Source organism: Nisaea nitritireducens (assembly GCF_014904795.1).
In the GTDB taxonomy this organism is placed as follows: Bacteria; Pseudomonadota; Alphaproteobacteria; order Thalassobaculales; family Thalassobaculaceae; genus Nisaea; species Nisaea nitritireducens.
The window spans coordinates 1-41,680 of the sequence record NZ_JACZFS010000075.1 but is presented as its reverse complement, the minus strand read 5'-3'; the positions used below and the strand labels follow the sequence as shown (position 1 = coordinate 41,680).

The window sequence follows — 41,680 nt, the reverse complement described above, 5'->3', positions numbered from 1 at the left end:
GGCCAGGCTGTCAGTCGCTCCACTGAGCCACGCTTCGCGTGTCTCCCGCCCATTCGGGTAAGATCCCTATCGCGCAGCGCCTCAGTCCGGCTTGGGTGGAGAGCGGACGTTAAACGAACATTATAGGTGACTGCTTGAGCCCATAGACCGCCGTTGCATCTCGCCACATCAGTCGCCCCGGATCAAATGGATGATACCGGAGATAACACGACGATCATCAATCCGAGGAAAACCACGCGGCTTGTTTGGCAACAACGGTTCAAGACGGATGAATTGGCTTTCAGATAACCAAAAATGGTGCTCGGACATGAAATTGAAAACCGTCGAGGAGTTGTGCAAACCTGAAGACATTCACCCGCTTCATTTGGCGGCGGAATAAACTGGCAACGACAACCGCTGGAGATAGGCGTCAGGGTGCCTGACCCACCACATCCTGGGACACTATCCTGCAAGGATTTGATAGAGATCAATGAACGTATTCGACAACTGACCTAAGTTCCGTGAAAGCGGTGATCTTTTTTGCACAGCATCCATGAAAGGACGACGCCATGAGACTGACAGTGAAGTTACCCGAATTGGCATTGGCAGGGGTTTTTATCGTATCGGTGGCCGCGTCGGCTATCGCGCACGGTCCCGACTCTCAGCGCAGCGGCCAAGGACAGATGCCGATGATGGGACATGGCATGATGGGTCAAGGCAATCAAGGCCAGATGCCGATGATGGGACATGGCATGATGGGTCAAGGCAATCAAGGCCAGATGCCGATGATGGGCCAAGGAATGATGGGTCAGATGCCCATGATGGGTGGATATGGGCGCGGGCAGATGCAACCTTTGCGGCGCGACCTGACCGCCGAGGAGGTCAAGCACATGATGGAACATCGTGTTGACTGGGCCGGGAACCCGAACCTGAAAGTCGGAAAGATTACTGAAAAAGACGCCGATACCATCGTTGCCGAAATCGTGACCAAGGACGGCTCGTTGGTTCGGAAGATCGACGTCGACCGTCACACGGGGCGCATGCAGGCGGTTCAATAGTCGAAACGGATTGCTTGCATTGCCTCCGTGAACTCAAGAGGGTTTAGTCATGCTAAAATACACATTCGCAATGGTTGGCGTGGTGGCGGGGCTGGCAACGTCACCACTGGCCCTTGCCCAACAAGCGCAAATTCCCAATTACGGTCCGCACATGTGGTCGGGCGGTTGGCACGGATGGTTTTTAGGGCCTATCATGATGATCGTATTCATCGCCGTCGCCGTGGCCGTGGTCGTTTTCTTGGTGCGCTGGCTCGTTGGAACCGGCCATGGCGCCGCGCATCACGCGCACGCAACTGGTAGAACGCCCCTTGATATCCTTAAAGAGCGTTTCGCCAAGGGTGAAATCGACACGGAAGAGTTTGAGGAACGTCGACGAGTTCTTGGCGAATAGATCGCATCAAGAATCATTCCTAGATGTCAGACATTAGCTAAACTCGGCTGTTCAACGGATAAGCCTATCTTGCCCTGAAACCAGACCTTGATTGGTGCATCCCACGATGGATCTCCGGATCTAAGGTCTTTTTCTCTTGGAGGTGTTTACCTTAAATCTCGCTGCCGCTCAGTGCGGAGAAAGGACGTCGCTCCCTCTCTGCAAAGGCGAAACGCGCGTCCGCTCGCCTCGTTCCGGGACTCCCTGTTTTTGGGCTGCGTCCGTCACCCTCGAGCTGCTTGTGGCCTCGGGTGCGAAGTCCAATCCGATGGGATAGGTCCGAAACACGCCGACGGCCCCGTTAAGGAACAGCAACCGCTGTGCCTTGTACATGCGCAATCGGGTCACGTCGGGTCCATTGTACGGCCGAAACTTGCTGGCACAGCCTGACAGGAAGGTGGCCAATCCACCCAACAGCAAGAGACGCCCCATTTTACAGGGTCTGGTAGTGGTCAGACGCTACTCTCCCGACAACGCCGGATCAACGACCATGCGCCAGCGCCCCTTTCGTCACCTTCTCGCCCGCCGGTTCACCGCCGGATGGGCCGTCGTTGACCCGATGGCCGTTCAAAAGGCGCAGCGCATTGGCCACGACGAGCAGCGATACACCCACATCAGCCGCGATCGCGCCCCACATCGAGGCCATGCCGAACGCTGTCAGCCCAACGAAAAGCGCTTTCGTCGCGAGCGAGAGGCCGATATTCTGGCGGATGATGCTGATCGTGCGGCGCGAATGGCCTATGAGCCAGGGAATCCTGCCGATGTCGTCGGTCATCAGGGCGATGTCCGCCGTCTCGATGGCTGCATCGGAACCGACCGCGCCCATGGCGATGCCGTAATGAGCTCGCGCCATGGCTGGGGCGTCGTTCACTCCGTCGCCGACCATCGCCACCATCTCGTGCGACGCAACCAACTTCTCGATCGCCTCGACCTTGTCTTCAGGCAGAAGCTCGGCGCGCACCTCGTCGATACCGACCTCGGCGGCGACCGCGCGTGCGGTGCGTTCGTTGTCACCGGTCAGCATGACTATGGTCTTGACGCCCTGGGCGTGCAGTCGCGCCACGATGCCCTTGGCGTCGGGGCGAATGCGGTCGCGCAGTTCGAGCAAGCCGAGCACTCCGCCGTCGTCGCCCACGACGACCATGGTCGCGCCCGCAGCTTCGATCCGCTCACGCAGGTCGGCGGGGATCGCTTCGGCAACCCCCTTCTCGGCGGCGAAGCGGTCGGAGCCGAGCCAGACCGCGCGGCTCCGGAAATGGCCTTCGAGGCCGCGGCCCGGCACCGTGCGGGTATCCTCGGCGGCAGTCACTTGCGAACCGGCGCGGTCCAGAATAGCGCGCGCTAGCGGGTGCGAGGAGCGCGCCTCTAGCGATGCGGCGACGGCGAGCAGATCGGCCTCCGACGTACCTCCGAGCGGATACACGGCGGCCACCTCGGGCTTGCCTTCTGTTATCGTACCGGTCTTGTCGAGCGCTAGAGCCGTGGTGCGCGCCGGCGCCTCGACATAGGCGCCACCCTTGATCAGCACGCCGCCCCGCGCCGAGGCGGTGAGCGCCGCAACGATGGAGACCGGCGTAGATATCACCAGCGCGCAGGGGCAGGCGATGACCAAAAGCACCAGCGCGTTGTAGAACCAGAAGCCCCAAGCCCCGCCCGCAATGAGTGGCGGCAGCAACGCGATTGCGACCGCCAGCGCCATCACGGCGGGAGTGTAGACACGGGCAAACCGCGTCACCCACTGCTCCACCTCGGCGCGGCGGGAATGTGCGTCCCCCACCATGCGGACAATCTTCGCGAGCACCGTGTCGGACGCAACCTTCGTGGCCCGCACTGTCAGCGTGCCCTCACCGTTGATCGTGCCGGCGTAAACGTCATCGCCCGGTCCCTTGGGGACAAGCGCGCTCTCGCCCGTGATCGGCGCCTGATCGACCGCACCCGCACCGTCTGTCACCTCGCCGTCGAGTGGGACGCGATCACCACCACGCACGACGAATCGGTCGCCCACGGCAACCCGTTCAGCCGGCACGACCGCTTCGACCCCGTCGTCGCGGATAACCCGCGCCGAGGGCGGGGCGAGATCGAGCAACGCCGCGACGGCATTGCGCGCACGCCCCACACTCCAGCTTTCTAGATAGAGCGAAAGCGCGAAGAAGAAGGCCACGGTCGCCGCCTCGAAGAACTCGCCGAGCCCGATCGCGCCGGCGACGGCGACTACCATCAAGAGGTTCATGTCGGGCGAGACCCTGCGGGCCGATGACCACGCCTTGGGCGCGACGAGCCAGACACCGAACAGGATCGCCAGGCCAAATAACGTCACCTCGGTCAGCGGCATCGGCGCCTCGCCATGGCCGGCGAACAGCCCGAGCGCGCCACCCAGGCCCGTCTCGACGATGTGATAAAGGAACCCCGCCGCCCAGAAGCCGCCGCTCAGCGCCGTGAACCGTCCCTGCTGCAGCAGATGCGCGGCCCGGTCGGCCTCGGCATTGTCCGCATCCCACGGACGGGCGCTCATGCCCGTGCCGGCAACCGCCTCGACAATGCGGTTGTCGGAGGCATCGCCGGCCGTGTCGAGCACCGTCATGCGCCCGTTGATGACGTCGAAGGCCAGATGTTCGGGCCCGCCGACTTCAGGCCCAACAACCTTTTTCAGAATTGACACCTCCTCGGCGCAATCCAGGCCGGTTACCAAGAAACTGCGACCGGATACTTCTCCCAGTGAAGTCACCATACCGTGGTTGGTACTGCAGCACCTGTCCACGCCATCATCATTGCGGCCAGGCTTGTGACTGCATTGACCGCTCGCATTGTCAGAGCCGTAAGTTTGTCTCGAGTGTTCTTGCATGACCCAGCCTCGTTTTCCCGATAGTGCGGATTATGTAGTTGCTACAGCGACTAGAGCTTCAAGAGGAAAATCGCACTTGTTTAACACGCTTCATCCGGTCGTACTCGATCAGGCCAGTCCATCTTTTTAGGATAGGTCGTTCGCAGCGCGATAGCTTGCCTAGACATTCAGAAGTGAAGAGAAATATCCCGCCTGTTTGAAATACAAACGGCAATTTCCTCGGCGATGTTATCAGGCAGACGGGTTTGTCCGCGCAGGCCGATCGTATCGGCGATGGCTCGATCATATTCCTCGATCTGCGGGCGCAGTTGATCGATTGCCCCCTCACGCCAAGTAACTTCCTTTTCAAATAAGACGACAGCTTTTGCCATACCCTCACGCGCCCAATTTGCATCAGGCGACTCATTCTTGAATTCCCGCTTTACCTTATACAATTGACTTCGGATTTGGCTCGTACCTGATATCTCGGCCAATGAGGCTATGGCTTTATTGATGTTATCAACTGTTGACGTCGCCATTCCGGATTGGACGAGGAGACTCAACCCCCGGAACTGGGGAGCGGCATTTTTTAATCGTCCTGTATCCGCCAACAAAATCATGGCCGTTTTTACAGGTTCATATGCGTCATCGACACTACGTCGAAAAATTTTCCGTGCGTTGTTTTCTCGTTCCAAAACCGATGAAAACTCTTCATGCATCGCACTCCATTCGGTCGGGATTTGGGCCATCAGTTCTTCACGGCGGATTTTCAGTCGAGCTCTATCGTCTCGCAGGTCGTTGAGTTCTTCCTCTGTTTCAGCGCGTTGGCTCTGTGTGATCGCGATATTTAGTTTCGAAACGGCATCATCGATCCGGCGAATGTCGCTTTCGACACCGCGCACGCGAGACAGAACGGGGCGGTAGGACACCGCCGCTTCTGCGACCTCAACGTAACCCTGCTTGATATTCTGCATGATCGCGAACGCACGCTCTGCGGCGGTCAGCCCTCTTCGAAAATCGACGCGTAGTTCTTCAGGGAGAGTGGAAAGGTCCGCTCTTCGCATCCGCTCGATGGCGGAGCGGATTTCGGCACCGTCGCTTTCGAACTTTCGTGCGACGAAATTTTCCATACAGACCTGCAGCCGTGGATTTGTCGTAGGTGGAGCGTATTCCGACAGCAACAGACTTCTGTTGGGAAGGTAATTAACCAGCACCGGAAATATGAAAACGAGGCCGACTGCCACGAGTTGGAGGGCGATGAATGGAATGACCCCCTTATAGATCTCCGTTGTCTTGATGCTTGGAGGAGTGACACCACGCAGATAGAATAGCGCGAAGCCGAACGGCGGCGTCAGAAAAGACGTCTGGATCACCAACGCCAACATCACACCGAGCCAGAGCGCGCTGACATTGGCGGCTGGGTCCGCAAGGATAATTGGTGCAATGATTGGCACGACAACGACTGTTATCTCGATGAAATCGAGAAAAAATCCCAGTATGAATATGACCAGCATAACAACGGCGAACTTGTTCCAGAAGCCACCGGGTATGGAGGCTAGGAAATCCTTCACCAAGGCTTCGCCGCCAAATGCGCGGAAAGCCGCGGTGAGCATTACCGCGCCTAGCAAAATTGCGAACACCATCGCCGTGGTCTTCGTAGTTTCCTCAACCACGTATTTCAGTGTCCGGTCCTTCTTCAGCGTACGCCATCCGCTCCAACCAACTGCGTAAACCAGAACGGCCGAGGCGATGCCCGCGAGCGTTACCCCCAAAACGTTCTGAGCAGACTCAATTTTCCGCAGGTTCACATCAAACAGGCTGATAACGATCCAGATAGCGCACGTCGCCAAGGCGGCTAACAAGACTGGCCAATAGGCCCGCCGTTCTCCCTCGCAGAGACGATACCCGGCCATTACCGTTGCACCAGCAGCGCCGATTGCCCCCGCCTGGTTGACTGTTGCCACTCCCGACATGATCGAACCCAGAACCAGTAAGATCAGGGTCAGTGGCGGGAACAAGGCGAGCAATGTCCTGCCCACCAATCTGCGAGCGTCAGCCCTTGGAAGATTCGATGCAGGAGCCATGTCTGGGCGAATCGCGGCGACAACGACCTGATAGAGAATGTACAGGCCGACCAACAACAGCCCCGGGACGAGCGCCCCCATGAACATGTCACTGACACTGGCAGATGCCACGTCGAACTCACTCGGCATCATCAGCTCGCCGCTGGCGACCTTGTAGAGCGACTGGCGCTCCTGGTTCGCTTTGTATACGGCAGAGGTCAACTGGTGATTGAGGATAATCAGCACGATCGACGGCGGGACGATCTGCCCGAGTGTGCCGGTCGCAGCAACGATACCGGTTGCCATCTGCTTCGAGTAGTTTGTCCGGAGCATGGTTGGCAGTGAGATCATCCCCATGGCCACGACTGTGGCGCCGATAACACTGGTCGTTGCGGCGAGAAGCGCGCCGACAAGCACCACCGATATACCCAATCCACCGCGAAACGATCTGAAAAGCTGGGACATCGCCAGCAGCAGGTCCTCTGCGATCTTCGAGCGTTGCAGCATAAGCCCCATGAAGATGAACAACGGGATCGCGATCAAAACGTCACTCTCGTCTGACCTGTAGATTCGGCGCAGGTTGGTGACACCTGCCGACAGCCATTCCCCGGGCGTCCCCCCGTGTACGAAGTATGCGTTGGGATCGTCGGCCAGCAACTGACCCGCGAGGGCCGCCACGGCAATCGACATGATTGCTGCACCGGGTATGGCAAGCGCGACCGGGTATCCCGCACCAAGAGCGAGACAAAGGAGGGCAAGCAACAATACAAGAAGAAAGGGCTCCATGGGATCTACGGCCCCTCCCTGGTCGCGGGATGGACGGTCCCTGCTACCGCATCACAATTACGTCCGCCGGGTTCCCCACGACAGTCGGCTACCGCATCAAAAAACGTGCCGACAAGCTCGACCAGCATCGTGATAGCGAACACCGCGATAAACACAGTCATCAAATAGAAGACGTACAGGCCGTTGCCGATGCCCTCGATCTCAAAGGTCAGCAGAGCGCTGTTGATGATAGCTGCTTTCCCCGAGGTCCCGACAATCAGGATCAGCCAACAGAACGGCATTCCCAAAAGCACAGCGCCGCATGCATTGACGACGCTTCTGGATCTAAAACCTAAGGCCGTATAAAGAACGTCGATCCGTACGTGCCCCTCCTCACGCAGGGCGTATGCGCAGCCTATCAGAAACAGCGGCGCGTACCAGAAACGGACCAAGTCCGCCATGTAGTCTTGCTCATAGGAAAAGACAAAGCGGGAGATAACCAGCAGCAACTCGGCAACTACGATCAGTAGGGAAAGCCAGGTCACGCCGATCGAACGCGTAATTGAAGCAATGATGATTGCGACCCCGACGAGGGACATATGTACGTAACCCCCACGGAATTCTGCTCTCATGAGCTGCTTGAACAGCTCGTCCCCGGCCATCGCGGCAAGCAGATTCTCGCCCCGCAGGAACGCAAGACTGAAGTCGACCAGGCCGATCAGCAGGACCGACCAGAAGGCAGTGCGAATCAGGAAGGAATTGATGCGGACGATCCGCTCGCGCTCCTCGCGCAGAAGGCGAAACCGGTCCAAGACCAAGTACGACGCGACAAAAAGAACAGCGATGCCGTAGAATCCGGCCTGAATCATCGAGGAGATATCTGCGGTTTCACCCGTTACCCCGGCAGGCCCCGGCCATCCGCGCCAATAGGTCAGATAATTATTGAATAGAAAGGCAACAAGAACGGCGAGGCTGCCCCAGCCGAACAGCCGAGTGAAAATAGCAAGACATATCCTGGAACGCCTCGCATTGTGATCTGGCTCAAAATGAGCTCTGTTCCAAACAGTTTTTGTTTGCGCGTCGTAATTCTCAAGATTCATTCTGATGGAAACCTGGCTGGCATGACCCCGACGATCGTCCAGATCACCTCTATGGAAACTACATCATTGCCCCCCCGAATACCCGCACCGAAGACAACTCCACTCTCTGAGATCGCCCACAGCATGTAATCACCGACAATCATGTGCATTTGGTTCATGTAGGCGAGCAAAGTCGGTGACGGATTGGGCGATTTTACCGCTTCGCCATCGCCCATACCGCTACTGCCATCACACGAAGCACGGTTCTCATGATAGAGGCGGCGGCCTGACCGTATGATCGTTCCGTAGAAGGCGGCGGGATTTTGCCCGTCTTGATGCTCCAGCGGAACGCCTTGATGCATGAACGTCCAAAAGCGCTTCATTCTCTGTTGCATGTGAGGGCTCATGCTCTTAGGCACCCACATGCCGCGAGGCATCCTGCATGGGTTAAATGTATCCCGAGAGTCAGGCAACCTATCTTGCCGTGATGCTTGGGCAGAAACTTTAGTTCCGGCGACTGATTGGCCGATCATGAGAAAGGAAGCCGCTAGGAGACGCTCTGCCGTTATTGATCGAATATTCCTTCTATGCAGCACGGTGTTCCTCCGACGCCCCTTGAGACCCGATTTGGTTTAAAGTTGGTTCGGCGCACTATTTTTCCTAAAACTGAGTAATTTCAAACGTGCCCCTCTCCCGCAGTGACGATGTTGACAAGGTCCAATTTTCCACTTCCATAGAAGCGCTCTGCAAGCCTACACTCTCTAGTCACTATAGCTTCAAGGGGGTTTCACTATGGCCGTTGAGCTTTCAATCGGTCAGCTTTCCGAAACAACGCGGTGCAAGGTTCCAACCATTCGGTACTACGAACAGATTGGGATGATGCCTGCGGTTAGTCGCACTAGTGGCAATCAACGGCGATATGGGCCGGAGCACGTTAAGAGACTCCAGTTTATTCAACATTGCCGAGATTTGGGCTTTCGTCAGAACGCCATAATCGAGCTTTTGGCCCTTACAGCTCAACCAAGTCAAGGATGCGAGGTTGTAACAGAAATAGCCAAATCCCACCTCGAAGAGATCAACCGTCGCATCGCTCGATTCTCAGGACTTAAACTAGAGCTCGAACGAATGATCGACTCCTGTAGCAGCGTAAATATTTCTGAGTGCCGTATTATCGAGAGTCTTGCGGATACTTCAAACGCTGATGCTTCCTAGCCCATTTGGCAGCATTTCCATTATTCGGTCATCCGAGTCTGCGCTCGATAGAGCCAATCGGTGTTTACGGTTCTGGCGTCAAATCCCCAAAACGGCTTTCGGTAGTATGGTTACCAGTGCGGGAAACATCAGCACCGCGGCTATCATTAAAAGCTGGATCGCAACGAGTGGGATAACGCCACGGTAAATCTGCGCCATTCGAATGCTGTCAGGAGCCGCGCCTTTGAGAAAGAAAAGCGCAAAACCAAAGGGTGGGGTCAGAAAGGAAGTCTGAAGAACCAAGGCAACGAGAGCGCCAATCCAGAGCCGGGCCAGTTGTTCGGATCCAACATATGCAGAAAAATCAAGCTGGCTTATTGCCGGGTAAAGAATTGGCAATGAGACTAGAGTGATCTCGATCCAATCGATGAAAAAGCCTAGCACAAATAAAATAATCAACACGACGGCCAGCACACCAAAATCGCCGATCGATAGATCTTCGAACAAGCCAATCGCTATGTCGTCTCCTCCATAAAACCGGAACACCAACGAGAAGATTCCAGCTCCTAGGACCACGAAAAACACCATTCCGGTGATCACCATCGTGCGAACCAAGGCTTGACGTAGTAGGGCCAGATCAAACCCGCGGTATAAAAAGATCATCGCACCGCCGCCGATGGCCCCGACAGCCGCCGACTCTGTCGGCGACACCCACCCCGCGACGATAGAGCCAAGCACCAATGCTATGAGTCCGACCGGCAGAACCAGGCTTCGAATAAGATAAATAAGTATTGAGCGTCCATTTTCGGACGGCATGGCTGCCGCACCGGAACGTGGGCGCAGCACATCAACTACAATAAAATAACAAATGAAGGCCCCCGCCAAGCACAGTATAGGCAAGATTGGCGCTAGAAACATACTGCCAATCGTCAACTCCATTGCATCCGACAGGAAGAACAACATAATCGCTGGCGGTGCTATCACCCCAAGCGTCCCGGCGGCCGCGATAACGCCGCTGGCGACTTCAGGACGATAACGCTGGGCCATCATGGTTGGTAAGGCAGCGGCGGCGATAGTAGCGACTGAAGCCCCAATCACGCCGGCAAGTGGCGCCAGCAGCAGGCCAATCAAGATCACCGATACGCACATGCTCCCGGGCGCGCGGCCTAAAATACGCTGTAAACACAGGAGCAGTTCTCGCGCAGCGCCACTGACTTCAAGCGCAACGCCCATGAATAACAGCATCGGTACAGCCGGATAGGTTAGATTCTCACCGATAGACATGTAAATCTTACTCGGAATGAGGAAGAGTGACTGAACCGGATACTCACCAATAACAACACCGAGCAACCCAAAGCCAACTCCAACCCCAGCAAGAATAGCCCCGACGGGAAAGCCCGACATTAGTAGGAGGGCAAGAACTATCAGCATGAGATGGGGGAGGTAATCCACCAAGATCATAGCTCGCTTCCTCGATCAATCGTCGGAAAGGCAAAACGGTAGATACCCGCCAAGAACAGGAGCAGAGCGCAGACTGGCAGCGCAGACTTGACTATCCACCGGGCGGATAGCCCCATAGCTGCGCGAGACCCTTCTCCCTGAACAAAAGAAAGCCAAGTCATTTCAGCGCCAAACCAGAATAATATAAGACAAAACGGAAGAAGGAGCACCGTCAACAAGATTCGCTCGAGCCTTCTTTTTATACGGGCAGGGAGGCGTTCACGCAGAATATCAACTCGGACATGGCGCTCTTGAATATAGGTGTATCCAATGGCGAACATCACGCAACCGAAGAAGAAATGCCAGGCAAGCTCCTGCAATAAGGTCGAGCTGAAATGAAAAAGCCGCCGTCCGACGATGTCGTAGCCCGACACAAGAATGAGTGCTGGCAAGAAAATCAATGCTGCAGCGGCCCCACCTAGCTCGACGAGCCGTCTACAAGCAGATAACCAACCCTGCATCGCTTTCTGCCCCCTCACCTAAATCTGCCGCAATGAGAAATCTAGTACCTATAGCTACTATAGGTTCAAGCGATCATTTTGGGCCGGGCTGGTTACCTATCGACCGTACAGTGCGATGATCGTATCTGGTTCGAAGACGAACAGTTCAGTTCCGCCGATCCGAATGCCCGCATCAAGGCGGCCTGATCGTCGGGAGCTGAAGAAATGACCGACCGCTTTGGGTCGGCTGCCGGCGGAATAAGCCATCAGGCTCCGCAGGATGAAAACAGTCATTCGACAATCTGCTCAGCCCCTGACGATGAATGCGCAGCATTCTGTCATTGGTGACTACGGTGTCCTTTTTCCGCCCTGAGGCGGTGCGGTTCTTTTTCTCGCTTTCGCTCTTGGCGTGAAGAGAGCGCTGCCCCCTCCCCACAAAGCCCAAGCGCGCTCCGCTCACGTCTTGCCGGGTATCCCCAGGTTTCGGGCCAGAGCCCTGCCAACCCGCTGCTGCGCGGCGCCCTACGGGTGGGTGATTCCCCTCCCGGTATGCCGGCCTTTCACCCCTCTCTCGCTCCTCGCCGGAGATGCAGGGTTGCAGTTGTGAACAGCAACCCAGCACCAAATAAAGAGGGACCTAGACATGACCGGCACCATCGAGCGCACTATGAAAATCAATGTTCTGCCGTCAGTCCGCGAAAGCCGTGAGCAACATTATGAAAACTTGAACCGAGCCGGGCGCGAAAGGACCGGATCGATCCTCAATGCCGATTGGACCGGTCAGCATGGCGACATGTGGGAAATCAATGAATCAATCTATCACGAGTTTCTCGGCGTGCTTCCGCCGCTTGCTTGGCGTGATGGCTCTTTCTGTGTTTTCGACTTGCTGCAATATCGCATATTTGCTATATTGCAGTACCGAATGAGGGGGCGGTATGGAGTGGTCAATCAAGTTTCTGAACGAGAAGGTCAAGGCGGAATTTCTCTCATTACCCGATGATATCAGAGCACGTTTCTATAACTTCGAGGATCTGCTGAAACAGGTAGGGATCGAGAAGCTAGGTCCGAAACGAGTGAAGCACTTGAGGGGCAAGCTATGGGAAATCCGGCTGACCGGTAGGGACGGGATTGGTAGGGTCGTTTATGTAACAGCGTCCGGGCGGCGGATGGTCGTTTTGCACGCTTTCATGAAGAAGACCCAGAAAACACCGGCTTCGGCAATTGCATTGGCCGAACAGCGAGCAAGGGAGATGGATCAATGATCGATATCGATGAAGTGCGGGAAGAGGATTTCAAAAATAACCCGGCCGTAAAAGCTGAGTATGAAAAGATGCGCCCGGTCTACAAGCTGATCGGCAGGCTTATAGAAGCGAGGACGCGAGCAGGTTTGACGCAAAGCCAGATAGCGGAGCGGATGAAAACGACCCAATCCGTTGTTTCCCGCATGGAAAGCGGCGGCAGTATGCCGAGCATTAAAATGGTAACCCGGTACGCGGAAGCGACGGGGTATGAGGTGGGGCTTGTTCGGGCGGAATAGACCGACTTCAACCCTTGGTCTGGATTTGTGTCCGGGCGCCGGGGCGGTCCTCGCTGCGCTCGTTGCGGCCGTCCCATTGGTCCGGCCGCGAAATCCATGATCGCATACGATCATGGACCAACCGCCCTTGATCGAGGACGATATTGACCCGAACCCGCCATCGATCGACCTATGCAGCAATGGCGAACAAGGCGTTTCGCCATGGCGTCGATCATGATCTGGCGGGTCAGCAATTCAGTGATGCTTTGGCGTGGCCGAAAACCCTGCAACTCACGCACTGGATGGAGCACCACGGCAACCAGGTGCGCGGCCGTTGGTTCCAGTTCGGCGGAAGGTTCTATTTTCCCGACGAAGAGACAGCCGCAGCCTTCTGCCTGAAATTCGGCGGCAGGCGCTGGTCCCTAGCGGATCTCACAACACAGCAGATGCTTACCAAAGTGGCGCGGGAGGCCGCTCGTCAACGCTCCGCAGATAATGAAAAATCTCCAGGGTAGGGGGCTTAAGCATGAGTTTTCTGTGCGAGATCATCTTATCTGAACATCGCTCACCTCGCGGCAGCCACCAATCGAGTGGACCTGGCTACAAACGATTGTGATTATGTGAAATAAGGTCGATCTCCGTTGGGGCCGGGCTCTACTCCGCGTCCTGCCGGGTATCCACAGGTTTCGGGCCAAGGCCCTGCCAACCCGCCACTGCACGCCGCCCTGCGGGTGGGTGATTCCCTTCCCGGCACGTCAGCCTTTCTCCCCTCTCTCGCTCCTCGCCGGAGATGCAGGGGCGCAGTTGTGAACAGCTGCCCTGCACCAAATTAAGAGGGGTTTAGACATGCGCAAGACGATGATAAAAACCGACCGCATGCAGGCGGTAACAGACAAAATCATTTCTGCACTGGAAACAGGCGTCCGCCCTTGGAAAAAGTCGTGGGACGCCGGAGCCTTTCCCGAAAAACCGCTTCGATCAAACGGCGAAGCCTACAAAGGCGTGAAAATCATTATTGTTTTTGGCGTGCGCCTAAATCTTAGCATCCTCTTCTTGATAGATTGGCAGTGCGCCAAACGCCAAAAGTATTATTCCAAGAGTTTGTTAACCTGGGTCAATTCTGGTTTAGTCCCACCCAGAGCGACAATACCTGCGTCTTGAAGACCGGCGCGTTGCCGCTGAAAATTATTTGGGGTGCTGCTGGCCCGGCCCGGTTGATTAAGTATCGACCTCTAAAGACCTTGTCCCACGACGCGTGACCAAGCCCACACCGAGAATTGTGAGCGCGATGCCAACTAGTTGCGGCCAGCCCAAAGTCTCGTCGTAAAACAGGAACCCCATCGTCAAGCCGAAGATTGGGATCAGGAAACTGAAGGCATTTGCTCGGTTGAGTTGGGTCTTCTCCAGCACAGAAAACCAGAGCCAATAGACCAAAGCCGTTCCGAGTAGGCTGAGGCCCAGGAGTGCGCCCACGAACGTGAGCGACCATCGGATCGACGTCGGATCTTCCATGGTCCATGCACTCAGAGCGAGTGGAATACTGCCTATCAGCATTTGGAGGCCCATGGCCATAAGGGCATCCACCTTGCCCGCAATTCGCTTAATCAACACATTGCTGACGGTGATGCCCAGCGCGGCTAGGGTAATGTAGGCCACGCCGATGATGTAGTTTTCCTGCCCGCCGGAGAAGAGCCTAGTTGACGTGATGGCGAGAATCCCGACAAAACCCAAGAGCAGCCCAACCTTACCGTGGGCGTTGAGCCGTTCGTTGAGGACGGCGCCCGCCAGTACGGCTGCTAGCAACGGCTGGGTGTTGGCGATCACTGTCGCAATGCCGGGGGAGACGAATTCCGCTGCATGAAACATGCCTACAAACCCCAGGGTCGTGGCGCCAAGGCCGACGATGGCCACCATCGCCCAGATTTGAGGTTCCTTGGGTAGCGGCCGCCGCAGCGCGACCGCCAGAAGGGTCAGCGTCACGCCCGCCAGAAACGCGCGTAGTGCGGCGAAGGTCATGTGGGGGGCGAACTCGATACCGGCGGTTATCAGAGGGAAACAAGCGGCCCAAAGCATCATCACCAGAATGATTTTCGCAATTGTCGCGATTGACATCCGTCCAGCTCCTCGTCCTCTGACCAATGCAAGAAATGCCGTTTACGGAGGATCACCGCTCGACGCACCAGCGCACTTTCTTTGGAAAATGGAGACGATGCAATAGCATCAACCAACGAGAGCCAGAGCCATCGTCACAGAATGAGGATCGGTGTCTCCATTCACCTGACGACGGAGAGAAAATCTTCGGGTATCCCGAAAATAGGCGTTGACCCTCCACCTAGTGGAGACATTAAATATATGCTGATGTTGAGAAACGTACTCATAGTTTTTTTCCTGTTGCTGGCGACGACACATCCGTCGTTCGGCTCTGTGGATGCATTGCATTCACATACCCAAGATTGCACGGAACAGCAGGCCCATAGCGAACATGCACACAGCATGCGTGGCGACGAGCGTGGACAGGACTGCGGAACAGTCGCGATTGGGCATTGCGTTTCCGGTTTTTTTGCCCCCACAGGGGTAGGTTCCGATTTAATTTTCTCTGAGTCGACCCTTTCATTCCACACGATACATCAGACCGTTATCGGCCTTAATCTAGAAGCGGACATACCCCCTCCGCGATTCTGACCGGACTTCATCTAAAAATAGCGCACCCGTGCGGGAGCGCTCTGAAGCTCAGTTACATCGTGAAGGAACAAACATGCTCCGTTCTAAACTTTTGAGTGCCGTTTTCGGCGCCAGCCTTTCTTTTGCCTTGATCTCCTCTGGCGCGGCTCTCGCCGCAGGCTCGCACGATGGCGGCCACAAACCGAATACCGGTCAACCCGGAGACGCGGCCAAGGTATCTCGCACCATCGAGATCACCATGTACGACAATTACTACGAGCCGCAATCCCTCGATATCAAAGAAGGTGAGACCGTCCGTTTCGTTATCCGAAATGCGGGCGAGTTCGTTCACGAGTTCAACATCGCCACCGCAGCGATGCACGAAGCGCACCGCCCCGAAATGATGATGATGGTGGAGCATGGTGTCCTTGAGCCCGACCGCATCAACTACGATGCCGCGAAAGCGATGCAGGCCTCTATGGGGCATGGCATGCACAAAGAAGGTAATAGTGTTCTGCTTGAGCCCGGCAAGTCGGGCGAGGTGATTTGGACTTTTCCTGATACGGGAGAGCTCGAGTTTGCCTGCAATGTGCCGGGACACTATGAAACCGGGATGCACGGTCCGGTTAAACTTGGCAACTGACCCAAGCGCACGCCTCACGCCACAAATCTAAGGAGTAGAGCAATGCCCAAACGGCTGTTGCGCCGAGCCTTTGTGCTCGGCGCCGGCCTGGCGGGCGCGCTTACGAGCGCCGCCAATGCCGGCGAATACAACCTCACCGTCGATCCAGTCATTGTCGACACAGGCACTTTCAAACGCACCGGGATCGGCTATAACGGCGCTACGCCGGGACCGGTCTTACGCTTCACCGAAGGCGAGGACGTCACCATCAACGTGGTGAACAATCTCGACGAGACGACCTCGATCCATTGGCACGGTCTGATCCTGCCATTCGATCAGGACGGGGTACCCGGGATCAGCTATCCGGGGATTCCCCCAGGTGAGACCTTCACTTACCGTTTTCCGATCGTGCAGAATGGCACTTACTGGTTTCATAGCCACAGCGGTTTCCAGGAACCGGATGGCGCTTACGGTTCGATCGTAATCGAACCAAAGAAGCGCGAGCCGTTCCAGTACGACAAGGAATATGTTGTGCAATTGACCGACGCTCATCCTCATCGGGGCAATCGGATCATGCGCAACCTGAAAATGATGCCGGACTACTACAACCGTCAGCAGCGCACTCTGTTTGACTTCCTAAAAGACGCCCGAGAGAAGGGGGTTGACACGGCACTCGCCGACCGTGCGGCCTGGGGCGACATGCGGATGATGCCGACCGATATCGAGGATCTCCAGGGCTTTACGCCACTGATCAATGGAAAGAGCACGGAACAGAACTGGACCGGCCTCTTCAAGCCGGGCGAACGGGTTCGTCTGCGCTTTATCAATTCCTCGGCAATGGCCTATTTCGACGTCCGGATCCCGGGCCTCAAGATGACCGTTGTGCAGGCGGACGGGAACAATGTTTTGCCAGTTCCAGTCGACGAGTTCCGGATCGCAGTCGCCGAGACCTATGACGTTCTCGTTCAGCCAAAAGAGGACCAAGCATACGCGATCTTTGCCGAATCCATGGGCCGAACAGCCTCCGTCCGGGCGACACTCGCAACCTCAGAGGGCATGGTTGCTGATGCCCCAGAGTTGCGTAAACCCAGCTTGCTGACCATGGCCGATATGGGAATGGCGCATGAAGGTATGGACCACGGCAGCATGTCCATGGGTGGAATGAGTCATACGATGCCTGACGGCCGCGCCATGCAGGGAATGAACCATGGAGCCATGAACCAGGGGCAGACGAATCATGGCACCGGGCAGATGTCCGACACACACAAGATGCCTGACGGCTCCTCAATGAAAGGCATGAGCCATGCCGGCACAGATCATTCAGGTGGCGGCGGGATGCCGACAATGAAACATGACGGAACGGCAATGGCGCAGGAAGGCCATACGATGCCTGACGGGTCGATAATGAAAGGCACGAGCCATGGCGGTATGAACCATGGGGCGCAGGGTATGATGGCCGAGGCCGACTCCTTTTATGCTCCGGGGAGCGGCCTGACGCCGTCGGCGGCCAATGGCGGCAAGTTCCTCTCCTACGATGATCTTCGTGCCCAGAAACCACTCTATGAGTACCGCGAGGCTACACGGGAGGTCGAACTTCGGTTGACTGGCAACATGGAGCGCTACATCTGGTCGATCAATGGCATCAAGTTTGCCGACGCCGATCCGATCCGGCTGAAATACGGCGAGCGGGTGCGCTTCAAGTTCGTCAACGAAACGATGATGACCCATCCAATGCATCTGCACGGGATGTGGTCGATTCTCGATACCGGAAAGGGCAAGTGGAACCCGATCAAGCATGTTGTAAGCGTAGCCCCTGGGACAACGGTCTTCATGGAGACGGAAGTTGACGCGCCGGGCCAGTGGGCCTTCCACTGCCACCTTTCCTACCACGCCGACAGCGGCATGTTCCGCAAGGTCGTGGTAGAAGGCGGCCCGAAGGACAAGTCGGCAGCCACCACGACCAACATGAAAACGGGGGGCTGAGTGATGAAGATCAGAATTGCTTCTCTCGCCGTGTTCGCAGCAATCCTATCTGACAGCCCAGCCTCAGCGGAGCAATGGTTCTGGGGCGTCCAGGCGGAACAGTTGGAATGGCGTAGCGGCGAAGGCTCACCGGCTTATGCCTGGGACCTCGATGCCTTCGCCGGAACCGATGAGTACAAATTCGTTGTCCGCAGCGAAGCAGAATACGGGACCAACGCAAACGCATTCGAAACGCTGGAAAACCAGCTTCGCCTGCAAGTGCCTGTGAGCACCTTCTTCGATGCTGTTGCCGGAGTGCGCTACGACAGCCCGGACGGAGGACCACGCCGAACGTATGGTGTGCTCGGGCTCAAGGGCCTCGCCAAGCAATGGTTTGAGGTAGATGCGGATCTGTATCTCTCGGAATATCCGTCTGCCCGCTTCGAGATCGAGTATGAAGGTCTTATCACTAACCAGATCATCTTCACCCCGAGCATCGAACTGGACCTGCCGCTGGCCGACGATGAGGCGACAGGGCGAGCTGCCTTTGGACCGAAACTGGAGATCGGCGGGCGCCTCAGCTATGACCTGCTTGATCGGGCCATCGCCCCATATGTCGGCGTTCACTGGGAGCGGACTCTCGGCGAAAGCGGGCGGCTGGTCCGGGACGAGGGAGAGGATGACGACGTGGTTTCCTTCGTCGTCGGGTTCCGGGTCATGTTCTGACCTGTATATCTCATCGACTACTCCGGCGGTCCACTTTGCCGGAGTAGTTGAAACCCAAAATACCGATATACTGCGAGAACCCTGAAGATGATCGATCCCCGGCATCCGTTCCTGGACGAAATCATTCATGCACTGGGCCACAAGATAGGACCATCGGTCCCTATGTGGCTGCACCCGGTAATGCATGTCGTATTGGTCTGGGCGCCGCTCGCCCTGGTTGCCGTGGGTTTATATTTCCTGGTCAAGGCGCTTTGGAACAATGCGCGCGCAAGGGCAAAATCACTCCCGTCCAAGCGAACCTATGCGCAGGGTGAAGCGGGGATATATGCGTTCGTGCTCAGTTACTCGGCACGGAAACAGGCAATGCTGATCGCAGCCGGCCTCCTCTCGCTTCCCATCCTGTATGCCACGCTCGAACTGCCGAAACTGATCATCAATAACGCACTATCGGAGGCTAGACCGGAATCAGTGATCGACCGGTTCGGCTTCTCGGAAACGACCCTACTATTCGTGCTCAGCGGATTGTATCTCCTCGCCATTGCCGCAAACGGCCTCGCCAAGTACTGGCTCAATGTTCGAAAAGGACGTGTCGGTGAGCGCCTTCTCCGTCGCCTTCGCCTGACCATATTCCGGCATTGGCAGCGCAGGGCTCACGGAGAGCGAGATACCGAAGTCATCCCACTGATCACACAGGAAATTGAGCCGATAGGCGGATTTGCTGCCGATGCGTTCGCTGTTCCCGTTTTCCAGGGCGGGACTCTGGCGACAATCTTGTTTTTCATGTTCCTCCAGGACCCCGTACTCGGCGCAGCCGCCCTGACCCTGCTGCCGGTTCAGCTTGCACTGATCCCTAAAATCCAGCGGCGTGTGAACGCGCTGACACGAACGAGAGTTTCCGGAACCCGGGCCTTCGGCCGAGAGCTTGGAGCTGTTTTGCAGGACAGTGGCGCCCCGCGTTCGTCCGGTATCCGGTTCTCCATACGCAAGAGGATCCGGTTTCTCGAGGAGGTGCGTGAAAAGATCTACCGCTGGAAATTCTTCCAGAAAGCGCTGAACAACTTCCTGACCTCGCTCACCCCGTTTTTCTTCTACTCCATCGGAGGGTACCTTGTCCTCGAGGGTCGCCTGACGATTGGCGCGCTTGTCGCCGCGCTTGCCGCCTACAAGGACATCTCAGCACCTCTGAGGGAGCTTTTTCAACATTATCAAATCCTTGAAGATGTGAAGATTCGCTACGCAGCACTTCAGGACTTCATTCACGAAACCCGCCACCAGAGCGGTGACGAAGAACTTGTGGATCTTGGCAACATGGAGCGGAGGACAGCATGAGACTGGATGTCATCAAGGGAAAACCGGCTCTCCGCGCCGGGCTCGCCATATTTGCCTCCCTGATGTTTTCAGAGGACTTCGGAGATGCGAATGCGGACATCTCCAAAGATGTCTTCGATGCCATCTCCATCGAGCAGCTCTCCGTCGAACCTGCCACGCAAGGGGCTTCGGCGCGGGTCAAGTTCGCCATTGAGAACGAGAGCGGACAGCCGCTCACGCTCACCGGGGTGAGTTCCGGCACAGCGTCGTCCGGTGCCTTGCGGCTGCGCTTTCCAATCACCGGAATGAGCCCTGTCCCCGAGCTGGCGATTCTGGATCGCGAACGCCTGGACCTCGGAACCTCGCATGTCGAAGCGGTGCTGCTTGATGTCCGGGAACCGATCAGTCATGGCGACACGGTTCATCTGACCCTTCACTTCCGCAGCTTCAGCATTCCCGTCGTCGCCCACGCCCATCCGTAACGCTCAACGGGTGTCGATGGCTTTGGAGGCGGAGCGTTCGGCCTAGCGGGTCGCCCTGTCACGAAGCCTCATCCTCAATGGCTGTGTTCGGTTTGCGGAGCCAGCCAACGAGCCAGATAGAACCGCTCGAAGACAAAGACCGAGATAATCGCCCCGGCCGCGTAAAACACGATCATTGGATCGGTATCCAGCTTCATCAGAGTGAATGCAGCAAGCACGGTGCCGTCAAATCCGAGCGCCAGCAGCAACACCGGCGCCGACGCTCCGGTCTCGTGGCGCCGGAAGCGGAACACACCCCAATGCACCACCATATCCATCACGAGGTAGAAGAATGCACCGAGTGACGCAATCCGGCTCAGGTCAAAGAAAACAGCGAGGATCGACGCGATCACCACGGTGTAGACCAGCGTGTGTCGCTGGATTGTCCCGGACATGCCGAAATGGCTGTGGGGGATCATCTTCATGTCCGTCAGCATGGCAAGCATGCGGGATACGGCGAAGACACTTGCGAGGACGCCTGAAACAGTGGCGACGGCTGCGAGGAGCACGGTCATATAAAAGCCGGTATTGCCAAAAGCCGGCTCGGCTGCTTCGGCTAGGGAATAGTCCTTTGCAGCAATGATTTCGTCGAGGCTTAAGCTCGAGCCGACCCCGAAAGCGACCAAAAGATAGGTTAGCACGCAAATCGCGATCGAGATCATGATAGCGCGGCCCACATTGCGATGCGGGTTCGTGATTTCGGCACCGCTATTGGTGATGGTCGTGAATCCTTTAAAGGCTAGGATTGCCAAGGCTACAGATGCGACGAAACCTATCGGGCCGAACGAGCTTCCGGGATTGGAGGAAGAGGCTGCAAAGCTGAAGCCGCTTGACCAGAGTGCGGCGATCCCGAACAGGGCAATACCGCCGATCTTGACAGCGGCCATCAAGATCGAGAACAACCCCACGGACCGGTTTCCGGCAATGTTAATCAGAAATGCGAACACGATGACCCCAACCGCGAGTATCGGCACCAACGGTCCGTCCGCGATATCGAAGGGGCGCAGCACATAAGTCGCGAAAGTTCTCGCAACGAGACTCTCGGCGATAACCATACTCAGCGCCATTAGGAGCGCGGCGCCGGCGGCGACTGCCCCCGGTCCGTAGCATTTTTGCAGGATCATTGCGATCCCGCCGGAAGAGGGCCAAGCGTTCGACATGCTGATGTAACTGTAGGCGCTGAACCCGGTGATTATGGCCCCAACGATGAAAGCCAGAGGAAACAAAGGCCCTGCCAGTTCTGCTATTTGTCCCGTCAAGGCGAAGATCCCGGCGCCGATCATGACTCCGGTTCCCATGGCGACGGCGCCACCGAGTGACAATGAGTCGGCTTGATAGCTTGCTTCGCGTTTTTCGTTTTTGGCGCTGTTCATTTGATCGAGTTCTCCTCAAGTGTTTGCGCGTAGGTTTCTGGGCTTCCGGCCCTGGTTCTCCAAAGACCGAAAATGATGCCTATACCCGACAAGAGTCCGAGCCCCGTGAGACTGAAAAGGATGTCCATACCGTCATCTTCTATCGCCCTGAGACCGGCGCCGGTATGCGATAGCAGGAACGTCGCCGGTATCATCCCGGCGGCGGTCGCGAGGGCAAACCACGACCGATCCAAGCGAGTGAGGCCTGCGGCATAGCTGATCACGTCGAAGGACACAGCCGGCAGCAAGCGGGCGATAAATACGACCGTGGTGAGGCCGACTTGGGAGTTCACCGTTCGCGGAAGCGAGATCGTCCCGATCCAGCGGCCAATCCGTTCTCGCCCGAACCGTCTGGCGAGTTCGAATGCGATTAGTGCGCCGATCTCGGCACCAGCAAGTGCGTATATAGTGCCCCATAGATGCCCGTAGACCGCTCCCGCCGCCAATGTGATCGGGGCGCTTGGTATGGGGCTGAACACGACAGCGGCTGCCATGATGAGCATGAGAATCACTGGACCCCATTGACCGGTATCCGCGATCTTGACCACGATTTGGTCGGCGGACCACCAAGGCACCGCTGAGGCGAGCGCATAGAGTAGTCCGGCCATGGATATGACCGTGACCGTTGCAGCTATGTGTTTGACCGGCAATGTGAAGCGATAGCCGAAGGTCAATTTTGAGGGCCTCCACTCGATGGAAGCGGATCTCCGAAGCGTGGGATGAAACGGGGTGTCCGTTCGGCATAGCGGCGATATTCTTCGCCGAAGGCGGCTTCGGCGGCCTTTTCTTCCGACAGTGACAGGCGCCAATACATGAACAGCAGAACGGGATACATCGCGATGGTGAGTAGCGTCGGCCATTGGACGAGAAACCCGGTCAGGATTGCGACGAAACCGACATACTGAGGATGCCGGATACGCGCATAGAGACCGGCTACGGCGAGCCTTCCCTCCTTTTGCGCCTGATGGAGGGCGGGCCATGCTGCTGATAGGAGAAGGAAGCCGATGCCGAGCAAGAGAAAACTTAGAAGGTGGAACGGCCCAAAATGGGGATTGTTTTCCCAGCCGAATATCATTTCCGGGAGATGCCCCGAATCATGAGCGAGCCAGTTGATATTCGGATAGGCGCTCTGCAGCCAGCCTGACAGCAGGTAGATGGTCAGAGGAAACCCGTACATCTCCGTGAATAGAGCGATCAAAAAGGCGCTGAAGGCACCAAAAGACCTCCAGTCGCGTTTCGTCTGCGGTTTGAAGAAGCTGAAAGCGAAAATGATAAACACGGCCGAATTGATGATCACCAATGACCACAATCCGTAGTCAGCCTGCGGCTCAGTCATTATTCCGCTCCCCGGCTTGTTCGCCGAATGATCTCGGTGTTTCGTTTCCTTTTTTCGATCTGGGGCTGTGATCGGAATCGGCCGGAGCTTCGTTGCCGTGCCCGTGTCCTCCATGCATGAAAACATGAAGCAACGGACATGCAAGAAGTAGGAGATAGGGGAGGTAGGGTACGGCTAACTGAATGTGGGCCGAGTGCTCTGTCCAGAGGAAGTATCCGGCGATTAGAATAAATCCTGCGTAAGCAATAGACCTGCGATTAAACAAGGAGTTCATTTATACCATCCAACCGACAGCTCCGAGGCTGTCGTTCAATGTGCTTCGAGTAACTGAGGAAGGGTAGATCCGGTATCGAATCCACCATTCATCTGACTACGACCATTTGATGCCCCACTCCGGAGAGTTGGAACCTCTTGACCACTGCGCCGCTCGAGATGTCGACCACCCAAGCTTCTGGGTTAGCTCTGGATGAGACTAGAGCCTGACCAGAATTCGGAATCGTGGTCACGTGATATGGCTCGGAACCTAGGGGGTAGGTCGTAATTGAGCCTGATTTTAGGTTTATGGACGCAACGGCATCGCTTCCTGTAACTGCGACAAACAGACGTTTTCCGTCATCTGACAGATCGAGACCGTGAACTTCACTATCGATGGCAATGTCTCGGAGAACTTTACCGGTGTTGACATCCAGCTCGATGACGCGGCCTGTGCCGGAATCTGCGATGTAAAGAGTTCCGGCACCCAGTCCGTACGCCATATGCTCAGGCGCTTCTCCTGCGAGAAAATTGCGCCTAACAAATGCGCGCGCAAGATCGACTTCGCTTACAGTCCCGTTCCCGGTGTTCGTCACAAAGGCCGTTTGGGATGACTGGTCAATGATTGAGTAATTAGGCATCGGGCCGGTTGGAACCCATCCGGTGACCTCATAGTTGCTCAAATCGATTATAGAGATGCCGTCGGCCCCCGGATGGGTGGCAACTGCATAGCGGCCATCTGGGGACATCGCCGTGTGATGTACTGCACCGGGAACTTCTAATCGACGAATGATAGTTCCTGAAGCTCGGTCGATGATGGAGAGGATGCTGATACCTGCAATGGCTGGCCCGATCGATTTTCCAGAGGCCCCATGATGGGCAGTATGCTCGCCAGCAGTTACGGAAGCTGGAGCCTCCACGGGTTTGTCCGTTTCTATGAAACTTCCGGCGACGAGAACGCCGGAATTCGCCGTCCCGGACAGACCGTGGACCGCTTCCAATCCGTCAATTCGGCGGATCGTAGATCCGTTTGCACCATCGACTACGAGAACCGAATCGGCACTCCCTTCCGGGACATAAATCGTCTGGGCATAAACCAAACTGGAGGTGACGCTTAGCATAGCGGTAGTAATGATCGCCCCAAATGGCTTAGAGAATGTGGATTTCAGGTGAGATGACAAAGCGCTAGCAAAGGAACTCGCTGTCACGAGACAGCACCGGGATCGCTGAGAAAATCTCGACGACATCGTTCACTCCATGGATTCTGGTCGTGACCCTCAGAGTTCACCCCCCCTGAGAGATCAGGTCCTTGTATATTTTTCAGATTGTTTGGCAGAGACCAGGCGGCCCGGAATTACGGAGGCACGCCTTAGCCCCATCAAACGGCTCGCCAATTGGCCAAGCCTCCGGAAAAACCATTAGATCGGGTTGCTCAACGATGGCGGCCTGAACAAACCAGACACAGGCAATCCGTCACCAAGGAAATTCGACTGGGAATGGAAATGTCTCGAAATAAGATGGAAAAGCCGCAAAACATCATTCGCGACGATAAAAGTCAGACAAGCGAATGTGAGATGACAACGCACCTCCGGATCGGAGGGAGAAGTGTTTTCTGAATCAGTGTCCTGTTCGTCAAAATCCTGCACGGTCAACTCGGTATGATGCGCTTGGGATTCCCACGGATCGATCACGACAGCATTGTTGGCAATTAGAGACAGAAAGGCCATTGCGACGAAAATTGGTGCCGCCCAATAAGCTCTCTGTCTGCCAAAAAGGCCAAGCATTCTCTATCTTCCTATTTTTGAGTAACTTGGACAATCTCAGCGTTTGGTGCCTTGATCCAGATCAAGAAGAAAGCGTACAGAAACACTTTCGCTACTCCTCATTCTCTCACCGGATCCCGTTTGCAAGTTGCAGAGCGCGAACGTACTTAACGATCATCTCGACTTGCTTCTCGGTCACGCCATTAACGGGCTTCATATCTCCGAACTGCCAATGATGGGCTCGTGCGCCGCGCAGGGCTGCGAGATAGAAGGATTCGTCGCTATGGTGGCCCGCCGCATATACACGATGCAGGAATGGAGGACCCTTGTCGGTCCCCACGCCATTTATTCCATGGCATGCTGCGCAGAATTTGTCGTAAGCGATTTTCCCAAATACTGCCGCGCCTTTCAGGTCCGGTTGTCTGACCTCCTGGCTCCATGCGGAAGTGGACAGAACCACTAACGCAATCGCAGTCGATATAAGGACGCGCAAATTATTCTCCCTTGTCCGAACGCGTGACTTTCTGTTGCCTTTGCTGAATTTCCCGTGGCCAGGTACTCTTGATGAAAGACAGCACGGCGACGATGCTACGGTCGTCGAGGATCTCGTCAAAGCCGGGCATGTCGCTCTCGTAACCGTTACCCACCAAAACGGCCGGACCGAATTTTGTCAGTTCGAAGATGATGCGATCCGGGTGATGCCACGTATGGCCGCTCTTATCGTGAGGCGGTGCGGGTAGCCGCCCGTCCGCTCTTCTTTGTCTCCAGGACGGCTGCCCCTCCAGATTCTGTCCGTGGCAAACTGCGCAATTTTCGGCGTAGATGATTTTCCCGGCGGTCACGAGCTCCGGATTGTTGGTATCCAACGCGGGGGCCGACGTATTGTTCTGTCCCTGCCAATAAAAAGCGGCCAAGCCGGTTCCGATAATCGCGACGATCGCAGCGGCCCCGAGTACGATGTTTCGGGCCTTCACCGCGAAAGAGCCTTCTTTCGATCCTCGAACTCTTCTCTGTCGATTTCCCCTCGTGCGAAACGCTCTTCAAGGATGCGCAAGGCGGAACCGGCACTGCTTCCAGACCCGAACAAGCGGCTGACGACAACAATTGCGACAATGATCAGTCCAAGCGCGACCAGCATCATGAATGGCCCCATGAACCAGCCGCCGTATATCATGTGTTCGCCGTAGAAACCGTCGCCTGGAGCTGCTGTCGCGGTGCGCGCGAGGGCCGCTGATCCAGCTAAAGCAGTTAGGCTGCAGATACCTTGTCGGATTAGCATGTTTTGTCCTCCCGTGTGCGTGAGCCTAGTGACGTATAAGGTTCCCGGAGCTACCGTCGCCGGAAAGATCGTTGATAATCGGACATTCAGGGCGATCGTCCCCAGCGCAATGATCGAGAAGGTGAACAAGAACCTCACGGAGATTTCTCAATTCGACGATCTTCACCTCGATCTCATCTAGGTTTTTCTGGGCAAGTCTCTTCACGTCGGCACTGCTCCTCCCCGAGTCCTCATAAAGCGACAGAAGCGTTCGACAATCATCGACGCAGAAACCAAGACTCCGGGCTCTTTGAACAAAGCGCAATTTGTGGATCTCGATGTCTCCATACTGCCGGTAACCGTTCTCGGAGCGTGGAGCCACAACCAAACCGATATCCTCGTAGTAGCGGATTGTCTTGACCGGCAGGTTCGACGCCCTTGATGCTTGACCTATATTCTTGAGAATGCTCATTTTTTCCTCACGAGCTGTAAGCGCCGGATGTGTGCGGCCCAGTAAGGTGCCACGTAGCCTTACTTTAGCCGGACTCGTTTGAGACGCAGCGCGTTGCCGACCACGGAAAGCGACGAAAGGCTCATGGCTGCCGCCGCAAGGATTGGAGACAACAGAATCCCAAAAACAGGATAGAGCACACCCGCAGCGATCGGCACGCCGGCTGCGTTGTAGATAAAGGCAAAGAACAGGTTTTGACGGATGTTTCGCATCGTCGCCGTCGACAGGTGACGCGCTCGTACGATGCCCTGTAGATCGCCCTTTACCAGCGTGAATCCAGCGCTCTCGATTGCAACATCGGCTCCGGTACCCATTGCAATGCCGACATCCGCCTGTGCCAGCGCCGGCGCGTCGTTCACACCGTCGCCAGCCATTGCAACCTTTTGGCCCTGCCCTTGGTGCTCCCGGACGATGTTGACCTTGTCTTCCGGCAAGACATCAGCGCGAAACTCCGCAATTCCAAGGCGATCGGCGACCGCTTTCGCGGTCCTGGCGTTGTCGCCAGTCGCCATAAGAATCCGTAGCCCGGCATCCCGCAGCGCCTTGAGTGCTGCCGGTGTAGTTTCCTTTATCGGGTCTGCCACTGCGATAAGACCGGCCGCCTTTTTGTCAATTACGACGAACATCACTGTCTCGCCGTCATTTTGACGGGCCTTGATCGCCTCGCCCAGTTCTCCGGTTTCAATGTTTCGTTTTGAAAGAAGTCTTTCGTTGCCGAGAGCGACCTCAGTTCCGTCGATACTGCCGACCACCCCCATACCCGTGATTGCTTCAAACTCACCGACAGAGCGTAGAGTAAGACCTCTTTCCTTTGCGCCCTTCACGATGGCTTCGGCAAGGGGGTGTTCCGAGCCGCGCTCCAAGCTTGCCGCGAGCGTCAGAAGCTCAGTTTCGTCAAATCCTTCCGCAGTTTCCACAGCAACCAGCTTTGGGCGCCCCTCGGTCAGAGTGCCCGTCTTGTCCACAACCAGTATAGAGACAGCGGAAAACCGTTCGAGAGCCTCGGCGTTCTTGATAAGCACGCCAGCTTCTGCGCCTCGGCCCGTCGCAGTCATGATGGACATCGGCGTTGCGAGCCCGAGCGCACAGGGGCAAGCAATGATCAGCACCGAAACGGCGACAACCAATGCATAGGCCATGGCCGGTGGCGGGCCCCATATTGACCAAGCAGCAAAAGCCGTGGCCGCTATCAAGATGACAGCAGGGACAAACCATCCGGCCACGGTGTCAGCTAGCCGCTGAATCGGCGCTCTGCTGCGTTGCGCCTGACTCACCATGTCGACGATTTGGCTGAGCAGGGTGTCCTTGCCGACGCGACGCGCTTCCATGATGATCGAACCCGACTGGTTGATCGTCGCGCCGGTCACGGTGTCTCCGGATGATTTCTCCGTGGGAATAGACTCGCCGGAGATCATCGACTCGTCAATCGATGTGCGACCTTCATGGACGACGCCATCGACGGGAACCTTTTCTCCCGGTCGGACGCGTAACCGGTTGCCGACGACCACTTGATCAAGATCAATCTCTTCCTCTGTTCCATCGTCCCGGACAATGATCGCAGTCTTTGCCGCAAGGCTCAGCAGGGCTTTGATTGCTCCCGACGTCTTTTCTCGAGCGGACAGTTCCATGATCTGACCGAGTAGAACCAGAATCACGATGACCGCTCCGGCCTCGTAATAGACACCGACCGACCCGTCACTGTTTCTGAAGCCATCGGGGAACGTCTGTGGCAGAATCGTTGCAATCAAACTGAAACCATATGCCGCCCCGACACCGAGTGCGATCAGGGAAAACATGTTCAGGTTTCGGGAGAGGAACGATTTCCAGCCACGCACGAAAAATGGCCAGCCGGACCAGAGTATGACCGGCGTTGCCAGAACGAGTTCAGCCCAACTCGCCATCTGTTCGCCGAGCCATTCGCGAACCGGTATGCCTAAGTGTGGCCCCATGGCCAAAACCAGAACGGGTAGAGTCAGGATCGCACCAACCCAGAATCGCTTGGTGAAATCGATCAGTTCAGGGTTTGGGCCCGCGTCGGCCGAGGGCAACAACGGTTCAAGCGCCATGCCGCAGATCGGACAGTCTCCGGGGCCTTCTTGAATGATCTCTGGATCCATCGGACAGGTGAAGAGGGTATCTTCCGGCATCGGCTCATGCGCTGGCCTGCCGGTCATATATGTATCGGGAGCTGCCAGGAATTTGTCTTCGCACAAGGACGAGCAGAAATAAAATTTCTCCCCGCCATGTTTTTGCATATGCGCGGCACTGGAGTGGTCAACCGACATGCCGCAGACCGGGTCCTCGCTCCTCAGATAACTCTCGGGGTCGGACTGGAACTTGGTCAGGCATTTTGGATTGCAAAAGTGATACAGGTGACCCGCATGATTGAGTGTCAGATCATCTTTTCTATGCTCGACAATCATGCCGCACACCGGATCCCGGGTAACAATCGTCTTCCCGGAACTCCGCGTTTCTGACGACAAATTGACCATAGTCTGCTCGCTTCCAGATCTATTTAGTTTGATGATAATTGACTCTGGTCCTTCCAGTTGGTGGAGGGTCAAGAGATATGATGGGAATTTTTTAGATAGTTAGATCGATGGTTTTTGGTGGCAGCTGTAAGAACATGCCTTAACTGTGGGCTGCTTGCTTAAATTATGAGAAGTTTTTAAAAAATTAATAATACTATCAATGCGTTATGACGTTATAAGTTTCGATCTTATCCGGGCTTGTTTGGCGATCCCCGTTGGGTCCGGGCTCTATTCCGCGTCCTTCGGTCGCTCCACGGAGCCCCGCAAGCGGGTCTCCGCCCATGCCGAAACGATCCCTATCGCGCAGCACCACTGCCCGCTTTGGGTCGCCTGTTGCCAAGATGAGCGCGAAGGCATTGAATCCCGTGACAGGAGGTAAGGAGCATTCTTTTGAGAGGATGCGACGATGCTTACCGACCATGATGATTTTGGAAGTTCCTCACTGCGTACACCCTGGAACAAGGGAAGATTGGTCGGCCAGAAGCGGCCACTCAAGCCGAAGGATGTCTGGTCAATCCGGGTGAGGCTTGAGATAGCGGGGAGCTTGCGTGACCTCGCTTTGTTCAATCTCGCTATCGACAGCAAGCTGCGGGCTTGCGACCTGGTGAGCCTGCGGGTCGATGATATTCTGTCCGACGGTCGTATTCGCGAGCGCACGACAGTTGTTCAACAGAAGACCGCACGTCCTGTCCAGTTTGAGATGACAGCGGCAACCCGGAACGCACTGGCCGCATGGATAGACCAAGCCGGACGACGTCCCGGCGACTATCTCTTCATCAGCCGGCTCCGCAAGAGCGCTCACTTGTCGACGCGCCAATACGCCCGGATTGTACATGGCTGGGTCGAGAGCGCCGGTCTCGATAGCTCGGCTTATGGGACGCACACCATGCGCCGGACCAAAGCGGCTCAGATCTATCGCAAGACCGGAAACTTGCGGGCCGTTCAGCTTCTACTCGGTCACACGAAGCTTGAGAGCACGGTGCGCTACCTCGGTATAGAGGTCGAAGACGCATTGGCGATATCAGAGCAGGTCGAATTATGAGGAACAGCCGCCGCTCGTGAACTGCGAGCGGCGGTCCTCATCCTGTAGGTGTTTGCCCATTGGACGCTCCGGAGCAACAGTCACCGCTACACGGAATGGGCAACCACTACTTTTTCGACCGCAGAAAAACCCTTCAGATATGATCGCCAAAACAGGTAATTGCAAAAGAGCCAAATTAGGCGATTCATGTTTTGTTCTGAGCATGATAAAATCTGGTTATGCTTTCACTTGTTTACCTTCGTCTGCGCCTCATTGATTCCGAGCAAAATCGCAACCGGGTTTACGAGCTTGAGATCGACCATGATCTATTTGGCGATATTACGGTAACGGCACGGTTTGGCCGACATGGATCCAAACTTCGGGATGTTGTTTCTGTAGCCAGCAACCTGGATGAAGCAAATCGCATCGCCACTTGCGCTCTACGCCGGCGCCTATCCGCACGGAGGCGTCTCGGAAGTGCTTATGTGCTCACGATGGCGAACGGCGAATGCGCGCCATTGGTAAGTCATTGGCAAAAAGCCGGCGGTGCCGATCAGCGCGGGGCCGTCAATTCGCGCATTAAGCAGCGAAAGCCCTATCTCGAGCCGGTCGAGCTACCATTGTTCGCCGCTTAAGGAACTCGACTGCTTCTCATCCTGTTGTGCCGAATAGGCGTTAGGCTTCGGGTGGGGAGCGGACATTCGCACCGAGGCGCACGACGACAACGCCAAGCCAGGTTCCGTTATTCGTTGGCTTTACAGCGAAAGGCGGCTTTTCGAGCTCAAGTCGGTCGTTGGCTCGAGTATTGCGGCCACTATTTGCGACACTCGAGCTATTGGTTTGGTTTTAAGCAGTTAGAACGTTGCACAATGGATGTTTTTTGCGACAAATTACCCTGCGCAACAGGATAATTTTTTTACGTCCATGTCGAAAGTCTGAGCAGCAAGCTTCAATCCTTCCACTGTTGTCAGGTAGGGAAAAATCATCGCCCCAAGGTCTTCATACGTCATACCCATTTTGATAGCCAAAGCTGCAGTTTGAATGCTGTCAGAACCTTCGGGCGCAAGAATATGCGCACCGACCAGCTTTTTCGTTTTCGCGTCTGCTACCAACTTTATTAGGCCACGTGTGTCACGAGCGGCCAATGCACGGGGCACATTGTCGAGAGTGAGAACAGAGGTGCGAATGTCCGAGCCCTGTTGCCTTGCTTGCGCTTCGGTGAGGCCAACACTGGCAATTTGCGGGTCGGTGAAGACCACAGCGGGCATGGCTGAATTATCGTAAGATACCGGGTTACTGTTCAGCGCATTCTTTGCGGCGATTTTCGCGCCATAGGCAGCCATGTAAACGAACTGGTCACGTCCTGTGACATCACCCGCTGCATAGACGTTTTCGCGCGTAGTGCGCAGCCTTTCATCGACTTTTACCCCGCCAACTTCGTTCAACTCGATACCAGCCAAGCCGAGATTGAGGCTTTCCACATTTGGCGCACGCCCTGTTGCGACCAGAACTTTTTCAGATGAAATTTCGCGGGTAACTCCCTTGTCCTGTACGCTCAAAATGACAGAGCCATTCCGCTCTTTGATGTGTTCATAGGAAATGCCGCTGACGACTTCGATGCCTTCATTTTCAAAATAGTTTGTCAGAGCTTCACCGATTTCGGGTTCAGCTTCAGGTAATAATCCACGTCGGCTAATCAGCGTTACTTTCACGCCTGCACGGGCAAATACTTGAGCAATTTCCGCGCCGATATAGCCCGCGCCGATAACCAAAAGAGATTCAGGTAGTGTTTCCAGTTCAAGAGCGGTCGTGCTGCTCAGATAGGAAATGCTTTCGATGCCCTTGATTGAGGGTAAAGCAGGCCGTGACCCTGTTGCGATGATGACCTTCTTTGCGTCTATGACATTGCCGCCAGCAGAGAGCGTTCCGTCATCGGAAAATTTTGCCTCTCCTTCAAGATAGGAAATAGCATCATAGGCGGGCAGAAGGTCGCTGTATTTCGCTTTGCGAAGATCATCGACCAGTGCTTGTTTTTGCTGAACAGTTGCAGCCCAATCTGACACCTGAGATGTGGCCTCAATTCCGTCGAAACGGTCTGCTGCCTGTCCTACATGAAGCACTTCAGCAGCGCGTATCAGTGCTTTTGACGGAACGCACCCGACATTGACACACGTTCCCCCGATTGTTCCAAATCCAATCAGAGCAACTCTTGCCCCTTCATCGGCAGCCGTGATGGCCGCAGAAAATCCCGCCGACCCCGCGCCGATGACAGCAACATCGAATTTCTCGCCTTTAGGCCCACAACAATCAGCCATGTTTTATACTTCTTCTCTCTTGAGCGGTGATTGTTTCATAAAAAGGTAGGTTGCACCGGAAGCGAGAAGCGCCACAATTATTGTGAATGTTCCAACATTCCCAAATCCAGCCATTGCTGAAAAACATTCGATCATCATCTATTATTCCTTTTTGTTTTATTGGGTTGAAGGGCGCGTTTTGCGCCATACAGCATAAATCGTGATGCCAATGAAAATGGCGAGCGCGGGCAGAAGAACGATGTCGAGATAGCCAACAATCGCTGAAAGACTGACCGCGCCAAGCAGTACGACCAACACGGGTGTGAAGCAGCACAGGGCAGCAATGACAGTGCCGATAAGCCCTGTTGCTAGCAGTTTATTGTTATTCATGACTGATTCCTTAAAACGTCCCAGAGGGAGCGGGCGACCTCATTTTCCCAGAGGGGCGCACTAAGAGCGCCGAGGAAAACAAGCGTCGCAATCGCAGTGAAAATCGTATTATTCCGATTACCAGTGATGCCGCATGGTGAGCGCCAGAGCTTTACCCAAGACCAAACGAGTGTCACAGCAACGACCAACAGGATGATTTCGCGATAGCGCACAAACGGGCCAAGGAAGGACAGCCAAGAGCCGCCCAGACCGACTATCGATAACGCCAAGGGCAAAATACAGCATGATGCTGACAAGCCAGCCAGTAGGATTGCGCCGCCAGTGACGGCAGACGTTAGCCCACCGTCATTGGTTTGCGGCGCTGAAATTGAATGTTCCGTTTGCTTCATATTTCAATTATGACTTCTGTAGTAACTACAGGAGCAAGAAGAAAATGGGTTGGCCTATCGGCAAGGCATCAGAGTTAAGTGGAGTGAGTATCGAAACCATTCGCTATTACGAACGGGAGGGCATCACACCAAAGCCAGCACGAACGGCGGCTGGCCGTCGTGATTATGACCCAGAGATTGTTTCTCGATTGCGTTTCGTGAAGCGGAGCAGAGAGCTTGGGTTCTCAATCTCAGACATTCGAACGCTGTTGGAACTTTCCCATTCAGACGCATCGACCTGCGAGGAGGCAGGAAAAATTGGTAGTGAGAATTTGACGCTTGTGCGTGCGAAGATTGCCGACCTTAGACATATGGAACAGGCGTTGCGTGAGCTTGTTGCATCGTGTCGCAAAGGTCGAAAAGATTGCCCGATGCTAAAAGAGCTTTTTCGTGGTTAGCTTTTACCTGATGGCCGCATAATAGAATGTATGAAACATTTGCGACATTCTTCGCACGGCCACTTTGTCCGCGTAGCTTCAACTGACTGGCCGCTTTGGGGCGGAAGCAGTCATCTGCAACATTTCCCGTTTTACGGCACTCGATCCCCTTACATAAAGCGCCGCTCCGCGTCCGGGCACGGTGCTCCATGCATCTCAAATCGCGCTCAAATCTTCTAAACCCTCGAACTGCGTGTGGCCCTGATAGAGCGGCTTCCGGTCGGCATTGCCCGCATTGGCATGCGCCTTACGGAAATGGTCGGATTTCGTCCAGGCGATGAAGGAATCGTAATCCTTCCACAGCGTGTCCGAGGCGTAGAGGGTGTGGTCTTCGGCTTCGGGGCCTTTGAGCAGGCGGAACTCGACGAAGCCCGGCACCTTAGTCGAGCTTGGAATCCCAAGTCTTCCAGATGGCACTCAGCCGGTCCGCTATGAAGGGCTCATCGCCCGGACTGCTGACGCCTGCGCCCGCGCACCCGCCATCAGGAAAGAGAAATCGCTACCTGACAGGATCAGACGAGCGCCTATCGAAATATAGCGCTGCATGTTCGCCGGATCGTAGACGCCGCCCATGCCCGGGTGTTTTCCGTGCTTCCGGCAAGCGGCGATCACGGTCTCATAGGCCGCGATCACGTCCTGATGGTCGAACTGGCCGGGGATCCCCATCTCCATCGTCAGGTCGCTGGTGCCGATCAGCAGGGCATCGACGCCGGGCACGGCTGCGATGGCGTCGGCATTGGCGATCGCTGTCGGCGTTTCCAGCATAAGCACCAGCAGGGTCTCGCGGTTCACGGCTTCTGCCGTTTCGGCCATTGCGTGCGAGACGAAGTCGAGCTGCGGCAGCGCCCCGGTCACAGAACGGTGACCGAGCGGCGGATAGCGGACATTGCTTACCATCTGCGCGGCGGTCTCCGCGTCGTCCACATGGGGCACTACAATGCCCTGAGCTCCGCCGTCGAGCACACGGGTGGCGTGGAAATGCTGGAAGCCGGGCACGCGCACGATTGGCGTGATCCCGGCATCCTGCGCCGCGACACAGATCTGCACCGCCATGTCGACGTCCATGGCGTTGTGTTCCATGTCGATGAACAGCCAGTCAAACCCTGCGGTTTTCATCGCTTTAGCGATGTCAACGGTCCGCGCCTGGCGCAGCCCCACACCGAGCGACAGCTCGCCAGCCCGCAGCCGGTCCAACGCGTGATTCCTGATATCAATCATCGGGTACTCTCCTCTTTTCTCGTCATGGTGCTGCCTTTTCCAGGATCAGATCGGACGCCTTCTCGGCGATCATCATTGTGGCGGCATTGGTGTTGGCCGAAACCATTGTTGGCATGACCGAGGCATCAACCACGCGCAGACCCTCGACACCGCAGACCCTCAGGGTCGGGTCGACAACGGCACCTGCATCGGTGCCCATCCGGCAGGTGCTGACCGCGTGGTAGACTGTGGCCCCCTTCGCCCGGGCATAGGCGAGCAATTCGTCGTCCGTCCGAATGTCCGGACCAGGAAGGGTCTCCGGCCCGCGATACTGCTCAAGGTCGTCACTCGACAGCAGCTTTCGGCCCCAACGAATCCCTTGGACGATTGCTCGCTGGTCGGCCAGGTCCGTCAGATAGTTTGGCTGGATTTCCGGCGCATCATCGGTATCCGAAGACAGCGCCCGGACATGCCCGGTGCTGTGGGGGCGCATCTGCCACACGCCGAGGGTCATGCCCGGCTCGCGCTGCAGCTGCCCGATGACGCCATCCGAGTAGCTTGCCGGTGTGAAGACGAACTGAAGATCGGGTTCCTCAAGTTCGTCGGAAGATCGCACAAAGGCACCGACATGGGCCGGGCTGAAGGCGAGCAGCCCCTTGCCGGTTGCCAGCCATCGCCCGATCTCCCAAAGCAGGCGGGGCCCACGGGCGCGTTCGTTTAACGTGATCGGCCGCGTCACCCGATGCACGACCCGGACTGCGTAGTGATCCTGGAGGCCCTGCCCGACCGACGGCAGTGCATGGACGATGTCGACGCCGATTCCGCGCAGGTGCTCGGGGTCTCCGATACCCGAGACCTGCAGCAATTGCGGGCTACCGATCGCACCGGCCGCCAGAATGACCTCCTGCGCCGCAGTCGCGGTGTGTGATTGTCCATACCGGCGATAGCGCACCCCAACCGCCCGGCGCCCCTCGAACACCACACGCTCCACATGAGCATGGCTGACGACCTCGAGGTTCGGCCGGTTGCGCACTGGGTGCAGGAAGCCGCTCGCCGCACTATGGCGTTTGCCGCTGCGGATCGTGCGCTGGTAATACGCCAGGCCTTCCTGACGCATACCATTATAGTCGGAGTTGCGCGGTAGCCCGAGGCTCTCGGCCCCGTCGATGAAGGCCTCGCAGATCGGGTGCCGTTCATGGATGTCGGAGACGTGCTGCGGTCCGCCGGCGCCATGGTAGGCGTCGCCGCCGGTCGAGCGGTCCTCCGCCCGGCGGAAATAGGGCAGGACATCCTCATAGGCCCAGCCGCGATTGCCAAGCTGCGCCCAGGTGTCGAAGTCCCGGTGCTGGCCGCGAACGTACAGGTGGCCGTTGATCGAACTCGATCCGCCGAGGACGCGTCCGCGCGGAAAGAAGATTGCGCGACCGTCGACACCGGCTCCAGGCGCCGTCGAGAAACACCAGTTGAATCGCGGATCCTGGAAAGTCTTCAGGAATCCGACCGGAGCCTGGACATAAGGATGGCGGTCGCTGCCGCCGGCCTCCAGCAGGAGCACGCGGATATTGGGATCGGCGCTCAGCCGGTTCGCCAGGACGCAGCCGGCAGTGCCGGCCCCGACGATCACGTAGTCAGCGGTCTCGCTCACCCAACCGCCGCCAAAGTCGGCGCTTCGCCGGCGATGGTCGTGCGCACCATTAGGCGCTTCTCGGTCGCACTCTCGAACGGTGTCGCCCGATGGATGACAGCCCTGTTGTCCCAAAGGATCAGGTCAAGGGGTCGCCATTTGTGCGCATAAACGAACCGCTCCTGCGTGGCGAATGCCATCAGCTCGTCGATCAAAGCCCGCCCTTCGTCTTCCGGCATACCTTCGACCCGCGCCGCATGGGCACCAAGATACAACGATCTGCCAAGATCGGACCCGTGGTCAATCACCATCGCCTGGCGGACCGGCGGTACCGCCGCACGTTCCTCGTCGGTCACCAGGTTCGGGTCAATCTTGGAACGGGAATAGGCGTAGTCATGAACCACGACCTTGCCCTCGACCGCCTGCTTCAACCGGTCGGGCAGCTCCGCATAGACCGCCCGCATGCTGATATACTCGGTGTCGCCGCCCTTGGACGGGATGATACGGGCTGACAACATCGAGGCCATGGCCGGCACCGCCTTGAAGGAGCTGTCGGCATGCCAGGAACGGTTGGCTCGATTGTTCAGAGACTGCCGGTCGCTCGGCGGCACGACGGTGCCATCGGCATCCATGTTGGACAGCACGATCAGCTTGCTGCCCGTTCCCACAGTACCGACTTTCGTGGTCTCCAAATCCCCGAAGCGCTCGCTGAAAGCGATTTGCTGGTCATCGGTGATCGGTTGATCACGAAAGACAAGAACCGAATGTCGGCGGAATGCTTCATTTATCTCGGAGAACACCGCTTCCGGGATCGGTGCCGACACGTCCAGCCCGGTGATTTCGGCCGCTAAGAGCGGATGCATCTGCTTGGTCCCAATCATGGCGTTCCCCCAATCCGTAGAACGTTATTTGCTGACCAAACCGTGACGCAACACGCTCCTCCGCGAAAGTAGGATAATACAGGAAATACCCTCCCGATTATCGGGACAATTAGTTGAGATGGGTGCCCAGATGCCTCTGGAGATGACCAAGGAAAGCCTCGAGTTTTCCAGGCAGGCGTGAAACGCGCCTGTAGACCGCGTAGATCTCCGCGCTGTAGCCGGCAGGATACAGCCGCAAGTCGTCGAAACAGATTTGCAGGCGCCCTGCCGCGACGTCCCAAGCGATCATCCATTCCGGCAGGAGCGCAAGGCCGAGGCCATCCAAAGCCGCCTGGCGCAGCACCTCCCCGCTGTTGGAGCGCAGAGACCCCGTGACCACGATGTCCCGACGTTTGCCGAGATGCTCGGACACCCAGACCGCCGGTTCAGCCTCTTGGCCATAGGTTAGGCAATTGTGGCGGTCCAGGTCGCTGAGGTCAGCGGGAGGCGCATGGTGTCGAAAGTATTCCGGGCTGGCACAGAGCATGCGCCGGTCGGTCGTCAGGCGCTGCCAATCGAGGGACTTCTCCGTCGGTTGCCCCAGACGGATGGCGATGTCGGTCCCATATGACGGGGCAATCTCCACAGTCTCGGTCAGATGCAGGTCGACCGAGACCTCGGGATACTCCGCCCGGAAGGATGGCAGGGTAGGCACGATATGCAGCATCCCGAAAGATCGCCGGGCGAGAATGCGCAGCACGCCCGATGGCGCCTCGGTGCTTTCGGAGATTTGCTCGATGATGGCATCCATGTCTCGAATCATCGGTATGATTCGGTCATAGAGCGCCTGACCCGCCTCGGTCACGGAAACGTGACGAGTGGTGCGGTTGAGCAAACCTATGCTTAGGTCAGCCTCTAAGTCCTGAAGGCGTTTCGAGGCTACCGTCTTCGACAACCCTAGCGAGCGACCTGCTGCCGAGATCGTCCCCCGCTCGACAACGCGGGCGAAAAGCTGAAGCGCTTGTAGACGGTCCATGGAATGTCTGACCCTTGGCCTGGATATTCTGGTGACGCCCACCGCAGCCCTACTTACCAAGGCAGTACTGGCCACACCTCATTCTTCGTATTTCTAATCGACGGCCGGCGTCAAAGCTAAAAGTCCGCTTTGGGTCGTGCCCCGTCGCTTTGACAGCCTAAACTACACTCGGAAGTTTCGCGCTTTTGTCAGCCGGGCCATTGGCCCGGCCCTATTGTTTTCGTGCGCCCGCTATCGCGGTCGCAGCGTGGGTCTAATAGGAATGATCAGGCGCAAAGCGCCCTATCTTGGCTTTCAATACAGGAAAGTTGCGAAGTACCTTCACGCGCGCACTACGGGGACATCCGCAAACTGTGTCGTGTAAGCAGGTGTCCGGCTTTCCTGACGCATCCCCCATCCCTTTGTTGCCGACGCCATGCCAGGCCTAATCGTTCCCCGGCCCATGCCGGAATTCACGGCGTCCATCGCGGCCATGAGGCGCTTTGACCGGTCAGTGTCGCGGCGGTCGAGTAGGGAGGGTTGAGCCTGGCCACGCGGAGTCAGGTCGGTAAGTATTACCCCGGCCTTGGCGTACCTAAAGCCGGGCTTCCAAATTCGGTCCAGTATCCGTGTCGCATGCCCGATCAATTCGAACGTGTCATCAGTTGCGGGCGAGACACTGGCCTGTCCGGATCCGCTGTAAGGTGGATCACCACGGAAAGGTGATGTTCGGGCGAAAACCTGCATATGCCCGGCGACTAGGCCCCCGCGGCGCAGCTTTTCACCAGCCCGCGTGACATAGGTCACCAGGGCGGACAGCAGTTCATCTTTCCCGATAACGGGTTGGCCGAACGAGCGAGTAACGGCAAGGCCCTTTTGTGGCTCCTCAAGCAAATCCAGCGACATGCAGGCCATGCCGCGCAGCTCGTGGATGATACGCTCACCAGTGACGGTGAGGAGGGACCGTGCCCGCTTTGTGTCCATGTCCCGAAGATCCGCGACGGAATGAACTCCGAGGGCGGTCAGCTTTGCCGCTGATCGCCGCCCGATGCCCCAGACTTCATCAACCGGCGTGCGCGTCATCAGCTTGTCCCGCACCTCCTGGTCCCGGAGATCGCACACGCTCGTCCCGTCAATCAGCGCTTTCTTTGCCGCGAAGTTCGCCAGTTTTGCGAGCGTCTTGGTCGGACCGATGCCGACACAGGTCGGAATACCCGTCCAGCGCTTCACGGTCGCACGGATCCCCTGTCCGTATTCAATCAGGTCGCGGTGCTCCATGCCCGTGAGGTCAAGGAAACTCTCATCAATCGAATAGATCTCGATGTCTGGCGTGAAGCAGGAGAGGCAATCAACGATCCGGGCGGACATATCGCCGTACAGCGCGTAATTGGATGACAGTACCCGGACGTTGTGCCGGCGGATAAGGTCGCGCACTTTGAACAAGGGCTCGCCCATCTTGACGCCAAGCGCCTTCAGCTCATTCGAGCGCGCAACGAAACAGCCGTCATTATTCGAAAGCACGCCGACCGGCACACCCTCCAGGCGCGGGTTGAATACCCGCTCGCATGAGACATAGAAGTTGTTGGCATCGACCAACGCGAAGACCGTCATCGCCTGTGAAACCGGATAGTGGCGGTGATGACACCCCATATCTCGAAACCGTCTCGGCCGGTTACTTCTGCAGGCTTATAGGCAGGATCCTCACAGTCTGGAACGAGCCAGGTGCGGCCGTGTTTAATGAGCAGCCGCTTGCAGACCAAATCACCGTCTAGAGCGGCAACTATCACGTCATTGTGCCGGGCTGTCAGCGATCGATCGACAATCGCCAGATCACCGTCATGGATGCCGGCTCTTGTCATCGAGTGGCCGTTTACCCGCAGCGTGAAACTGGCTGACGGGTGTGGAACCAGTATTTCGGCGAGATCGATCCGGTTTTCACCATGATCTTCCGCTGGACTGGGAAAACCGGCCGACAGGTTTGCTTCACCGTGGCCCAGCGTCGTTGCGCTCATTGAGACCGGCACCGGCATAGATAGCTCCATTATGTGGTCGATCAGGAATCCACAGAGAGGGATCGGCCGTCAATGTTCTTTTTTTGTTCACGGGTCCGCGTAGATGGGGAGGGGCGATGAGTTGCATTCTACGGAGTTTAAAATAAATATCGCGTAATGAACATTATGGGAAGGACCGCTAATGTATGAATTATATTAATTAATAAAATCAATAAGATGCTGTTTATCCCTAGATATGGCGATCCCCTGTCGGGGCCAGGCTCTACTCCGCTCCCTTCGGTCGCTCCACGGAGCCACGCAAGCGTGTCTCCGCCCATTCGGGTAACGATCCCTATCGCGCAGCGTAGACGCCGGCACCTGGCCGTGGCCCGATCTCGTAAACGGCACCGGGTATGAATGTTGAGATCCGCGCGCTGCGCGGACCCAGTTGAATATTTGACAGCCCGGCTTCCGCTGCGCTCTAGCCAGGCTGAACCTTTTTGTCTTTGTCCGCCCCAACAGTAGTCCAAGGCTCTGTCAATCGGCAGGCGCCGCGCTCCGCGCGTCATGCTCCAACGGCCCCGTGTCCTCGGCTGCGCCTGCGGGCCGCACCAGAGGCCGTTTTCGCACCAATTGACAGACCCTCGGCCGACCGTGGGCGGGGCTTCGCCCCACCCCCTCTGTTCAGTCTGAATTTGTAATTCAGACCAAACACAGC

At 56.6% G+C, this 41,680-nt stretch carries 44 protein-coding genes and 1 pseudogene; 16 read left to right on the top strand and 29 right to left on the bottom strand.

The window, feature by feature from the left end; genetic code table 11:
* Positions 1-177 precede the first annotated feature (177 nt).
* Positions 178-309: pseudogene (locus IG629_RS22810) on the bottom strand (transposase); the annotation flags it as partial.
* Between the two features lie 239 nt (positions 310-548).
* Between IG629_RS22810 and IG629_RS22045 the strand changes: the two are divergent.
* Together IG629_RS22045 and IG629_RS22040 are read left to right on the top strand one after the other, a co-directional pair.
* The gene (locus tag IG629_RS22045) at positions 549-1,037 is read left to right on the top strand and encodes a hypothetical protein (RefSeq protein ID WP_193174017.1); all 489 of its coding nucleotides are present in this window, start codon (positions 549-551) and stop codon (positions 1,035-1,037) included.
* Positions 1,038-1,086: 49 nt separating this feature from the next.
* The gene (locus tag IG629_RS22040; RefSeq protein ID WP_193174016.1) at positions 1,087-1,428 is read left to right on the top strand and encodes an SHOCT domain-containing protein; all 342 of its coding nucleotides are present in this window, start codon (positions 1,087-1,089) and stop codon (positions 1,426-1,428) included.
* A gap of 520 nt (positions 1,429-1,948) precedes the next feature.
* Here the strand turns inward: IG629_RS22040 and IG629_RS22035 are convergent.
* The 4 genes from IG629_RS22035 to IG629_RS22020 form a co-directional block, all read right to left on the bottom strand.
* The gene (locus tag IG629_RS22035; RefSeq protein ID WP_226887018.1) at positions 1,949-4,156 is read right to left on the bottom strand and encodes a heavy metal translocating P-type ATPase; all 2,208 of its coding nucleotides are present in this window, start codon (positions 4,154-4,156) and stop codon (positions 1,949-1,951) included.
* A 320-nt stretch (positions 4,157-4,476) separates the two neighbouring features.
* On the bottom strand, positions 4,477-7,137 hold the full coding sequence (locus IG629_RS22030) for a TRAP transporter large permease subunit (RefSeq protein WP_193174014.1): 2,661 nt from the start codon (positions 7,135-7,137) through the stop codon (positions 4,477-4,479).
* 5 nt (positions 7,138-7,142) lie between these two features.
* Complete coding sequence (locus tag IG629_RS22025; protein ID WP_193174013.1) at positions 7,143-8,216, bottom strand: TRAP transporter small permease subunit; 1,074 nt, start codon at positions 8,214-8,216, stop codon at positions 7,143-7,145.
* Positions 8,213-8,590, bottom strand: coding sequence for a hypothetical protein (locus IG629_RS22020; RefSeq protein ID WP_193174012.1), 378 nt, complete (start codon positions 8,588-8,590; stop codon positions 8,213-8,215). Before IG629_RS22020 ends, IG629_RS22025 begins: the two co-directional genes overlap by 4 nt.
* Before the next feature lie 397 nt (positions 8,591-8,987).
* Between IG629_RS22020 and IG629_RS22015 the strand changes: the two genes are divergently transcribed.
* On the top strand, positions 8,988-9,407 hold the full coding sequence (locus IG629_RS22015; RefSeq protein ID WP_084608021.1) for a MerR family transcriptional regulator: 420 nt from the start codon (positions 8,988-8,990) through the stop codon (positions 9,405-9,407).
* A gap of 78 nt (positions 9,408-9,485) precedes the next feature.
* Here the strand turns inward: IG629_RS22015 and IG629_RS22010 are convergent, their stop codons facing one another.
* The 3 genes from IG629_RS22010 to IG629_RS22000 all read right to left on the bottom strand — a co-directional run bounded on the left by IG629_RS22010 (position 9,486) and on the right by IG629_RS22000 (position 11,620).
* A complete protein-coding gene (locus IG629_RS22010; protein WP_193174011.1) occupies positions 9,486-10,847 on the bottom strand; it encodes a TRAP transporter large permease in 1,362 nt (453 codons plus the stop codon).
* Positions 10,844-11,347 (bottom strand): TRAP transporter small permease subunit, encoded by a 504-nt coding sequence (locus IG629_RS22005; RefSeq protein WP_028464300.1) that lies wholly within the window; start codon positions 11,345-11,347, stop codon positions 10,844-10,846. The genes IG629_RS22010 and IG629_RS22005 overlap by 4 nt, the downstream gene beginning before the upstream one ends.
* A gap of 96 nt (positions 11,348-11,443) precedes the next feature.
* Positions 11,444-11,620: a hypothetical protein gene (locus tag IG629_RS22000; protein WP_193174010.1), complete on the bottom strand. Its 177-nt coding sequence runs from the start codon at positions 11,618-11,620 to the stop codon at positions 11,444-11,446.
* A 349-nt stretch (positions 11,621-11,969) separates the two neighbouring features.
* Here IG629_RS22000 and IG629_RS21995 point away from each other — a divergent pair, with 349 nt between their 5' ends.
* The 5 genes from IG629_RS21995 (at position 11,970) to IG629_RS21975 (ending at position 14,003) form a co-directional block, all read left to right on the top strand.
* Positions 11,970-12,326, top strand: coding sequence for a hypothetical protein (locus tag IG629_RS21995; RefSeq protein ID WP_193174009.1), 357 nt, complete (start codon positions 11,970-11,972; stop codon positions 12,324-12,326).
* Positions 12,262-12,588: a type II toxin-antitoxin system RelE/ParE family toxin gene (locus IG629_RS21990; RefSeq protein ID WP_028464272.1), complete on the top strand. Its 327-nt coding sequence runs from the start codon at positions 12,262-12,264 to the stop codon at positions 12,586-12,588. Before IG629_RS21995 ends, IG629_RS21990 begins: the two co-directional genes overlap by 65 nt.
* On the top strand, positions 12,585-12,863 hold the full coding sequence (locus IG629_RS21985; RefSeq protein ID WP_028464271.1) for a helix-turn-helix domain-containing protein: 279 nt from the start codon (positions 12,585-12,587) through the stop codon (positions 12,861-12,863). Before IG629_RS21990 ends, IG629_RS21985 begins: the two co-directional genes overlap by 4 nt.
* Before the next feature lie 179 nt (positions 12,864-13,042).
* A complete protein-coding gene (locus IG629_RS21980; protein WP_028464270.1) occupies positions 13,043-13,357 on the top strand; it encodes a hypothetical protein in 315 nt (104 codons plus the stop codon).
* A 331-nt stretch (positions 13,358-13,688) separates the two neighbouring features.
* Positions 13,689-14,003 carry an ArdC-like ssDNA-binding domain-containing protein gene (locus IG629_RS21975; protein ID WP_084608017.1) on the top strand — a complete coding sequence of 105 codons (315 nt, stop codon included), beginning with the start codon at positions 13,689-13,691 and terminating at the stop codon, positions 14,001-14,003.
* A 57-nt stretch (positions 14,004-14,060) separates the two neighbouring features.
* Here IG629_RS21975 and IG629_RS21970 read toward each other — a convergent pair whose 3' ends face one another.
* Entirely contained in the window at positions 14,061-14,954 is an 894-nt protein-coding gene (locus IG629_RS21970) for a DMT family transporter (RefSeq protein ID WP_028464269.1), read from the bottom strand.
* A 643-nt stretch (positions 14,955-15,597) separates the two neighbouring features.
* Between IG629_RS21970 and IG629_RS21965 the strand changes: the two genes are divergently transcribed.
* The 5 genes from IG629_RS21965 (at position 15,598) to IG629_RS21945 (ending at position 20,603) form a co-directional block, all read left to right on the top strand.
* Complete coding sequence (locus tag IG629_RS21965) at positions 15,598-16,146, top strand: cupredoxin domain-containing protein (protein WP_193174008.1); 549 nt, start codon at positions 15,598-15,600, stop codon at positions 16,144-16,146.
* Positions 16,147-16,188: 42 nt separating this feature from the next.
* Positions 16,189-18,108, top strand: coding sequence for a copper resistance system multicopper oxidase (locus IG629_RS21960; RefSeq protein WP_193174007.1), 1,920 nt, complete (start codon positions 16,189-16,191; stop codon positions 18,106-18,108).
* A gap of 3 nt (positions 18,109-18,111) precedes the next feature.
* The gene (locus tag IG629_RS21955) at positions 18,112-18,813 is read left to right on the top strand and encodes a copper resistance protein B (protein ID WP_193174006.1); all 702 of its coding nucleotides are present in this window, start codon (positions 18,112-18,114) and stop codon (positions 18,811-18,813) included.
* A gap of 87 nt (positions 18,814-18,900) precedes the next feature.
* On the top strand, positions 18,901-20,142 hold the full coding sequence (locus tag IG629_RS21950) for an ABC transporter ATP-binding protein (RefSeq protein WP_226887017.1): 1,242 nt from the start codon (positions 18,901-18,903) through the stop codon (positions 20,140-20,142).
* Complete coding sequence (locus IG629_RS21945; protein ID WP_193174005.1) at positions 20,139-20,603, top strand: copper chaperone PCu(A)C; 465 nt, start codon at positions 20,139-20,141, stop codon at positions 20,601-20,603. The genes IG629_RS21950 and IG629_RS21945 overlap by 4 nt, the downstream gene beginning before the upstream one ends.
* A 74-nt stretch (positions 20,604-20,677) precedes the next feature.
* Here the strand turns inward: IG629_RS21945 and IG629_RS21940 are convergent, their stop codons facing one another.
* The 11 genes from IG629_RS21940 to IG629_RS21890 all read right to left on the bottom strand — a co-directional run bounded on the left by IG629_RS21940 (position 20,678) and on the right by IG629_RS21890 (position 29,666).
* Positions 20,678-22,015 (bottom strand): APC family permease, encoded by a 1,338-nt coding sequence (locus IG629_RS21940; protein WP_193174004.1) that lies wholly within the window; start codon positions 22,013-22,015, stop codon positions 20,678-20,680.
* On the bottom strand, positions 22,012-22,728 hold the full coding sequence (locus IG629_RS21935) for a TVP38/TMEM64 family protein (protein ID WP_084608016.1): 717 nt from the start codon (positions 22,726-22,728) through the stop codon (positions 22,012-22,014). Before IG629_RS21935 ends, IG629_RS21940 begins: the two co-directional genes overlap by 4 nt.
* Positions 22,725-23,390 carry a methyltransferase family protein gene (locus IG629_RS21930; RefSeq protein WP_193174003.1) on the bottom strand — a complete coding sequence of 222 codons (666 nt, stop codon included), beginning with the start codon at positions 23,388-23,390 and terminating at the stop codon, positions 22,725-22,727. The genes IG629_RS21935 and IG629_RS21930 overlap by 4 nt, the downstream gene beginning before the upstream one ends.
* Positions 23,383-23,664 (bottom strand): DUF2933 domain-containing protein, encoded by a 282-nt coding sequence (locus tag IG629_RS21925; RefSeq protein ID WP_084608015.1) that lies wholly within the window; start codon positions 23,662-23,664, stop codon positions 23,383-23,385. The genes IG629_RS21930 and IG629_RS21925 overlap by 8 nt, the downstream gene beginning before the upstream one ends.
* An 88-nt stretch (positions 23,665-23,752) precedes the next feature.
* Positions 23,753-24,850: a YncE family protein gene (locus tag IG629_RS21920; RefSeq protein ID WP_193174002.1), complete on the bottom strand. Its 1,098-nt coding sequence runs from the start codon at positions 24,848-24,850 to the stop codon at positions 23,753-23,755.
* 210 nt (positions 24,851-25,060) lie between these two features.
* Entirely contained in the window at positions 25,061-25,426 is a 366-nt protein-coding gene (locus IG629_RS21915) for a hypothetical protein (protein ID WP_193174001.1), read from the bottom strand.
* Positions 25,427-25,532: 106 nt separating this feature from the next.
* A complete protein-coding gene (locus IG629_RS21910; RefSeq protein WP_193174000.1) occupies positions 25,533-25,898 on the bottom strand; it encodes a c-type cytochrome in 366 nt (121 codons plus the stop codon).
* A gap of 1 nt (position 25,899) precedes the next feature.
* Positions 25,900-26,379 (bottom strand): c-type cytochrome, encoded by a 480-nt coding sequence (locus IG629_RS21905; protein WP_319025152.1) that lies wholly within the window; start codon positions 26,377-26,379, stop codon positions 25,900-25,902.
* Positions 26,376-26,684 carry an SHOCT domain-containing protein gene (locus tag IG629_RS21900; RefSeq protein ID WP_226887016.1) on the bottom strand — a complete coding sequence of 103 codons (309 nt, stop codon included), beginning with the start codon at positions 26,682-26,684 and terminating at the stop codon, positions 26,376-26,378. The genes IG629_RS21905 and IG629_RS21900 overlap by 4 nt, the downstream gene beginning before the upstream one ends.
* A gap of 25 nt (positions 26,685-26,709) precedes the next feature.
* Complete coding sequence (gene cueR, locus IG629_RS21895) at positions 26,710-27,135, bottom strand: Cu(I)-responsive transcriptional regulator (protein WP_036552900.1); 426 nt, start codon at positions 27,133-27,135, stop codon at positions 26,710-26,712.
* 59 nt (positions 27,136-27,194) lie between these two features.
* Complete coding sequence (locus IG629_RS21890; protein ID WP_028464257.1) at positions 27,195-29,666, bottom strand: heavy metal translocating P-type ATPase; 2,472 nt, start codon at positions 29,664-29,666, stop codon at positions 27,195-27,197.
* Between the two features lie 445 nt (positions 29,667-30,111).
* Here IG629_RS21890 and IG629_RS21885 point away from each other — a divergent pair, with 445 nt between their 5' ends.
* Both IG629_RS21885 and IG629_RS21880 read left to right on the top strand, forming a co-directional pair.
* Entirely contained in the window at positions 30,112-30,747 is a 636-nt protein-coding gene (locus tag IG629_RS21885) for a tyrosine-type recombinase/integrase (RefSeq protein WP_193173999.1), read from the top strand.
* A 218-nt stretch (positions 30,748-30,965) separates the two neighbouring features.
* Positions 30,966-31,361 carry a WGR domain-containing protein gene (locus IG629_RS21880; protein WP_193173998.1) on the top strand — a complete coding sequence of 132 codons (396 nt, stop codon included), beginning with the start codon at positions 30,966-30,968 and terminating at the stop codon, positions 31,359-31,361.
* 255 nt (positions 31,362-31,616) lie between these two features.
* Here the strand turns inward: IG629_RS21880 and merA are convergent, their stop codons facing one another.
* Positions 31,617-33,041: a mercury(II) reductase gene (gene merA / locus IG629_RS21875; protein WP_193173997.1), complete on the bottom strand. Its 1,425-nt coding sequence runs from the start codon at positions 33,039-33,041 to the stop codon at positions 31,617-31,619.
* Between the two features lie 156 nt (positions 33,042-33,197).
* Positions 33,198-33,410: a mercury resistance system transport protein MerF gene (gene merF, locus IG629_RS21870; RefSeq protein WP_193173996.1), complete on the bottom strand. Its 213-nt coding sequence runs from the start codon at positions 33,408-33,410 to the stop codon at positions 33,198-33,200.
* A 433-nt stretch (positions 33,411-33,843) separates the two neighbouring features.
* Between merF and IG629_RS21865 the strand changes: the two genes are divergently transcribed.
* A complete protein-coding gene (locus tag IG629_RS21865) occupies positions 33,844-34,236 on the top strand; it encodes a MerR family transcriptional regulator (RefSeq protein ID WP_193173995.1) in 393 nt (130 codons plus the stop codon).
* Between the two features lie 195 nt (positions 34,237-34,431).
* Here IG629_RS21865 and IG629_RS21860 read toward each other — a convergent pair whose 3' ends face one another.
* From IG629_RS21860 to IG629_RS21830, 7 genes are all read right to left on the bottom strand, one after another.
* Positions 34,432-34,692 (bottom strand): antibiotic biosynthesis monooxygenase family protein, encoded by a 261-nt coding sequence (locus IG629_RS21860; protein WP_193173994.1) that lies wholly within the window; start codon positions 34,690-34,692, stop codon positions 34,432-34,434.
* 12 nt (positions 34,693-34,704) lie between these two features.
* The gene (locus IG629_RS21855; protein WP_193173993.1) at positions 34,705-35,493 is read right to left on the bottom strand and encodes an HpcH/HpaI aldolase family protein; all 789 of its coding nucleotides are present in this window, start codon (positions 35,491-35,493) and stop codon (positions 34,705-34,707) included.
* Between the two features lie 22 nt (positions 35,494-35,515).
* Positions 35,516-37,117 carry a GMC family oxidoreductase gene (locus IG629_RS21850; protein WP_193173992.1) on the bottom strand — a complete coding sequence of 534 codons (1,602 nt, stop codon included), beginning with the start codon at positions 37,115-37,117 and terminating at the stop codon, positions 35,516-35,518.
* Positions 37,114-37,977, bottom strand: a complete 864-nt coding sequence (locus IG629_RS21845; RefSeq protein WP_193173991.1) for a TauD/TfdA dioxygenase family protein — start codon at positions 37,975-37,977, stop codon at positions 37,114-37,116. The genes IG629_RS21850 and IG629_RS21845 overlap by 4 nt, the downstream gene beginning before the upstream one ends.
* A 109-nt stretch (positions 37,978-38,086) precedes the next feature.
* Complete coding sequence (locus tag IG629_RS21840; protein WP_193173990.1) at positions 38,087-38,992, bottom strand: LysR family transcriptional regulator; 906 nt, start codon at positions 38,990-38,992, stop codon at positions 38,087-38,089.
* Between the two features lie 321 nt (positions 38,993-39,313).
* On the bottom strand, positions 39,314-40,582 hold the full coding sequence (locus tag IG629_RS21835) for a Y-family DNA polymerase (protein WP_193173989.1): 1,269 nt from the start codon (positions 40,580-40,582) through the stop codon (positions 39,314-39,316).
* Positions 40,579-41,001, bottom strand: a complete 423-nt coding sequence (locus IG629_RS21830; RefSeq protein ID WP_193173988.1) for a LexA family protein — start codon at positions 40,999-41,001, stop codon at positions 40,579-40,581. Before IG629_RS21830 ends, IG629_RS21835 begins: the two co-directional genes overlap by 4 nt.
* Positions 41,002-41,680: the final 679 nt, after the last annotated feature.

What these genes read in the sequence shown, in the direction of transcription:
- IG629_RS22045 (WP_193174017.1), top strand. Translation starts at nt 549, where the DNA reads ATGAGACTGACAGTGAAGTTACCCGAATTGGCATTGGCAGGGGTTTTT.
- IG629_RS22040 (WP_193174016.1), top strand. Translation starts at nt 1,087, where the DNA reads ATGCTAAAATACACATTCGCAATGGTTGGCGTGGTGGCGGGGCTGGCA.
- IG629_RS22030 (WP_193174014.1), bottom strand. Translation starts at nt 7,137, where the DNA reads ATGGAGCCCTTTCTTCTTGTATTGTTGCTTGCCCTCCTTTGTCTCGCT.
- IG629_RS22025 (WP_193174013.1), bottom strand. Translation starts at nt 8,216, where the DNA reads ATGAATCTTGAGAATTACGACGCGCAAACAAAAACTGTTTGGAACAGA.
- IG629_RS22020 (WP_193174012.1), bottom strand. Translation starts at nt 8,590, where the DNA reads ATGCAACAGAGAATGAAGCGCTTTTGGACGTTCATGCATCAAGGCGTT.
- IG629_RS22015 (WP_084608021.1), top strand. Translation starts at nt 8,988, where the DNA reads ATGGCCGTTGAGCTTTCAATCGGTCAGCTTTCCGAAACAACGCGGTGC.
- IG629_RS22010 (WP_193174011.1), bottom strand. Translation starts at nt 10,847, where the DNA reads ATGATCTTGGTGGATTACCTCCCCCATCTCATGCTGATAGTTCTTGCC.
- IG629_RS22005 (WP_028464300.1), bottom strand. Translation starts at nt 11,347, where the DNA reads ATGCAGGGTTGGTTATCTGCTTGTAGACGGCTCGTCGAGCTAGGTGGG.
- IG629_RS22000 (WP_193174010.1), bottom strand. Translation starts at nt 11,620, where the DNA reads ATGACTGTTTTCATCCTGCGGAGCCTGATGGCTTATTCCGCCGGCAGC.
- IG629_RS21995 (WP_193174009.1), top strand. Translation starts at nt 11,970, where the DNA reads ATGACCGGCACCATCGAGCGCACTATGAAAATCAATGTTCTGCCGTCA.
- IG629_RS21990 (WP_028464272.1), top strand. Translation starts at nt 12,262, where the DNA reads ATGGAGTGGTCAATCAAGTTTCTGAACGAGAAGGTCAAGGCGGAATTT.
- IG629_RS21985 (WP_028464271.1), top strand. Translation starts at nt 12,585, where the DNA reads ATGATCGATATCGATGAAGTGCGGGAAGAGGATTTCAAAAATAACCCG.
- IG629_RS21980 (WP_028464270.1), top strand. Translation starts at nt 13,043, where the DNA reads ATGGCGAACAAGGCGTTTCGCCATGGCGTCGATCATGATCTGGCGGGT.
- IG629_RS21975 (WP_084608017.1), top strand. Translation starts at nt 13,689, where the DNA reads ATGCGCAAGACGATGATAAAAACCGACCGCATGCAGGCGGTAACAGAC.
- IG629_RS21970 (WP_028464269.1), bottom strand. Translation starts at nt 14,954, where the DNA reads ATGTCAATCGCGACAATTGCGAAAATCATTCTGGTGATGATGCTTTGG.
- IG629_RS21965 (WP_193174008.1), top strand. Translation starts at nt 15,598, where the DNA reads ATGCTCCGTTCTAAACTTTTGAGTGCCGTTTTCGGCGCCAGCCTTTCT.
- IG629_RS21960 (WP_193174007.1), top strand. Translation starts at nt 16,189, where the DNA reads ATGCCCAAACGGCTGTTGCGCCGAGCCTTTGTGCTCGGCGCCGGCCTG.
- IG629_RS21955 (WP_193174006.1), top strand. Translation starts at nt 18,112, where the DNA reads ATGAAGATCAGAATTGCTTCTCTCGCCGTGTTCGCAGCAATCCTATCT.
- IG629_RS21950 (WP_226887017.1), top strand. Translation starts at nt 18,901, where the DNA reads ATGATCGATCCCCGGCATCCGTTCCTGGACGAAATCATTCATGCACTG.
- IG629_RS21945 (WP_193174005.1), top strand. Translation starts at nt 20,139, where the DNA reads ATGAGACTGGATGTCATCAAGGGAAAACCGGCTCTCCGCGCCGGGCTC.
- IG629_RS21940 (WP_193174004.1), bottom strand. Translation starts at nt 22,015, where the DNA reads ATGAACAGCGCCAAAAACGAAAAACGCGAAGCAAGCTATCAAGCCGAC.
- IG629_RS21930 (WP_193174003.1), bottom strand. Translation starts at nt 23,390, where the DNA reads ATGACTGAGCCGCAGGCTGACTACGGATTGTGGTCATTGGTGATCATC.
- IG629_RS21925 (WP_084608015.1), bottom strand. Translation starts at nt 23,664, where the DNA reads ATGAACTCCTTGTTTAATCGCAGGTCTATTGCTTACGCAGGATTTATT.
- IG629_RS21915 (WP_193174001.1), bottom strand. Translation starts at nt 25,426, where the DNA reads ATGCTTGGCCTTTTTGGCAGACAGAGAGCTTATTGGGCGGCACCAATT.
- IG629_RS21900 (WP_226887016.1), bottom strand. Translation starts at nt 26,684, where the DNA reads ATGCTAATCCGACAAGGTATCTGCAGCCTAACTGCTTTAGCTGGATCA.
- cueR (WP_036552900.1), bottom strand. Translation starts at nt 27,135, where the DNA reads ATGAGCATTCTCAAGAATATAGGTCAAGCATCAAGGGCGTCGAACCTG.
- IG629_RS21890 (WP_028464257.1), bottom strand. Translation starts at nt 29,666, where the DNA reads ATGGTCAATTTGTCGTCAGAAACGCGGAGTTCCGGGAAGACGATTGTT.
- IG629_RS21885 (WP_193173999.1), top strand. Translation starts at nt 30,112, where the DNA reads ATGCTTACCGACCATGATGATTTTGGAAGTTCCTCACTGCGTACACCC.
- IG629_RS21880 (WP_193173998.1), top strand. Translation starts at nt 30,966, where the DNA reads ATGCTTTCACTTGTTTACCTTCGTCTGCGCCTCATTGATTCCGAGCAA.
- merA (WP_193173997.1), bottom strand. Translation starts at nt 33,041, where the DNA reads ATGGCTGATTGTTGTGGGCCTAAAGGCGAGAAATTCGATGTTGCTGTC.
- merF (WP_193173996.1), bottom strand. Translation starts at nt 33,410, where the DNA reads ATGAATAACAATAAACTGCTAGCAACAGGGCTTATCGGCACTGTCATT.
- IG629_RS21865 (WP_193173995.1), top strand. Translation starts at nt 33,844, where the DNA reads ATGGGTTGGCCTATCGGCAAGGCATCAGAGTTAAGTGGAGTGAGTATC.
- IG629_RS21855 (WP_193173993.1), bottom strand. Translation starts at nt 35,493, where the DNA reads ATGATTGATATCAGGAATCACGCGTTGGACCGGCTGCGGGCTGGCGAG.
- IG629_RS21845 (WP_193173991.1), bottom strand. Translation starts at nt 37,977, where the DNA reads ATGATTGGGACCAAGCAGATGCATCCGCTCTTAGCGGCCGAAATCACC.
- IG629_RS21840 (WP_193173990.1), bottom strand. Translation starts at nt 38,992, where the DNA reads ATGGACCGTCTACAAGCGCTTCAGCTTTTCGCCCGCGTTGTCGAGCGG.
- IG629_RS21835 (WP_193173989.1), bottom strand. Translation starts at nt 40,582, where the DNA reads ATGACGGTCTTCGCGTTGGTCGATGCCAACAACTTCTATGTCTCATGC.
- IG629_RS21830 (WP_193173988.1), bottom strand. Translation starts at nt 41,001, where the DNA reads ATGCCGGTGCCGGTCTCAATGAGCGCAACGACGCTGGGCCACGGTGAA.